The sequence below is a fragment of the Nocardiopsis sp. B62 genome, assembly GCF_018070675.1.
GTDB classification, from domain to species: domain Bacteria; phylum Actinomycetota; class Actinomycetes; order Streptosporangiales; family Streptosporangiaceae; genus Nocardiopsis; species Nocardiopsis prasina.
This window is the reverse complement of the sequence record NZ_JAGPXK010000031.1, coordinates 1-53615: the sequence shown is the minus strand read 5'-3', so window position 1 is coordinate 53615 and position 53615 is coordinate 1. Positions and strand designations below refer to the sequence as shown.

Below are 53615 nucleotides of genomic sequence, written 5' to 3'. Positions count from 1 at the left end.
GGGTGGGTGTGGGGGGTGGGGGGTTCGGGAATCGGGGTGAGTAGCAGGGGTGGGGATACGGGGGCGGGTGGGGTCCGTGTGGCCCGGCCCCGAGGACCGGGCCGCACGGCGGGAGGTGAGGGCTCGGGGCCCCGGGGTCAGCTGGCCGGTTGGTACAGCACCGCGTCGACCTCGATGGCGAAGCCGGGCAGGTCCGCCTGGATGGTGGTGCGCACCGGCGCCCTGTCACCGAAGTACTCCGCGAACACGCCGTTCATCGCCTGGAAGTCGTCCAGGTCGCGCAGGTAGACCCTGGCCTGGACGGCTTCGGACAGGTCGGCGCCCGCGGCCGCCGCGACGGTGGACAGGTTGTCGAACGTGGCCCGCGCCTGCTCCAGGAACGTGCCCTCGACCACCGACCCGTCGGTGCGGTGCGGCGTCGCCCCGGCGAGGTAGACGAAGTCCCCCGCGACGACCGCGTGGGAGTAGGGGCCGCCGGGCGGTGCGGCGTCCGGGGTGTTGACGATCTTCTTCTCGGACAAGGGTCCTCCTTGGGTTGGGTGGTGCCGGTGGGTACCGGACCGGTTCAGAACAGGGTGCGCACGGCGTCCACTACCCGGCCGTCGCCGTCCAGGACGGGGATCAGCGGCCACTTGTCGAACACCGTGCAGGCGTGGGACAGGCCGAGTTCGACCACGTCACCGACGCGCAGTGCCTCCTCGGCGGGGCCGCTGAGGTCGAGGAACGCGTGGTGGTCGTTGAGCTCGACCACTCGCGCGCCGTCCGTGAGGGGGATCCGCTCCCCGTCGCGCAGTATCGCGCGGGGTACCGGCAGGTCGACGTCGAACGACACGTCCCGCTTGCCGACCCCCAGCAGCGCCCGGCCCGGTTCGGGCCGGGACAGGACCCGGGCGTGGCAGCTCAGCGCGGGGCGCAGGGGGTCGTCGTCGGCGGCGGACCGCAGCGGCGACGCCCGTTCCATGAACAGGTCGTCGTGGGCCAGGTAGCAGCCGGACCGAACGATCCTGCGGATCGGCCGCGACAGCTCCGGGGGCTGCGCGAGGGCGTCGGAGACCAGGTCGGGGTAGCTGCTGCCGCCCGCGGTGACGATCACCTCAGCGGCGCCGTCGAACAGGCCCTCCGCGTCGGCCCGGCGGGCGAAGTCGTACAGGCGGTCCAGCCAGGCGCGCACGCGGTCCGGGGAGTCGTCGTCGCGACGCTGCGGGAACACGCCCTCGAAGGCCTCCACGCCGACGAGGGTGAGCGCGGGGCTCGCCGCCACCGTCCGGGCCAGGTCCAGGGCCCGGTCCATGTCCCGGACGCCCGTGCGGCGCCCGGCCACACCCAGTTCCACCAGGACCGGGAGCGGACGGGCGGCCCCGGCCAGGGCGTGTTCCATGATGCGGACCCCTGCGGCGGAATCCACCAGGCACAGCGGCTCGAAGCCAGGGTCGTCCAGGGCTTCGGCGAGCCACGCCAGCTGCTCCGGTTCCACGACCTCGTTGGCGATCAGGACCCGGGGGACGCCGAAGCGTCGCATCACCCGTGCCTGGGCGACGGTGGCCGCGGTCAGCCCCCACGCCCCGCGCTCCAGCTGCGCCGACCACAGCCCGGGGGCCATCGTGGTCTTGGCGTGCGGAGCGAGGTCGACGCCCCGCTCGGCGCACCAGCGGGCGAAGCGGTCGAGGTTGTGGGTGAGCGCGGCCTCGTCCAGGGTGACGGCGGGCAGCCAGAGGTCACTCAGGTGAAGGTCGGCGGCGCGGACCCGCTCCACCGTGGTGGGGCTTTCCGGCAGGGACCGAGCCTCGACCGGCGCGCGGTCGAGTTCGGTCAGGGGCGCGGCGGGCAGCCCGCCGCCGGTGGCGGAGCCGGTGCGTGGGGACCCCTGGCGGGCGTTCGGGGGTGGAGGTGGGGTGGTCTCGGTCAAGGTGCGCTCCCGTCGTTGTCCGGCTCTCAGGTCCGGTCCGTGGCGGCTGGGCGGGGGAAGGGCTCGTCGAAGTCCTCGGGGCGGTCCAGGCGCCGCACGGCGGAGCGGACCTGCTCCTGGCGGTGTTCCTCGGCGCTCTGCTGAGCCGCGCTCAGGGGAACCCACTCCGGCGGTGGCTCGGCCGCGCGCGGTGTGAGCAGGCGCCCGTCGGCGTAGGTCGCGGTGTTGGTCAGGCGCAGCGGGGCCTCACGTGTGCCGCCGTGCACGTCGACGACCGGGAAGCGCCCCTCCTCGGCGTCGAACACGGCGATGTCGGCGGCCTCGCCCGGGCGCAGCGTCCCGGCGGAGAGGCCGAAGGCGTGGGCGGGGCGGTGGGTCACGGCGGCCACCACGTCGGTCAGGCCCATCCCGGCGGCCAGGGCCTTGCCCATGACGGTCGGCAGGTCGAACGCGGGTCCGTACACCGAACGGATGTGGAGGTCGGTGGAGACGATCGGGACCAGTCCGGCCGCCAGCTCGGCTTCGAGCACGTCGAAGTCGAAGGCGCCGGAGCCGTGGCCGAGGTCGAAGAGCACACCGGAGTCGCGCAGGCGCAGGAGGGTGTCGGAGGGGCGTCCGTCGACGAGCAGGTCGGTGGCGACCCCGGTGGCGCAGTGGGTGACGACGTCGCCTTCGGTGAGCAGCGGCGCGATGTCGGCGAGGTCGGGCGGACCGTAGCCGATGTGCACCATGAGCGGACGCTCCAGGCGTCGTGCCAGCGCCACGGCCCTGCGGAGCGGTTCCAGACCGTGCGTGCCGACGGTGTGGCTGTCCATGCGCGCCTTGACGCCACAGACCAGATCGCCGTTGCGTGCCGCCACGGCGGCCGCGGCGTCGACGTCGAGGTTCTCCAGGACGTGGTGCTCGCCGGTGCGCCCGACCAGCCCGATCCCGGAGACGTTGACGAGGGCCCTCACACGGAAGGGCGCGGGTTCGACCACGGAGCGGCGCAGCCCCTCCAGGCCGTAGGCGCCGGCGGAGCCCGCGTCGATCCAGGTCGTGACGCCGGTGCGCCAGGCGATCGGTTCCGGGTCCACGCCCCAGTACGTGGAGCCGTGCAGCACGTGGGTGTGCGCGTCCACCAGGCCGGGAAGCACCAGCCTGCCCCGGACGTCCACGACCCGCGCGGCCCGTTCCACCGGGAGGTCGGCCGCGACCTCGGCGATCCGTCCGGCGCGTACGGCGACGTCGGCCGTCGCGTCACGCCCGCAGGCCGGATCGACGACGCGGCCTCCGCGCAACAGCAGGTCCCACACTCAAGCCACCTCCTTGTGCTGCGTCCTACGCAACGCTGTTGCGCAATAAACAACATCTTGAATAGCATTCGCCGGTGACGCAGGTCAATACACCCCATGACGCCAGTCACCAGACGAACCGGAGGTCGTGAGTGAGCACGCAGCGACGGAACGAGGTACCACCGCCGCCCTCCCCCGCGAGCTCCCAGGACGCGCCCCTCCCCCCGCTCGACGCCGTGTGCGTGGGCGAGACGATGGCGCTGCTCGTCCCCGAACCGAGCGGGAGCGCCCCTCCCCGCTTCCGCACCGAGGTCGGTGGCGCGGAGTCCAACGTCGCTGTGCACCTCGCCCGCGCCGGACGGACCGTGGGCTGGCGCAGCGCCCTTGGCGGCGACGTGTTCGGACGGCACGTGCGCGAGCGCCTGACCGGCGTCGGCGTGCGCTGCCTGGTCCGCGAGGACCGCGCACGCTCCACCGGGCTGTACATGAAGGAGCCCTCCCCCGAGGGCACACGGGTGCGCTACTGGCGCGCGGGATCGGCCGCCTCCACGCTGCACCGGGGCGACGCGGCCGAGGTGTGGCGGTGGCGGCCCCGCCTGGTGCACACGACCGGCATCACCGCCGTCCTGTCCGACACGGCCGAAGACCTGGTCCACGAGCTGGTCGGGCAGGCTCCCCCCACCACGCTGCGCTGCTTCGACGTGAACTACCGCCCCGCGCTGCACGGCGGGGACAACGCCGGGCTGCTGCTGGACCTGGCCCGCCGCGCGGACGTGGTGTTCTGCGGTCTCGACGAGGCGCAGGCGCTGTGGGGGGTGCCGACCCTGCCCGAACTGGTCCGGCACCTGACCGGACCGGACGCCGGACCCGACATCCTCGTCGTCAAGCAGGGCGCCCGGGGCGCCACCGCCGTCCGCGACGGACGGACCTGGTTCGAACCCGCGCCCAGGGTGGAGGTCGTCGAACCCGTCGGCGCCGGGGACGCCTTCGCCGCCGGGTTCCTCGACCGCCTGCTGGACGACGCGCCCCTGCCCGACTGCCTGGCGGAAGGCGCCAGACTGGCCGGGGTGGTGCTCGGCCTCCCCGGCGACATCCCGCCTCCGCCGGAGGGGAGCCCCGCCACCCGGTGAGGCCGTCCCGGTCCGCCGACCACACACAGGGGCCAGACCCCTGTCGACCAAGGGGAGAACCACCGGTGTCCAACAGTGTCGAACGAGCTCTGCGCATCCTCGTGGAGCTGGCCGACGGCCCCAGCACCATCAGCGAGCTCGGCCGCCGCCTCGACGTGCACCGCACGACCTCACTGCGCCTTCTGCGCACCCTGGAGGAGGAGCGGTTCGTGCGGCGCGCGGACGACGGCGCCTACCGGCTGGGGCCCCGGATGGCGGCCCTCGCGGCCGCCGCACTGGACGGGCTCGACATCCGTGACGGCGCCGCCCGGCACCTCGCGGCGCTGGGCGAGGCCTGCGGCCAGACCATCCACCTGGGTGTGCTCGAGGGCCACCAGGTGATGTACCTGGACAAGGTGGAGTCGCGCCAGGCGGTGCGGATGTACTCCCACATCGGCGCGCTGGCGCCGCTGCACGCCACCGGGATCGGCAAGGTCCTGCTCGCCTACATGTCCGCCGGAGAGCGCGACGCGCTGCTCGGGGCGGACCCCTACCCGCGCTTCACGCCGAACACCCTCACCGACAGGCAGGCGCTCGACGAGGTGCTCGACAGCACCGCTCGCCAGGGGTGGGTCCTGGACGACTTCGAGCACGAGGAGTTCATCCACTGCGTGTCCGCGCCCGTCTTCGACGCGGCCGGGAGGGTGGCGGCGGCGATCTCCGTGTCGGCCCCGAGCATGGTCCTGGACCGGCCGGGGCTGCTCGCGTACACCGAGGACCTCACCTCCACGGCGAGGGCCATCAGCGAAGAACTGGGTTGGAGCCAACCATGACCACGAACGACGGCGCCCGGGCGGGCTCGATCCCCCGCTGGGCCGACTTCTTCAGCGCGGGACTCTCCCCGGTCCCCCTGATCCTGATCCTGCGGGGGACCAACCCCGACGAGGCGGTCGCCGCCGCCCGGACCGCGTGGAGCGCCGGGGTGCGACTGGTGGAGGTCACCCAGGAGAGCGCCTCCGGACTGCCCGCCCTGGAGGCGGTGGTCCGGGCCGCCGAGGGACGGCTCCCCGTGGGCGCCGGAACGGTGACCACCCCGGAACGGCTGCGTCGCGCGGTGGAGGCGGGCGCCGAGTTCGGCGTGGCCCCGGGGCTCGACCCGGACACCGTCGCGGAGGCCGACCGCCTGGGCGTCCCCTTCCTCCCCGGGGTGTCCTCACCCACCGAGGCGGGCCACGCGCTCCGGCTGGGCGTCACCACGGTGAAGGCCTTCCCGGCCAACGTGCTCGGGCCCGCGTGGGTGTCCGCGATGGCGGGCCCGTTCCCGGAGCTGCGGGTGGTGGCCACGGGCGGGGTCAACGCCCGCAACGCCGCCGAGTACCTGCGCGCGGGTGCGATCGGCGTGGGTGTGGGCCGCTCCGCGACCGAGGGCGGCGCCCTGGCCGAACTCCTCCGGACCCTCTAGCCCTCCGGAACCTCCTGCGGTGGGCGCACCCTTCGTGCACCATGTGTGTATGGCCTCACCCCCCGAAGCCCACAACCACACCAGCGGACCCGTGTACGGCCACCTGATCCAGGCCCGGGACATCCATGGAGACGTCACCGTGAACGCGGCCCGGTCGGCCGCTCCGGTGCACGACGTCGGCCTCGATCCCCCACGTCTGGCCACGGCCGTGCGCGGGCGCGACGTCCTGTTGGCGGTGCTCCGCGACGCCATGGAACGGGGGGCGCCGGTCCCCCACGTGCTCACCGGCCCCGGCGGGTTCGGCAAGACCACCGTCGCGGCCTCGCTCGCCGAGCACGCCCGGTCCGAGGGCTGGACGGTGTTCTGGGTGCGCCCGGACACGATCCTGCCGAGCATGCTGGAGGTCGCCGTGGAACTCGGCGGCACCCGGGAGGAGGCCGAGGGGTTCAGGACCGCCCCGAGGTCGGCCGCCCGCTGGGTCTGGCGGCACCTGGACGCGTCTCCGCGCCCCTGGCTGCTGGTGATCGACAACGCCGACCAGCCGGAGCTGTTGGACCCGGTGAACAGGCCCGGGGAGCAGCGCGGCTGGATGCGGTCCAGTCCGGGCGGGTTCGTCCTGGTCACCAGCCGAGTGGACGACCCCGCGCTGTGGGCGCCCGCCCAGGTGCACCGCGTGGACTCCCTCGAAGGTCCGGACGCGGTGAACGCGCTCATCGACCACACGGGAGGACGGGAACTGCCCGGAGCGCAGGAGCTGGCCGCGCGCCTCGGCGGAGTCCCCCTCGCCCTCTTCCTGGCCGGGCGCATCCTCGCCACACACGGAGTCCTCTTCCCCGACCCGAACTCCCTGTTGGCGCACCTGGACGAGGACCTCGCGCGGCTCGACGAACTCTCCGCACCACTGGTGACCGGTGAGGACGGCGAACGCCGGTTGCTCTCCGGAGTGTGGGAGCTGTCCCTGCGCATGGTGGGCGAACGCGACCCGCACGCTGAGGCCGTGCTGCTGACCCTGGCCCTGCTCGGCCCGCGCGGTCGGACCGTGCCGCTGCGCAGGCTGCCGCTCTCCGGACTGCTCGACCACGTCCTGACCCCCTCGGAACACCCCTTGGACGAGGCGGCCTTCGCCCGGGCTGTGAACGCACTCGCGGTCCACGGGCTGGTCGAGGTCGACCAACTCCACGAGGAGGTCGGGCTGCGACTGCACCCGCTGGTCTCGGAGACGGTCCGTGCGCGACTCGGCGTGGACGACGCACGCCTGGTCATCGGGGTCGCCGAACTCCTCGCCGGTCAGGTCGACGAGGACCCGTGGTTCGAGCTGGGTGCGTTCGCCGCGCTCAACGCCGTGGCCTCACGCGTCCCGGCCCTCGGCCCGGCCTTCCTGGTGGAGACGGGCCTCGCGGAGGCCACCGCCCACATCCAGCTGGGGCAGTTCGCGGAGGCGGAGGGCTCCGCGGGCGCCGCTCGGCGCACCGCTGAGGAGGCACTCGGTCCCGACCACCCCCTCACCCTCCAGGCCCGGCACCTGATCGCGGAGGGGCTGCTCTTCCAGGAGCACGTCTCGGAGGCGGAGCGGGAGTACCTGGCCCTTCTGGAGGACCGTAGGAGGGCCCTCGGCGCAGAACACCCCCGGACCCTGGACACCCTCCACCAGATCGCGCTGGTGGCCGGGATGCGGGACGACTGGGCCTCCGCCCGGGCACAGCACGAGGAGATCCTCCGGGCGAGACTGCGAGTCCAGGGCCCGGAGGCCGTCGAGACCCTGGCCTCGATGGACGCCCTGGGCTACGCCGCGATGCACGAGAGCGACCTCAGCGCGGCGGAGGAGCTGTTCCGGGAGGTCGAGCGGACCCGCGAGCGCCTGCTGGGCCGCGAGCACCGACTCACCATGAACGCCACGTACAAGCTCGGCCTGCTCGCCCTGCGCCGTGGTCGGCCGTCCGACGCCCGGATCCACTTCCGCGCGGTTCTGGAGACCCGCAGCCGGGTCCTGGGAGAGGACCACCCCCAGACCCAGCTGGCCCGTGAACGACTGGCCGGGGTGCCCCGTCCGGAACCACGCAACTCGGGCGGCTCCTCCGGTTAGCCCGCCACCGGGAGGGCGGCCGGGGCGTCCTCGATGTCGCCGGACACGCCCTCCTGGTAGGCCCTCTTTCCCACCGTGAACACGTAGACGAAGAACAGGACCTCCGCGACCACGCCGATGCCGATGGCGATCCACGTGTTGGTGATCCACCCGGTGACCAGGCCCTCGATCAACCCCGAGATGAACAGGACCACCACCAGGCCCAGGACCACCGCGATGGCCGCCCGGGCCTCCTCGCCGAGGGCCCGCAGTCGGGTGCGCTCGCCCGGGGAGATCAGCGACCAGCCGATCTTCAGGCCCACCCCACCGGCGACGAACACGGCCGTCATCTCCAGCAGGCCGTGCGGGAGGATCAGCGCGAAGAACACGTCGCCGCGCCCCATCGCGAACATCATGCCCCCGGCCATCCCGAGGTTGACGGCGTTGAGGAACAGCACGCCGATGGTGGGCAGCCCGAACGCCACTCCGAAGATGATCGCCTGCGCCGCCACCCAGGCGTTGTTGGTCCACACCTGGGCTGCGAAGGAACCCGCCGGGTTCTCCACGTAGTAGTTGGCGAAGTCGTGCTCGACGTAGCGGGCGATGGACTCGGGGGTGCCCAGGGCCGCCAGGACCTCCGGGTTGGTGGCGATCCACACCCCGGTGACCGTCGCCACGGCGAGGGTCGCGGCGGTCACGCCGATCCACCACCAGCGCAGACGGTAGAGCACGGCCGGGAACACCCGGGTGAAGAAGCCGGTGACGTCGGTCCACGAGGAGGCGTGCGAACCGGTGACCGCGGACCGGGCCCGGGCCACCTGGGAGGTCAGCCGACCGGCCAGTTCCGGATCGTGCCCGGAGGAGCGCACCACCGACAGGTGGGTCGACACCCTCTGATAGAGCTCGACGAGTTCGTCGATCTCCTCACCTGTGAGCGAACGGCGCCGACGCACCAGTTCGTCCAGTCGTTCCCACTCCTGGGCGTGCGCGGCGGCGAACACGTCGATATCCACGTAAGGGACATTACTGGATTCGGTCACTGCCTCCGAGACGGGTGAGAACACGGCCGCGCGCTGGCGGGTAGTGTCAGGGGGACGGTTTCAGACACCCGGTAAGGGAGCGTGCACTGGTGTCCTATCCCGGTGGTGGCGAGACCCGTGACGACATGTACGGCGTGACGCCGCTGGTCACGGGTGACGCGGTGGTACTCGAACTGCGCCCGGCCGGGTTCGCCACGCGCGCGGCGGCGATCGCCATCGACTTCCTCGTACAGGTCATCACGCTGATCGCCCTGGGCCTGGTCGTCAACTGGGTCGCCGTGAGCGTCGACTTCGCCGCGACCAGCGCGCTCTCGCTGGCCGCGACCATCCTCGTCATCGTCGGCTACCCCACCGCGTTCGAGTCGATCTCACGCGGTCGTTCCCTGGGCAAGATGGCCCTGGGACTGCGGGTGGTGGGCACCGACGGCTCCCCCGAACGGTTCCGGCAGGCGCTGGCCCGCGCGCTCTCCGGGTTCGTCGAACTGTGGATGACCATGGGTGTGATCGCCCTGATCACCTCGATGCTCAACCGGGACGGCCGCAGGGTCGGGGACTTCGTGGCGGGGACCATGGTGGTGGAGGAGCGCACCGGCGGCCGCCGCGACGCGGCCATCCCCATGCCGCCGCACCTGGCCGCCTGGGCCGCGACCACCGAGCTGTCGCGCCTGTCCCCGGAGACCGCCAACGCAGCGCGCCAGTACGTCCTGCGCTACGGCGAGCTGGCCGAGCACACCCGCCACGAGATGGGCACCCAGCTCGCCGACTCGGTGGCCTCGCAGATCAGCCCGCTCCCGCCGCCCGGCACCACCCCGCCGTACTTCCTCGCCGCCGTGCTGGCCGAGCGCCGCCGACGCAGCCTGGAGGCCATGAACCCCGGCCACACCGGACGGGGTCAGGGGCGCCAGGATCTGAGGTAGGCCTCCTGGTCGGGGGTGAGGACGTCGATGCCCACCCCCAGGGCGGTCAGTTCGAGCCGGGCCACCTCGTTGTCGGTCTCCTCCGGCACCTCCACCACTCCGGGGGCGAGGGTGGCGTGCTCCCTGGCCAGCCACTCGGTGGTGAGGGCCTGCACGGCGAACGACATGTCCATGACGGCGGCCGGGTGGCCCTCGGCGGCGCCCAGGTTGACCAGCCGCCCCTCGGAGAGCAGCAGCAGTCTGCGGCCGTCGGCGAACTCGTACTCGTCGGCCTGTTCACGCACACCACGGTCCACGCCGACGGACAGCGACTCCAGCGCGTTGAGGTCGATCTCCAGGTCGAAGTGGCCCGAGTTGGCCAGGATCGCCCCGTCGCGCATCACCGCCAGGTGTTCACGGCGGATCACGTCGCGGTTCCCGGTGGCGGTCACGAACACGTCCCCGACCGGAGCGGCCGTCTCCATGGTGGCGACGGTGTACCCCTGCATCACGGCGTCCAGCGCCTTGACCGGGTCCACCTCGGTGACGACCACATGGGAGCCCATGCCCCGGAACCTCTCGGCCAGGCCCCGCCCGCAGTAGCCGAACCCGGCCACGACGACGGTCCGCCCGGCCAGGAGCGTGTTGGTGGCGCGCAGGACCCCGTCCACGGTCGACTGCCCGGTGCCGTAGCGGTTGTCGAACATGCGCTTGGTACGGGTGTCGTTGACCGCGACCATCGGCAGCCGGAGTTCGCCCTCCGCACTCATCCTGCGCAGCCGGATCACGCCGGTGGTGGTCTGCTCGCAACCGCCGAGGACCCCCTCCAGCAGCTCGGGACGGCCCACGTGCGCGGTGTTGACCAGGTCGCAGCCGTCGTCCAGCAGCAGGTGCGGCCGGGACTCCAGGACGGTGACCAGGTTGCGGTCGTAGGCGGCGGTGTCCATACCCGCCCACGCATGCACGGCGACTCCGTACTCGGCGACCAGGGCGGCGGCGGTGTCGTCCTGCGTGGACAGCGGGTTGGAGGCGGCCAGCCACACCTGTGCCCCGCCCGCGCGCAGGACGCGGAGCAGGTTGGCGGTCTCGGCGGTGACGTGCAGGCAGGCTGCCACCCGGAGCCCGTCGAGCGGCCGTTCCTCGGCGAACCGGGAGCGGACGCTGCGCAGGACCGGCATGGAGCGTTCGGCCCACGCCACACGGCGGACCCCGGCCCTCGCGAGGCCGAGGTCCGCCACCTCGTGTGAGGGAGGAGTCATCTGTGGAACGACTCGCCCCTAGTAGCGGTAGTGGTTGGGCTTGAACGGCCCGGCCACGTCCACGCCGATGTAGGCGGCCTGCTCCTTGGTGAGCTCGGTCAGCTTGACGCCGAGCGCGTCCAGGTGCAGACGGGCGACCTTCTCGTCGAGGATCTTCGGCAGCGTGTACACGTCGGTCGGGTACTCGTCGGGCTTGGTGAACAGCTCGATCTGCGCGATGACCTGGTTGGTGAAGCTGTTGGACATCACGAAGCTGGGGTGCCCGGTGGCGTTGCCCAGGTTCAGCAGACGGCCCTCAGAGAGCACCAGAACGGACTTGCCGTTCTCCTGGGTCCACTCGTGGACCTGCGGCTTGATCTCCTTCTTGGTGATCCCGGGGACCTTCGCCAGACCGGCCATGTCGATCTCGTTGTCGAAGTGGCCGACGTTGCCGACGATCGCCTGGTGCTTCATGCGCAGGATCTGGTCGGCCATGATCACGTTGAAGTTGCCGGTGGTGGTGACGAAGATGTCACCGACCTCCAGCACGTCCTCCAGCGTGGTGACCTGGAACCCGTCCATGGCCGCCTGGAGGGCGTTGATCGGGTCGATCTCGGTGACGATGACGCGGGCGCCCTGCCCGCGCAGCGCCTCGGCCGAGCCCTTGCCGACGTCGCCGTAACCGCAGATCACGGCGACCTTGCCGCCGATGAGAACGTCGGTGGCGCGCATGATGCCGTCCGGCAGCGAGTGGCGGATGCCGTACTTGTTGTCGAACTTGCTCTTGGTGACGGAGTCGTTGACGTTGATCGCCGGGAACGACAGGCTGCCGTCACGCTGCATCTCGTAGAGGCGGAGCACACCGGTGGTGGTCTCCTCCGTGACGCCCTTGATGTCCCCGGCGATGGTGGTCCACTTGGTGGAGTCCTTCTTGAGGCTCTCCTGGAGGAGGGTCAGGACGACCTCGAACTCCTCGCTGTCAGCCGTTGAGGGGTCCGGTACGGCGCCGGCCTTCTCGAACTCGGCGCCCTTGTGGACGAGCATGGTGGCGTCGCCGCCGTCGTCCAGGATCATGTTGGGGCCCTCGGCGCCGGGCCAGGTGAGGGCCTGCTCGGTGCACCACCAGTACTCCTCCAGCGTCTCGCCCTTCCAGGCGAAGACGGGGACGCCCTTGGGGTCGTCGACGGTGCCGTCGGGGCCGACCACCACGGCGGCCGCGGCGTGGTCCTGGGTGGAGAAGATGTTGCAGGAGACCCAGCGGACCTCGGCGCCCAGGGCGATGAGCGTCTCGATCAGGACCGCGGTCTGCACGGTCATGTGCAGGGAGCCCATGATGCGGGCGCCCGTGAGGGGCTTGCTGTCGCCGAACTCGGCGCGGGTGGCCATGAGGCCGGGCATCTCGTGCTCGGCGAGACGGATCTCGTCGCGGCCGAACTCGGCCAGGGAGAGATCGGCGACCTTGAAGTCGAAAGCCATGCGTTCCTCACTCGTCAAGTCATGGGTTGCCACCCGATTCTAGGCCCGCGACCACCCTCTGCACACAAACCTCACACAGAGATGTCAGATTCGCGCGATGTGGGGCCGGTGTTGGGTTAGGGTCACCTGCATGGCCGCCCTCGACGACGACCCCACAGCGCACGGACCGCAGGACGCGCCGGTCCCCATCTCCGCGGCAGCCGAGCGAGTCGGCAGCACGGCCCGCATGCTGCGCTACCGAGAGGGACTCGGCCTGCTCCCCCGCACCCAGGAACAACCCACCGGGCGGGGCCACCGACACCGCCGGTTCACGGAGGAGGACCTGCGCACGATCGCGGGTGGGCTGGAGCTGGAGCGCGAGTTCGACATCCCTCCCGCCGCGCTCGCCTTCGCCCTGCGGGTCCTCGCCGAACCCGAGGTGCTGGCCCGGGTGCGCGCGCACGGCGAACGTCTGGGCAGGTTGGCGGCCGCCCCCACCCGCGCACTGGACTTCGAGAAGGAGAAGGCCATGCGCCTGCTGCACTCCCGACGCCCCGCACCCACCGGTACCGGGACGCGCAACAACAACTCTGGTTGACCCGGGGACACGGCCGTCACCGGACACCCGCACCTAACGTTCGGCATGTTTTGGCAAAGAGTCCACGGGCTACGGATGAGACCGTGGACAGCCAACTCGGCGACACGGCCTGGGAGACACTCCCCGAGCGCGTGCGCGAAGACCTCAGGGACGTCGACCTGCTCCGGAACGTCTGGGCCAAGCGGCGCCAGGACCGGCCCCACCAGCAACACGGGGCCGCGCGACGGGAACTGACGCGGGACCGCGTCCGGGAGTGGGGCGGCGGGCCCGACCTCACCGACCTGCTCCTGCACGGCGAGCCAGGGTCCGGAGAACCCATCACCGGGCCTCACGTGGCCGCCCTGGCCGGGCGGGTGGCCGAACTCCCCTCCGGTGGGGAGCGCCGGGGCAACGCGCCCGAGAGCCCCCCGTTGCGGCCGCTCCGGACCGCGCTGTCCACCGAACACACAATCCGCCTGGCCCGCGCCGCCAGTGTTCCCGCCCACCCGGTGGTGCGGGCCGCGCACACCTACGCCGAGTGCGTGCGGGTGGCGGCCGAGGCCTCCGGGGAGGAACCGGACGGCGGCGGGGCGACCTGGGCCCTGCCCTGGGTACTGGCCTCACGGGTCCTCCAGCGGGCCGACCTGCCTCCTCTGCTCCTGGACCCCGGCACGCCTCCGCCCGCCCCGGTGGACAAGCGCGACCCCGAGGAGGAGCTCGCGCCCCTGGTCTCCCACATGGCGCGCCTGGTCACCGGGGCGCTTCGCGACGAACTCGCGTGGAACCCGGAGGCGGTGGCCCCGACGGGTCGCCCCGTCCCCCCGCTGACCGCCGTGACGCGCCGCCGGATCCTGGACCACGTGCGGTCCCGGCGCGGCTCGGTCGCGTTCCTGCTGAGCGCCCTGGACCCGGCGGCGACCGCCACCGTGACCTCGGGCGACGGCGGCCGGGGTGGGACCGCGGCGCACTGGTGGACCTGCCTGGAACTGGTGGCGGACGGGGCGTCGATGGCCCTGTACGTGGTCGTGCGGGACGTCGGCAGCCCGCCCTCGGGGGTGCTGGCGGTGACGGCGAACGCGCGCCTGGTGACCCCTGAGGGGGCGCGGCGGGCGCTGGAGATGTCCCGGAGCGAGAGCGTCACCGTTCTGCCCACGGACTGCGTGGACGATCGCTGGCCGCAGGTACGGGACCTGGTGGACGAGGCGGTCTCGCGCGCCGTCGACGGGCTCACCCGGGGTTGAGCTCGGAGGCGGAACCTGTCGTCAGCCGCTGAGGCCCAGGATCAGCAGGAGCAGCAACAGGATGATGATGGTGACCAGCACCGCCGGGATCACCCAGCCCTGCTGGAGGATCGAGTCCTGCTGGCTCGGCTGCTGGTGCGGCTGCTGGTGCGGCGTGTAGGTCTGGTTCGGGTTGGCCGCCCCGGTCATCATCGGGTTGGCGCCCTGGTGCACGGCCTGCGACTGGTGGTGCTGGCCCGGCGCGCCCGGCCTCGGGTTGGACATGCCCGGGTGTGCGGCGAACCCGGCCTGCCGCGGATCCGAGCTCATCGGGTGGCCGACCTGCCCCGGACGGGGGTTGGAGGTCCCCGGGTGAGCGCCGAACGGGCCCGGGATGGACACGCCTGTCGGGTAACCCATACCCGGCTGCCCGCCGGTCTGCGGGTACTGCACGGGCGGCAGCTGGTTGCCGTTGAGCATGCCGGTCTGGGCGACCCGCTCGCCCTGCTGGAGGGCGTCGTCGGCGTTGTTCGAGGGGTGGGCCGGGCCGTCGTGGCCGAGCAGCCGCATGAGCAGGGTCTGGGCGTTCGGGCGGCGGTTCGGGTCCTTGTCCAGGCAGGACTCCACGATCGGCCGCAGCGCCTCGTCCAGCCCGTCCAGGTCCGGCGGAGCGCTCACCACGCGGTGCACGACCGCCGGAACGGTGTCGGATCCGAACGGCGCGCGGCCGGTCGAGGCGAACGCGATCACGCAGCCCCAGGCGAAGATGTCGCACTTGTCGGTGATCCCGCGGCCCTCGATCTGCTCCGGCGCCATGTAGGAGGGCGTACCGACGATCGAGTTGGTCATCGTGGCGGTGCCGTCGTCGACCCGGGCGATACCGAAGTCGATCACCCGCGGACCGTCCGGGCCCAGCAGCACGTTGCCCGGCTTGAAGTCGCGGTGGACGATCCCCGCCTTGTGGATGGCCACGAGCGCCGTGGCGGTGGAGACGGCCAGGCGCTGGAGCGCGGCGCCCCGCACCGCCTTGCCCTTGGCCACCGTCTCCTGGAGGTCCTTGCCCGGCACGAACTCGCTGACCACGTAGGGCGGTTCGCTGTCGAGCTGGGCGTCGATGACGGCCGCAGTGCAAAAGGACGCGACCCGTTGGGCGGCCCGCACCTCCTTCTCGAACCGCTTGCGCAGGTCGGCGTCGGCGGACCACTGGTCGTTGAGGACCTTCACCGCGTACTCGTCGCCGTTGCCGTCCTCGGCGAGGTAGACGACCCCCTGGCCGCCCTTCCCGAGACGTCCGGTCACGCTGTAGGCGCCGAACGAGGAGGGGTCGCTCGGCAGTAGCGATTCGGGACCGGGCATCGATGTCCTCCGGAGGTGGGCTGAGCGGGGGCGCAGCATCAGGTTAACGGGCACGGGACGCCGGGCGGGGCCGCGTTCAGCCGCGGCCCCGGCGGTGTCCCCTCACCCGGGCGTACCGGATATGACTACCGAAACGCCGGGATCGTTCCGTCACCCACCCAACCTTTTCCCGCCGTTCAGGAGAGCGTGCGCGCCTCGTCCACCAGCAGGACGGGGATCCCGTCGCGGATGGGATAGGCCAGGCCGCTCTCGTCGCAGACCAGTTCGTCGGTCTCCGGGTCGTGGCGGAGCGGGGCCTGGCTCTTCGGGCAGGCCAGGATCTCCAGCAGCCAGCCGTCGATCTTCGTGCTCATGGTTCTCGTTCCTCGTGTGGTGGCCGTGTCGGCGCGGGCTAGGTGCGGACGAGGGCCAGGACCTCGTCGCGCAGGCGCGTCACGGCGGAGTCGTCAGGGGCCTCGACGTTGAGTCGCAGCAGCGGCTCGGTGTTGGAGGCGCGCAGGTTGAACCACGCGCCGTCCGGCAGGGTGACGCTGAGGCCGTCGAGCTCGTCGACGGTCACCCCGTCCCTGCCCACGAACGCCGCGCGCACCGCGGCCATGCGACCAGCGGCGTCGGCGACCCTGGAGTTGACCTCTCCCGAGGCCGCGTACCGGGAGTACTCCTGCGTGATCTGCGAGAGCGGACGCTCGTCCGCGCCCAGGACACGCAGGACGTGCATGGCCGCGAGCATACCCGTGTCGGCCTTCCAGAAGTCCCGGAAGTAGTAGTGGGCGGAGTGCTCCCCGCCGAAGATCGCGCCGGTCTCGGCCATGGTCGCCTTGATGAAGGAGTGGCCGACCCGGGTGCGGACGGGCTTGCCGCCGCGCTCGGTGACGATCTCGGGGACCGCCGCCGAGGTGATGAGGTTGTGGATGATGGTGCCGCCGGGCTCGCGCTTGAGCTCCTGGGAGGCGACCAGCGCGGTGACCGCGGACGGGGAGACGGGTTCGCCGCGCTCGTCGATCACGAAGCAGCGGTCGGCGTCGCCGTCGAAGGCCAGACCGAGGTCGGCGCCGGTCTCACGGACCTTGGCCTGGAGGTCCACCAGGTTGTCCGGGTCCAGCGGGTTGGCCGGGTGGTTGGGGAAGGTGCCGTCCAGTTCGAAGTACAGGGGGACGACCTCCAACGGCAGGCCCTGCTCCAGGACGGCCGGGACGGTCAGGCCGCCCATGCCGTTGCCCGCGTCCACGACGACCTTGAGCGGGCGGGAGCCCGAGAGGTCGACGAGCTCGCGCAGGTAGTCGGCGTACCCGGGAAGCAGGTCCCGCTCGGTGACGGTGCCCTTCGGCCCCTCGTGGGCGTCCAGGTCCTTCGCGCCGGACAGGAAGTCCTCGGCGAGCCCGCGCACGTCGGCCAGGCCGGTCTCGGCGCTGATCGGCGCGGCGCCCGCGCGGCACATCTTGATGCCGTTGTACTCGGCCGGGTTGTGGCTGGCGGTGAACATGGCGCCGGGCAGGTCCAGGGAGCCGGAACCGTAGTACAGGAGGTCGGTGGAGCCGAGCCCGGCGAAGACCACGTCCACGCCCTGGGAGGTGACTCCGTCCGCGAAGGCACGGGCGAGTTCCGGCGAGGAGGGGCGCATGTCGTGGGAGACCACGACGGCGGGTCCGCCGGCCACCAGGGCGAAGGCGGCACCGATCGCTCGAGCGATGCCGGAGTTGAAGGTGTCCGGAATCACACCGCGTACGTCGTATGCCTTGAAGATGCTTCCGAGGTCAGCCACGTCTGCTCCGGCCAGGTCGATCCTGCGACGAATTCGGTACAGCGCCCCGTTGTTCGAGCGCCGTACAAAACTAGCAAGAGCGGACCGGGTCAGCCGTTCGGGTGGTGTGGCGGGCGTTGCTCACCCCGGTCGGACTTGACCACGCGCAGGTGACCCCGGCGCAACGTCTCGTGCCCCTCCCCCACGGGCTCACCGGGGGACGGCTCTTGGCGCGCGGGCGGCCGCGCCGCCTCACGTACGGCGTCGGCCAGGGCCTCCAGGTCGTCACTGCCGGGACCTCCTCCCGACGTCTCGACCGGAAGCCGAACGACATCCCAGCCACGCGGTGCGGTCAACCGTTCGGCGTGGATCGCGCACAGGTCGTAACAGTGCGGTTCCACGTAGGCGGCGAGCGGACCGAGGACTGCGGTGGAGTCGGCGTAGACGTACGTGAGCGTGAATACGGCGGGCTGCCTGCACGCGGTGCGGGAACAGCGTCGAACATGGCTCACAGCGTTTGACTGTATGCCTTTACCGAGGGACACGCCAGCATCGTCCCATGACCTGCACAGTTTTTGGGCGACTGTTCTTGACCCGGTGGGTCGGCGTCCCGATTCTTCCCAGGCGCCGGGACTTCGCGCAGCGCCCGTGATGGCTTAGTCTCGAAGTGTGCGACGAGTGCGCCTTTCCAGTGGCCAACCAGACAGAGTGCGGCGCCGGGACCGCCGGGGTCGAGGCATCCGCGGTCCTCTCGTGCCGTCTGACCTGCCTGTCTCCCGGAGCCGAGCGCAGGCCTTCGACGATCTCGTCCTCGACGCCGTCGAACGCCTGGAGCGCCTGTGGGCGCGTGAGCTGGCGAACGTCGACTTCCTGGTGGAGGACGTTCCCCCGGTCCCGCTCCACGGCGACCTCGCCGAGGCGATCCCCTTCTCCCGCCTGGAGAGCGACCCCGCCGGCCGGGCCAGGATCATCGTCTACCGGCGTCCGGTGGAGATCCGGACCAAGGACCCAGAGGAACTGGCCCTCCTGGTCCACGAGGCCGTCGTGGAGGAAGTGGCCAACCTCCTCGGAGTCGAACCCGAGTCGGTCGACCCGGAGAACTGATCACCTCAGGGAGTTCTCCAGCTCGTTCAGGCAGGCGCGCCACCCCACCGTGGTGCGCTCTGCCCACTCCCTGCCCGTGAACGTGTGAGCCAGCACCAGTCGGCCGTCACCCTCCAGGGTGAGGCGCAGCTGGTGCTCTCCCGTCTCCGGATCGAACTCCCGGAAGCCGAACACCCGCGGCGGTTCGACCTCCGTGACCACGGCCGTCGTCTCCCCGCCCTCCTCGTCCCGGAAGGCGATCTCTCCGCCGACCCTCAGGTCCAGTCGCTCGACCGCCATCGGGTACCAACGGTTCAGCCCCTCGGGCTCCGTGATGGCCCGCCACACGGCCTCCGCCGGGTACCCCAGGTTCCGTTCCACCGTCAGTGTCCACCGGTCGTCACCCAGCGACACCAGGTCCATCTCACCCATGACTCCCCCTCCAACCGATCCCTCTCCCCTCACTACCCACATCGCCCCCACCAGCCCCGCCACGAGAGCCGGTGGGAGATGTTCTCCGGTTGGCGGACTACCAGCGACGGCTCCACGGCCAGGGCACCAGACCCCCCACGTTCCTCTGGATGGTGAGCAGGCCCTCCAGGAAGGCCGTCAGCAGCGTCACGAGGTTGCCCTCCCGCCACCACCAGACCAGGGCGGCCACCCCGGCCAGCACGAGCAGGACGTGCAGGACCGTCCACGAGTTGCGGAACGTCCGGTAGACCAGCGGGATACCGTCCCTCATGCCGTTCACGCGGCCTTCCCCTCCTCTTCCGTCCCGGATGTTCGCGCCGACACCACGGCCAGCCCCGGGTCGGCCGAGCGCAGCACCCAGTCGAAGACCCGGACGGGGTGGGACGGGTCGGAGCCGTCCCGGGCCCCGAGCGAGTTCACCGCGAAGTAGCCGACGTTCCGGAAGTCGTCCTGGTCAATGCGCCGAACAAGACCGCGCGCCCCGTTGGCCCTCAGCCACTCCCGGACCGAGTCGCCCTCCTCGGGGTCGGGCCCGTCGGTGTCCGGGATCCGCTGGAGCACGTCGAGCTTGGTCAGGACGACCGCCAGGCGTTTGGCGTCCAGCGGCACCCTCGACGCCCGGAGCCGGTCGACCACGCTGGCGTAGGCGTCCTCCTGATCGCCTTGGGCGAGCGGGACCGTGTCCCCCTCGTTGGCCCGCCGAAGCCGCTCGCGCACTGCGGGAAGGGCCAGGGGATCGAGGATGAACAGCAGGGTGTCGGTTGTGTCGAGGTAGCCCAGGGAGCCCGACCGGTCCCAGTCGACGAAGTTCTCCCCCGCCGCGTCCATGAAGTGGACCTCGGCCTCGCGCCCCCGCACCGACAACATGAGCGGAACCCCCTCGGGCCGGTCGTCCCAGGCCGTCTTGGCCACCCTCCGACCGTTGGCGACGGCGGTGGCGGCGGCCCGTACGAAGTCCTCGGCTCCCGGGGAGATCGGGGTGAGCGTGCCCGAGAGCGACTCGACCTGGTGGGCCAGTTCGACCACACCGGCGGTCAGGAACTGGGTCTTGCCCGCGCTGACGGCTCCGATGACCGGCACCGGCAGGACCCGCCGAGTACCGCTTCCCTCCGGAGCGTCCTCATCGCAGAGGGGGCAGAGAGCGGTCAGCTGGCGGGCCGCCCTACTGACCGTGACCGGGATACGGGTTCCGCATCCGCACCGCCGATGGGAGACACCCAGGGGGCCTGGACGGACGTCGCGGTGGATCGCCGTGCAATCGGGGTTGGCGCACCGGTAGCTCGGCGTGAGCGTGACCCGGTAGCACTTGACGCAGCGGAGCTCGGCCTTCCTGCGCCGCTGGGCCAGGTGACCGGACCAGCGGTACACCCTGACCCCGAGCGTCTGGACGAGGTGCACGACCCCGCCGAGGAGACGCATCAGCAAGTACCAGGTCAGGACCGACACCCACAGGCCCAAGGCATATCCGGTGACGACCGGCAGAAGCAGAGCCCCGAGGATCCACGAGTCGAACGCGGAGCGAAAGGCGTCGCGACTGATCCGCTTCGCCGCCGCCAGGACGGCGTTGGCGTCCCGCTTGGCCTGGTAGGGGACGTAGATCGGCCAGGCGTAGTCCCAGCTGACCTGACCACGGGGCGCCGCACCGAGCACCCGTCCCGCCTTCACCGCCTCGGGTGTGGCGATCCCGGGTTGTTCCTCCTCCCTGCCCGCCAGGACGAACGGGGGCAAGACCACACCCCGGACGACACCGCCGACCAGGCCCACCAGGGAGGATCCGAGCCAGAGGACGAACACCCACGCGACGATCCGAAGGACGAGGGCGACGAGCGTCCAGACGATCATGATGACCAGGTAGATCACGATGATCACGGCGGCGATCGCCAGGCCGATCAGGAGCAGGATCAGTATGAGCTGCGGCATCTACTTCCCCCTCCCCCAGCCGAACGGATGGTTCGTCCTGCGCCGGTCTCCCGATCCGACCGGCCGTCCCCTGAGGTACCTGTCCAGTTCACTGCGGAACCGGAACCTGCCCCTGACCTCGCGGATCAGGTCAGGCTGCGAATCGGTGATCCCCGTCAGCGCGGCGTCGGCCGCCTCGGACACCTTCCGGTCGGGATCGGAGAGCAGCCGCAGGGCCCGGTCGACCACGCGCGGGTCCCGGCTTCGGTCCGCCTCGCGTTCCAGGTGGACCCGTATCGCCGCCGGCCCCCATGGGACGACCGCCAGGGCGAGCCTGTCCCGCCTCTCTCGATCGGCTCCGTCACGAGCGGCCCTCTCGCTCTCGGCCCTCTCCCGATCGTCCCCGTCCTGACCGACCGCGGCCTGGCCCTGGGAGCGCAGGAGCTCACGCCCGATGTCGTCCAGCAGGAGGGGGGCCATCGGCCGGAGCTTGAGCAGGTCCGTGTCGAGGGTCAGGTCCGCTTCGTCTCGGCTCTTCGCCCGCGCGGCCTCGAGGGTCCCCCGCGCCCGGAGATAGTCCTCGGACCATTGGGCGAGTTCGTTCAAGGGGGCATCTCTGAGAGCCTCCAGAAGCGGACCCCAGTCAACCTTCTCCGCCTCGGATCCCGGGGCGGGCGACAGGGCCTCCCTCAGCGCCGACCTCAGTTTGGACAGCAGGGAGTTGGTGAAGCCGTGACGGTGGACCCACGACGCCCACAGCGCGGGGTCGTCCCGCACCTCGGAGCCGCCAAGGGCCAGTTGCCACGCCTCCGCTGGGATCAGCAGGGAGGTGGCGATCCGCTCACGGCGTTCGGCGAGGGGCAGACGACTGATCCTCCCGGCCTGGATCCAACCGCGCAGGTCGGAGCTGTCGGTCTCCCACACGAGGAAGTCCCAGTCCCCACGGATCAGGGCGTCGACCGCCCAGCCCTCGTTCGCGTGGAAGGCTTTTCCGAGGCGCCGTGCGGTGGCCGCCGCCACCTCCGGGCCGCCGAGCCACAGCCGCCACCTGTCCCGGCCCAGCCCCGGGTCGGTGAGCCACAGCCCTGAGAGGGTCTCGGCGGCGGCCGCGCGGGCCTCCTCCGTCACCGGGGCGCCGATCGCTCCGGCCGCTCCGAAAAGGTCGGGCAGGCTTTCCGTCGGGGCCGCGGCGAGCACGGCGTCCAGGAACCCTCCGGCCGCCGAACGCTCCTCCTCCGACTCCCATTCCACGGGAACCCGCGCCCCGGAGAGCTCCCGGGCGAAGGAACCGGCGAGCGCGGGAATGGCGGTGAGCGCCTCGAGCACCGGCAGGAGGACGGCTCGGGCCACCTCGTCCAGCCCGAGGTCGTGCGCGTGCCGAACGGCCCGTCCCGCCAGGGCGAACTCCTCCGCCGTGGTCGGTCCGTAGGTGACGGCGGCCTCACCCAGTTCCTCCCCGTACAGGGCCAGGTCGTCCTCCATCCCGGCCCGCGCCAACCGCTCGATCGCCGAGACCGCGGTACGCCACGCACGAGCCCCGTCGGTCTCGGGGTCGGGTACACCGACCAGTCGGGCGGCGTCGTTGGCCAGTTGCGGGCCGAGCACCGTCTCCCAGCGCCGCGCGACCTCCACGGCGGTCAGGGCGTCGGCGGCGTCGTGTCCGGTGAACAGTTCGGCCCGAGCCCGCGCCACGTCGCTCGGCTCGATGTCGGGAACCGTGCGGTTCGCCAGGTCCAGGACATGGGCGGAACCGAGGTCGCCCCCGCCGAACTCGGGGCTGACCCCCACCAGGAGGGCGTCGACACGCCACGGGTCGTCCACCAACGCCCGGAAGTTGAGGGTTTGGGCGCGTTCGGCCTCCATGAAGAGCGTGCCCAGCGCGATCCAGCGCATCACCTGGTCGAGGTCGGTGTGCAGCAGCACCGCCTTGGTCGGTGTGGGCCCGAGGGCCGCGTCGATCATCGTCAGGTAGTGCGGGAGAACCCGCGTCGCCCACGCGTCGCCGGTGACCATTTCCTGGAGGGCGTCCACCTCGAACTCGGGGCGGACCTCCAAGGGGGTCACCCACGGGTCGGGATCGGGCCCGGGTGCCTTCTCCAGGGTCCACTGGAGGGCCCCGTAGAGCTGGGCGGGACGGTAGGGGATGAAGTCGTCCGGGTCGGAGGTGGTGATGACCTGGGTGACCTGGTTGCCGGGACGGCCGCTGTTGGTGATGCCGGAGGACCTGCCCCGGGAGAGGTAGCTGCGCCCGCCCCGGACCTCGAAGGCGCACGTGGGCGGGTGGTCGAGCGCGTCGTGTCCCAGGTCCCAGGAGGGGACCACCCGGTGAAGCAGCCCCTCCCGGATGCGCTGCTGGTCCACCCCGGTCACTCCCGGGGAGACCGCCTGGAAGTTGAAGCCGTCGACGCCGTCGACAGCCTCACCCGCCATGACGTCGGTGTAAGTTGCTGTCTCGAAGGCCATCTCACGCTCCCGTCGACGGAAGGAAACCGCGCGTCGCCATGAGCCAGAGCAGCGGTTCGGCGATGCGATGGGGCAACAGGCCGCGCTGGTTCACGCGCTGGGAGGCGTAGTCCGGTTCGGCGCCCAGGGCGGAGGCTCCGAAGAGCCGGAATGAGGTGTAGTTGTGCTCGAGTTTGCGGAGGAGTCCGGCTCCTCCCCACTGCTGGATCAGCAGGCCCACGTGGTCGTGCACGGTCTGTCCCTCGGACTCGTCGAACACCGGCCGCTTCGACGAGGGGCTGCGCAGCGGGTGGTCCTCCTCGATCTGGTCGAAGAAGGCGTCGATCTTGGACACCACCACCGCGATGGGCTGCTTGATCTTCTTCGTCCGCTTGACGTTCCCCGTGGCGCGCAGGACGGCGGTGATGGCGTCGATCACCTCCTCCGGGCCGGTCTCCATGTAACCCGCCCCCTTGTCCACCGCCCGTTTGTGGTTCTCCGGGAAGCCGAAGGGATCCAGCAGCAGGATGACCCCGGAGGTGGCACCCAGGTAGCGCTGGGTCATGGCCGCGTCGGTGGTTGCGAAGTCCTCACCCGCGTTGTCGTAGAAGGAGAAGACCGTGGAGGCGGTCCGGGAGGTCCCCAACGGTCCCTTCTTCGTGTACCGCCAGGAGTAGACCGCGGGTTCCTTCCTGCCGGTGCGGTTCTCCTGGGTCTGCCCGGGAACGGTCCCGCTCCCCTCGCTCATGAGCTGGTGGTAGACCCGCAGGTCCCGAGTGAGCCCGGACTTGCCGCCCGGGGCGTCGATGGCAGCGTCGAAGCGGTCGGCGACGGAGGTCTGGAGTTCGGCGTCCAGGATCGAGAGCATGACGGTCTTGCCCGCCCCTCGGACACCGACCATGCCGAAGAGGGCGGAGTCGGCACCGTATTCGGAGGGCAGGAGCGAATGGCACTCCGGGCACACCGGCGGCCCGGGCTCGGACCCGCAGTTCTCACAGTTGCCGGAGAGGCCGGGTTTGGGGACCCCGCCCAGGAGCGTGCCGGGCTTCTCCGACCCGATGACGGGCCAGTACCCGTTGGTGTCGTTGAAATGCCTGCCGCGAGCCGGGTCGGCCTTCTTCTCGCAGGGGGTCCTGCCGGCCGCGTGCCGCCCCGAGCACCGGTAGGCCAGCTTCCGGGGGTTGATCTCGGTGTAGCAGTACGGGCACGGGGCCGTCGTTGTGAAGAGCACTGCGCTCAGCCTCGCATCTGGCTTGTCGGGGGATCCTGCAACCGGGCGCCGCTGCCCGGTTCGACGAAGAGCCGCACCCAGAACGGGGTGGCGACCTTTCCCAGCTTGAGTTCGAAGGAGAGGGAACTCTGGTCGGTGAAGTCCAGTTCGCGGCGGTCCATCACGGTTCCGTCCGAGGCGCCACCCGGCATGAACTTCGCTTCCTTGAGGACCGTGAGGACCGGGATCCGCCCCCGGTACTCCGGGGACTGGGCGGTCACCCTGACGGTCCCCTTCCCGCCCATCCAGGAGCGCCTGACCTCCAGGGAGTAGCGCACCTTGGGCGTGGGTCCGCTCAACGCGACAGCGAGGGACGCGGACGCCCATTCCCGGTCTCCGGTCCGCACCACGGTGGCCAGGGTGATGTCGCTGACCGAGTCCGCGTCCGGGATGCGGACCCCGCCGCCGTCGTTGTAGACGGTTCGGGAAACCCTGCGGGTGGTTTGCTGACCGCCCGCCTTCCAGCCGACCTCGATCAGGTGGTCGCCCTCGGGCCACTCCCAGGACAGCCGGAGCTCGTCGCCCAGCCTCTCGACGGTCGGTGTCCTCACCTGCGGAGCCGAACCGGTGATCTGGGCGGTGCCGACCAGTCCGCCGTCACCGTCCACGGTCACGGGGACCAGGAGGTTGACCTCCGGAAGTGAATCGAACTCGCACGTGGTACGCCCGCCGCTCTCCCCTCCCGGGCGCAGGGTCAGCCGTCGGCCGCGCATGCCGGAGAGACCGGCCTGGGTGAGCCGGGTTCCGGACTCGACCCGCGCGCTGACCGGCAGGGCCCACAGCTCGACCGAGTAGCCGGTGACGGTCGGCCAACTGGCCCGGTGGGCCTCCGGGGTCGACTCGATCCGCAGGTCCTCCACAGCCTGGATGGAGCCCCGTGGTGTCGCGTAGGTGCTGACGGTGGCCGACTCCCGCCGCTGTCCGCCCTCCGTCAGGTAGACGGCGGCGACGGAGAACCGGTACCTGGTACCCAGAGTCAGCCCGGTGACGGTCATCCGACCGGGTGTCGTGGGACGGTGCGTCCTCTGGCTCCCGTCCGGGGCCGTCTGGGTCACGATCGCGCCGAGAGCCTCGGTCGGTACCCCCCACGAGAGCGACACCCGTGAGGAACCGGAGGAAGCCCCCAGGTCGAACGGTGCGGGTAGGACCTCACAGGTGTCCGTGGCCGGGGCCGAGTAGAGGGCACCGTCGCGGGTGGCGAACACCGAATAACACACCCGGGTACCGACCGGGGGCCTCTCATCGCGGAAGAGCGTGCCCGTGAAGCCGTTCGCGAGAAGCTCGCCGTCCTGGGGATTGGCGGGGACGCCATCGGCCGTCCGCACCACCGCGTAGCGGGCCGTTCCCTCCCCGTCCGCGCTCCAGGACACCACGAGAGCCTGGCCGTCCGCCCTCAACGACAGGTTCGCGGGGGGCGGGGGAGGCAGCCCCTGGAGCTGCCTTCGCAGCTCCTCGTCGCGGGTGTCCACGGCCAGGGCCTCCCGCAGGGCCGCCGCGGCGGCCGCGTAGTCCCCGGACCTGACCGCGGTCTCGTAGCGCGCGACGCTCTGGTTCTTCTTCCGCTCGGCGACCTCGACCCGCTTCGCCAGACGCTCCCGTTCGACGCTCTCCTCGCACTCCGGCCCGGGAAGGCTGTCGAGCAGTCTGCGCGCCTCACCCAGGGCCCCGACGGCCAACCGGTCGGCGACGTCGTTCGGGCTGAGGACCTTCGTGGAGGCGGACAGTTTGGTGACCAACCGCGCCGCGTCGGTGTGGTCCACGCCCCACTCGCACAGCTTCTCGTGCACGGTGACCCGCGGCAGACCACGACGCAGCAGGCCCTCGACCGCCTCGGCGAGGGAGCACAGGGCCAGCGCGTGCAGCTCGGCGGGCGAGGCACACTCGGCCAGGGCGGCCAGCCCGTTCTGGGCCGCCTGGCGGGCGCCCTCCTCGACCCGGGCCTCCTGCCGTTGCAGCAGTTCCTTGGCCCGGGCCACGTCGTCCGGGCCAAGGACCCGTGCGGGCTCGCCACGGGAGAGCTCGTCGACGACCCGGATCCCCTCATGCTGCTCGGGCCGGGTCACCACGTCCACCAGGGTCCGGAACTCGGGGAAGTCGGTCACCACGCGTACCGCCGGCGGCACCCTGACCCTGGGGACCTCGAAGTCGTCGGTGATCCGCACCCCGTGTGCCGAGAGCGCGTCGACCAGGTCGCTCCTGGCCACACCCGTCAGGCCGGTACTGGAGGCCAGCTCGGTGACCTGGTCGGACAGCACCACCTTCAGCGGGTGCTCCTGTGCCACCGCCCGGGCGAATCCGTCCAGCCGCGTCCGCATGGCGCTGGCCCGCGCCTTGGCCATCCCGGACCAGAAGGCGGGGTCGGTGACCGCCACGTCGGCCTGCCGCATCAGCTCCAGCAGCTTCTTCAGCAGCTGCGCGGAGCGTTTGTTCTTGACGATGGGGCTGTTGAACGCTGCCTCGAGACTGCCGAGGTGCTTCTCCAGTTCCGCCCCGGCCATCGAGGGTTCCACGGCGAACAGCTCGGCCATGTCCAGCCGGGCCAGAGCGGTGGCCCCGTCCGTCCCCTGGAGGTCCCGGATGGCCTGCTGGAGCACCGCCATCCGGTCCTTGTCCTTCTCCAGCGGGACGAGGACCGACTTCCTGTACTGCTTGGCGTCCAACGCCACCCTTGCCTCCAGTGCCTCCGGCCCGGCCTTGTCAGGAACGCAGCGCGAGGCCGGAGACCTGCTTGGCCGCCTGCTCGACCTCGTCCTGCGAGAGGACCGAGACCTGTGCCTCGACGTCGATGGTCCGGTTACCGGTGGGCTCGAAGGCCGTGACCCGGGCCAGCCCCTCGGCGGTCACCGTGAGGGTGATCTCGATCGGCGACTTCCTGGGCATGAGCGGGATCTCCAGCGACTTCTCCTGGAGGAGCTGGTTGTCCTCCGGGGACCGCGACTCGAGTTCACCGCCCTGCTCGTAGAGCCCGATCTCGACCTCGCTCTGGTTGTCTACGATGGTCCGGGCCGTGATGGGGTCGAGTCGCACGGGAATGGAGTCGTTGGCGTGTACGAGGAAGCTGATGAAGTCCTCGTCCTTGTCCACGTCGTGGAAGCGGACGCCGAGGCCGCGCGAGAGGACGTTGGTGACGCTGAGGGCCTTGGCGCCGCCGAGGAAGTACTTCTGCTCGGCGTCGGCCGCCACCGCCACCTCGGTGCCGTCAGTGGACAGGACCTCGTCCACGGCGGCCTGCCCGTAGATGGCGGCGCCCTTGGCGACAGCGAGGTCGAAGTCGCTCCGGGCCGGGTCCCAGCCGAGCTGGTCGCGCAGCGCGGTCTCGATCATGGGCATCTTGGCCGAACCGCCGACCAAGAGCACCCGGTCGATCGTCAGCCCCGGCGTCTTCCGCTCGGCGGTGTCCACGGTCCGCTGGGCGATCTCCAGGGTCTGCCCGACCAGGTGGCGTGTGGCGGCGTCGAACTCGTCCCGCGTGACCTCGACCTTCTCGTCCCTGTCCTCGTAGCGGCAGCGGACGGTCGCCTTCTCCCGCTTGGTCAGGGACCTCTTGGTCTCCTCGACCTGACCCAGCAGTTCGGCCTCGAACTCCTCGTCCAGCAGGGGGTCGTCGTCGCCCAGACCGGCCGCCTCAACGAACTTCTCCACGATCAGCTGGGAGAGCGCGGTGTCCCAGTCCGCTCCGCCCAGGGTCTTGTTCCCGTCGACGGCGACGACCTCGACCCGGCCCGCCTCCGCCCGCATGACCGTGGTGTCGAAGGTGCCGCCGCCGAGGTCGTAGACCAGGACGGTCTCCGCGCTCTCACCGCGGATTCCGAGCGAGAGCGCGGCGGCCACCGGCTCGGTCACGATGCCGACCACCTCCAGACCGGCGATCTGCCCGGCCTGCCTGGTGGCCTCCTTCTCCTTGACCCCGAAATAGGCGGGGACGGTGATGACCACCCTGTTGACGTCCTGCTGGCTCTCGCTGTTGGCCGTGTTGACCAGTTCCTTGAGGATCAGCGCGGACACGCTCTCCGGCGTGTACCTCTCGCCGTGGAAATCGAGGGGGTAGGGGGTACCCATGTGGCGCTTGATCAGCGAGCAGGCGTGGTCGGGGGCCGACCGCTGCACACGCTTGGCCTCCTCACCGACGACGATGTTGTTCGCACCCTCGAAATAGACCACGGAGGGGGTTGTCGGGTTGCTGTCGAAGTTGGGGACGACTTCGGCCTGCCCGAGATCGTTGATCCGAGCAATAGCGGAGTACGTCGTACCCAGGTCGATTCCGTACACGCTGTCACTCAACGTGGGACTCCTTCTTGGGAATTGGTCGTATGGCACCGCTCTGGGACCGTTCGCGGTCAGTGTCCGCGCCGGTTCACCATGACGGCAGCACCCTACTGAGGCGGCTGATACCGGTAAACGCTCACCTGTGCCGGGAGGAACACCCGGTCAGCGTCGACATAGGTGAATCCCTGGCGGAGGACGCGATGGACGCGCTTGTCCATTTTGGCGTCGCTGGTGGGGACGACGCGTGCCGCGTGGTGTTTCGCGGGGTCGAACTCGGCGGAAGGCGCGGCGGCCACGGATTCGACGTCGATGAGGCCGAGCGACTCCTCAATGGCGTCCATGAAGAAATCGAAGTCCTTCTCGGCCTTCTCCCCTCGTTCACGCGCCCGCTCCGCTGCCTCGGCCGCCTGGGCGTGCAGTCCCGCGAACCTGCGGAGCACGGGCTTGAGCAGGGCCTGGACCTGGTCGCCCTGGAGTTGCTCGATCCGGCCCTGCATCTGCCGGATGATCTGTTCCTGGGTCTCACTGCGGACGTGGAATCTCCGCACCTGCTCCTCCAGGCCGCCGACGGCCGCCACCACTCCCCCGTGCGACGTTTCCGCCGCGTGGGAATCGGCGGGAACCTCGACCGCCTCCGTGGGTTGGGCCGCGCCCTCCGAAACCTCCGGGATGCCGGATTCGGTCTCATTCTCCGGGGGCGACGGTGAATCGGAACTCGGCGCGATATCGCTGGCGACGGGATCTACATCCGCGCACGGAGGACCAAAGTCCCCGGTCAACGATTCACCCACGAAAACCTCCCGACGCGTCCGGCTCAGATCCGGGCCAAGTATGGCAGACGCCGATTGGCTGTTCCGGACGTTTCCGTGACGCACTGCCACCACCCCGACTGGGCCTGGGAGAATTCGGACAGGTCACGAATGGAAGACTCGGGGCCGACCGTGAAAGGGTCGACCCCGAGAGTGTTTCCGTGCTTTGAGTGGTTTCGGAGAAGGCAGGATCAGGGGACGATGCCGGTCACGCTGTCCCGGACGACGGGGAGTTGGACCAACACCGGCGCGGGGGTGACGGGCAGGACACTGAGGGCATCCCCTGAGCGCAGCACGCGGGCGGCGTAGACCGGGCCGGAGCCCTCCAACAGCTCCAGGCGGACCGCGTAGCCGTCCTCGGGGTCGGCTCCCGAGGGGACTCCCCAGCCGTCGGTGTCGGTGCCCAGGACGTGGGTGGTCCCGGCGGCGACCTCGGCGCGGACGGCGTCGCCCATGCTCCCGTCGGCGGCGATCGGGGTGGCCACGACTCTGGCGTCCTCGTCGAGGGCGCCCAGGACCAGTTCCATGTCGGTGTCCTCGGGCATGTCCGGGATGACAGCGGTGGTGTCGAGGGGCCCGGTGAGGGGGTCGACGGCGGCCGTGTAGGCGGTCTCGACGACCTTCCTGCCGTCGACGGCCTCAGCGATCACCCCGGCCACGACGGGACCGTCGGCCTCGACGACGACGGTTCCGGGGGCCTCGGAGAGGGCGCTCTCCAGGGTCAGCCAGGCGGACGCGGCCGGGGGGACGTTCAGGACGAGGTGCTCCTCGTCTGTGACGTTGGGTTCCTCGGTCACCACACGCACGCGGGCTTCGACGGGCTCGTCGCCGGGGGCGGCCACGAACAGGCGGCGGGTCCCCTCTCCCCCGGGCACTCCGGGGATCACCTGTTCTTCGTCGGGAGAGCGGGTGGGCGGGACCCAGTCGCCGCTGCCGGATGAGTGTTCGGCGAGCAGCGATGCCGCGACGCGGCCGGTGCTGGTGCGCACGTGGACGCCGAGGGAACCGGTGTTCTGGATGAGCTCGGTGACGTCGAGCTCGGTCGACTCCCCCGGCCCGAGGTGGATGCCCCTGCTCTCCGAGGAGTAGGAGGGGCCCTCCATGGTGTAGATGTCGACGCTGACCGTCGCCCGGAAGTCCTCCGGGTTGGCCAGGTACACGGTGAGGGTCTCCAGGTCGACGTCGTCGGGGTCGTCGGCGCCGGGCAGGGCGAACCAGGTGCCGATCGACGGCGCGGCGCAGCGGACCTCGGTGATGGCGTCGTCGGAGACGGTGGTCTGCGCCGAGTCCAGCCCGGACGCGAGGGAGCCCTCGGCGTGCAGGGCGGTGGGCTGGGTGGCGTCCCCGGTGTCGGTGCGCCAGACGCGGCCGGGTTCGGTGAGCTCCTCGCCGAGCGTCTCGGTGTCGGCGCCGCCCTCGTCCACCTCGGCCAGGGGGACGGCCCACAGCTCGCCCTCGTCGTCGCGGCTGACCCGGGGCGCGAAGGCCGCCACCGAGCTGTCTGCGTCGTCGGACGACTCGTGTGGCGCCGGACAGACCCGTGCAGCCAGGTCCGGGCGGACGGTGTCGGGCTCGGAAACGCCGAGCTCGGCGTTGACCGGCCGGATCACGAACGCCACCCCGAACAGGGCGAGCAGCGCCAACGCGACCAGCCCGAACAGGGCGAACCGGTTCTCCACGATCAGTCGCATGTCCTACCCCTCGTCCTCGGTGCGGCGCCTTACGGAGGCCCGGCGGGTTCCGGCCCTTCGTGTACCCCTCGTCCCCCGGCGCTTGCCTCGGACGACCGGGATGGATCCGGTGGTGGTCGGCCCCGGGTCGGGTTCCGGGTTCTCCTCCGGGACGTTCGCGTTCTCCGGAGCCGCGCGGCGGGACCTCCCCGAGCGGCGGGGACGACGGGGCCGGGGCATCGGGGTGGCCTCGATGAGTCGGCGCTCCTCCTCCGTGCGCACGCCCGGGGCCGCGAGCACCGCCACGATCAGCAGCAGCACCCCCTGGGTGATCCGCCAGGCGGTGTGCACGAGGTCGGTGTGCCACACCCGGAGTTCGCCGCCCTGCACCGGAAGGGCCCAGGCCTGCGTCCCGTTCTCGGTCTCGACGGGGGTGAGGTCGGCGCCGTCCAGCGTGGCCCGCCATCCGCCGTCGGCGGGTTCGGCGAGGGCGAGGCTGCGGCCGGTGTGGCCCCCACCGATCTCGGCGGTGAGGTGGTCGGCGGGGCCCTCCACCCGGAGGGCCTCGGCCTCGAGACCGTCCTCGGAGACCACGCGCAGCGCGCCGGTGGGTTCGGCGATCCGCCAGAGACCGTACTGGTTGGACAACGACTGCCTGCCGAGCCCCGGGGTGCCGTCGAGGGTGTCGACCATGGTCGCGTCGGCGGGCCCGCCGAGCTCCGGCCGGGGGTAGAGCACGTACTGGATACCGTGGTCGAGCAGGGAGACCAGCTGGTCGCTGCCCTGGCCGGCCGCGAGTTCGGCGACGGCCTGGTCCATAGCGGCGCGGTTGGCCGGTTCGGGCACGATGCGCTCCTCCCCCAGCCGGGGCTCGCGCCCCCGGACCACCACGTAGTCGACGCTGCCGTCCTCGGCGGGGGTGACGATGACCGTGCGGGGTTCGGTGCCATCGGAGCTCACGCTCTCCAGGGCCCCGGGCACGGCGCGGGGCGCGTTCGCGGTGACCGGCCCGTCCACTCCCTCCCACATCCACAGGGCGGCGGCCGAGACCGGCGTGGCCAGCGCGAGCAGGGCCACGGCCAGCGCGAAGTACCTCCGCAGGCCTCCGTGGCGGATCATGTTCCCGAAGGCGCGGGCTGCGGTGGCGGCCGTCAGGAGGACGGCGGTGGAGGCGAAGGACAGGGCGACGCCGGGCCAGACCTGCGCGGGCGGGCCACCGAAGTAGGGCTCGATGACGATCCGGCTGGTCAGGACGGCGACGAGCATCCCGAACAGGGCCAGGCTCCAACCCGCCGCGACCAGCATGCGGTTGCGCAGCAGCAACAGGGAGCACAGCGCGGCGGCGATGAACCCGGCGGTGACCCAGAACGGGGGCGTTCCGGGGCCTCCCGGAGACAGCATGAGCAGTTCGGTGGGGGTCGCCCCGGGGTTGGACAGCTCGGGCCGGTGCAGCCCCGCCTCCAGCAGCCACAGGCTGGGGTGCCGCAGGAGTTCGAGGGTCCAGGGCATGAGGAGCACGGCGGGCGTGCCCAGGCTGATGGCCACGCTGACGAAGATCCGGCGGCCGAGGTGCCCGAAGGCGAACGCGACCAGCACCCCCGTGACCAGGCACAGCAGCCAGACGATGGGCACGAACGCGGTGGCCACTGTGAGCGCGAGGCCCAGCCCCCAGGCTGCCCTGCGCGAGGGTTTGGGCGGCATCGAGACCAGGCGGACCAGCAGCAGTCCGAGGATCGGCAGCAGCGCGTGGACGAGGGCGGTGCCCAGCCTGCCCTGCGCGACGGCTCCGGTGGCCATGGGGAGCAGGGCGTAGGCTCCCGCCATCCACAGGCGTGCCGGGCGGAAGCGCAGCACCTCGCGTGCGAGTAGGTAGGAGGTGAGTCCGGCCAGTGGGACGCACCCGAGGAGGATCACCATGACGGCGATCCACGGCTGGCCGAAGGTGAGGGTGGACAGCAGCGCGAGGAACCCGACGTAGGGCGGGACGGCCCCGGCGGAGCCCACGCCGCTGTCCGGGTGTCCCGCCAGATAGAGGTTCCACAGGTCGAGGGCGTTACCGGTGACCGGCGGCAGCGCCCCGCCCGCGAGCATCCCGCCGAGGAGGAGGGAGCGTTCGGCGATGATCGTCACCACTGTGAGGCCGATGACGAGCAGGACCCCCGGTTGGAGGACCACGCGCCGCAGGAAGGACGTGGAGTCGTCGGCGGGGCCGTCGTCCTCCTCACCCGGTGGCGCGGTCACCGCCTGGTGGCGCCCTGCGGTGTCGGTCATCCGTTCCCCGGTGAGGATGCCGGTGACCGCGTCGGCGAACTGCCGCATGGCCACACCCCGGGCCAGGAACGGGCGGATGGCGCTGTAGGTGCGGCGGCGGTCGCGGCGGCGACGGAACCGGGCCCGGGCCAGGCGGAACGGCCTGCCGTAGACGAGGGTGATCGCGGCCGCCTCGTCCAGCGCGTTGGCCGGTTGTTTGATGAGCAGGTACATGACCACGCGCAGCAGCGAGCCGACGGAGTTGCGCAGCAACGCGAACACCATGCCGCCGACGGGCAGGTTGGCGAGCAGCACGAACACGGCGTGCCTGCGGTCCACACGGCGGGGGTGGTTGCGGGTGGCGGTGATCCGCCTGCGGCGGCGGGCGGAGGCCTCCGCGTGGTAGGCGACGGCGTCGGTGACCAGGCGCACCCGGAGCCCGGCCCCGCCCACACGCCAGCAGAAGTCGATGTCGTCGCGGAACAGCGGCAGCGCTGGGTCGAACCCGCCGAGGCGTTCCCACACGTCGCGGCGAACCAGCATGCCCGCGCTGGAGACGGCCAGGACCTGGCGGGTGCCGTCGTGCTGCCCGTGGTCGAACTCGCGCTGTTCGAGGCCGGTCTCGCGGCGGCCCGCGCCGTCGATGGTCACGCCCGCCTCCACGAGGAGGCGGCGGTCGAACCAGTCGCGGAGCTTGGGCCCGAGGACCGCGCTGCGGGGGTCCTGTTCGGCTGCGGCGAGCAGGTGTTCGAGGGCGTCCTTCTCCGGGGTGAGGTCGTCGTGGATCAGCCAGATCCACTCCGTGGCGTCGTCCTCGAACCCGTGCACCTCGGTGGTGGACCTGGGCAGGTCCAGCGCGGCCTTGACGGCGTCGCCGTAGCCGGTGCGGGCGGGCAGGTCGATGACGGCGTCGGCCGGGAGGTGGTCGGCGAGGACGTCGGGGCTGCCGTCGGTGCTGCCCGTGTCGGCGGCCACGACCCGCTGTACGGCGCGGGTCTGGGCACGGAGCGCGGACAGGGTTTCCGGCAGCCATCGTGAGCCGTCGTGGGACACGATGACCGCGGTGACGACGTGGCGGGCGGAATCCAGGTCAAGCACGGCTGTGGTCGGTTCTCTCCGGGAGAAGGGGCGGGCCCGTGCGCGGGCCCGGGGTGTGCCGACCGGGGCGGTCGGTGGGCGCCTGTGCGCGCCGGGGCGGTTCGCGGACGCGAACGCGGGACATCACGATACGCCACCCCGCACCATTACGGATCATTTTGGTCGGGGGCGTGAGGGTCTCCCATAGTGGCGCATTCGACACTCAGCGGACCTGTCGGACCAATCCTGTCCAAGGGCCCGAAGGGTATGGACCATGAAAAAGGCGCGCCCGGGCTCGTGGCCCGGACGCGCCGTGACGCGTACCCCTACAGCATGTCCGCCAGGAAATCGAAATCTCCCCCGGCGGCCTTCTTCAGCCTTCGGCGCTCGCGCTCGGAGAGTCCCCCCCAGATGCCGAAGCGCTCGTCGTGCTCCAGCGCGTATTCCAGGCACTCCGCACGTACCTCGCACGACTGGCAGACCTTCTTAGCCTCCCGGGTCGAGCCGCCCTTCTCGGGGAAGAACGCCTCCGGGTCGGTCTGCGCGCACAGGGCACGTTCCTGCCAGCCCAGATCTTCGTCCGAGCCGTGCGCCAGCGGGATGACCTCGCTCATGCGCACCTCCTGTTGCCCCCCAATAGATGTACCCGACCCTTTTCGTCCCCCGGGTCGGGCGAAAATCCCACATTGGAATTACACGCGCGCGCATCACTGTGAGTCAAGCGCACTGCGTGGTAATCCACTGAATATCATGTAACCCACCTCCAACGGCAGGCCCGCGATGTCCGTCTTGTGGATTACCACGCAATTCACGTACCTTCCCAAGGCGTGGAGAGCGTGGCGAACCGAGTCGGTTCAGCGCTGACCGTCGGTGCCGTACCAGTTCTGCTGACCGTCGGTTCCGCCCTGTCCTTGCTGGTCAGAGCCGTATCCGGAGCCGGAACCGTACTGGCTGCCGTAGGTGCCGCCGCTCTGGTCGGCCGCATCCGACCCATTGTTCTCGCCGGAGTTAAAGAATGGTTCAACTCCGGGGTCGGCCTGGGCTTCCTGCCCCTGCTGACCCTGGTCCTGGTACCAGCCGTTGGCGATGGCGTCCTGGGCCTGCTGATCCACGGCGGGCTGCGGCGCGTACTGCGAGGGGTCGTAGGCCTGGCCGTAGGACTGCTGGGCGCCGGTCCCGTACGCCTGCTGCTGAGCGGCAGCGTCCTGGCCGTAGGCGGCCTGCTGACCGGAGGCGTCGTAGTTGTACGCCTGCGGCTGGCCGGAGGTGTCGTAGCCGTAGGCCTGCTGGGCGGCGGGGTCCTGGCCGTAGGCGGCCTGCTGCTGGGCGGCGGCGTCGTAACCGTAGGCCTGCTGGGCGCCGGTCCCGTACGCCTGCTGCTGAGCGGCAGCGTCCTGACCATAGGCCGCCTGCTGACCCGAGGCGTCATAGCCGTAGGCGGCCTGCTGCTGGGCAGCGGCGTCCTGACCATAAGCCTGCTGGGCGCCGGTCCCGTACGCCTGCTGCTGAGCGGCAGCGTCCTGACCATAGGCCGCCTGCTGACCCGAGGCGTCGTAACCATAGGCCGCCTGCTGCTGGGCAGCGGCGTCGTAACCGTAGGCCTGCTGCTGGGCAGCGGCGTCCTGGCCGTACGCGGCCTGCTGCTGGGCGGCGGCGTCATAACCGTAGGCCTGCTGGGCGGCGGCCGGGTCGGTGGACGGGTAGCCCGCCGGGGCGAAGGACTGCTGCGCACCGGTCGCGGGCGGGAACGGCTGCTGGTTGTACATCTGCTGCTGCGGCTGCGCCCGGGGCACCACGGTGGGGTCGTTGAAGATCTTGATCAGGTAGAACCCGAAGAAGCCCAGCACCGCACCCTGGGCCGCGCGGCCCAGGAACCCGGCGAAGACGATGCCGCCAGCACCCGGCGGAATATCGATGAAGCCGCTGATCAGGGCGATCAGCCAGAAGAGCAGACCGACACCGACCAGGATCATCGAGGTCAGGATCACAGGGAAGGAGTTGGGGCGGGTCCGCTCGCTGGTCAGTACCAGGCCGACCACGACCACGAGCAGGAGCGTGACGGTGAATCCGAAGAAGTCGCCACCGTTCGCCACCATCGCTCCGGCGAAGCTGGACTGCGGTGATGCGCTGGAGCCGATGATCACCGAGATGAGCCCGGCGAGCATGTGGACGCCCAGGGCGCCGAGCAGGACCCAGGCCCCGGGCAGGCGCAGGCGGTCGAGTGTTTCGTTGTTCAAGAGAGGTTCCCCTCTGCTGCTTCGCCGTCGCGTCGGAGGAAGCTTGGCAATCGTCGGGCTGTTGGGTGGATCGGCCAAGGCGCGCTCGAGAGGCATGGGGACAGCGAGCGCGGGGCCGATGAAGTGGGATGGCGACCACCGTCCGATGGTTCACACACCGTCGGTACCGGAAGGGTCACGCTGGATCGTACCCACGCAGGGGCAGACGACCCATACTCGCCCCCAGCCTGCCAGACTTGGGCGCATGCGGATAGTCGTACCGGCTGGCGGTATCGGCGGCGCGCGCTTCCTCCGTGGCCTCAAGGCCACCCTGGGAATCGACGCCGCGACCGAGTCCGACCAGGCCACAGACCACCAGATCACCGTCATCGGCAACACCGGTGACGACATCACCCTCTTCGGTCTCCGGATCTGCCCGGATCTGGACACCGTCATGTACACCCTCGGCGGCGGGATCAACGAGGAGCAGGGCTGGGGCCGTACCGACGAGACCTTCACGGTCAAGGAGGAACTGGCGGCCTACGGCATGAAGCCCACCTGGTTCGGGCTGGGTGACCGCGACACCGCCACCCACATCGTCCGGGCCCAGATGATTGCCGCCGGGTACCCGCTCTCCGCCATCACCACGGCCCTGTGCGACCGCTGGCAGCCGGGAGTACGGCTCATCCCGATGACCGACGACCAGGTCGAGACACACGTGATCGTCAACGACGAGGAGGGCCGACGGGCCATCCACTTCCAGGAGTGGTGGATCAGGCACCGGGCCGCGCTGCCCGCCGAGCAGATCATCAGCATGGGTGCCGAGAAGGCCAAGCCCGCCCCCGGCGTGGTCCGCGCCATCCGCAACGCCGACGCGGTGATCATCCCGCCGTCCAACCCCGTGGTGAGCGTGGGCTCCATCCTCAACATCGAGGGCATTCGTGAGGCCATGGTGGGCAAGACCGTGGTGGGCGTCTCTCCGATCATCGGTGGCGCCCCCGTGCGCGGGATGGCGGACGCCTGCCTCAGCGCCATCGGCGTGGAGACCAGCGCGGGCGCGGTCGCCGACCACCTCGGCTCCGACCTCCTGGACGGCTGGCTGGTGGACGAGGCCGACGCCGACACCAAGGTGGACGGTGTGGAGGTGCGGTCGCGCCCGCTGTACATGAGCGACCCGGAGTCCACCGAGGCGCTCGCCCGTGCCGCCGTGGACCTGGCCGTGGAGCTGTCCGCGCGAGGGGAGCAGGGCCGTTGACCGTCCAAACGCGCTCCGAGAGCGACCACGAGGCCCAACCCAGGGTGGGTGAGCTGCGGGTCCGCGGGCTTGCCGGAATCCCCGAGGTGAGCGCGGGCGACGACCTCGCCGCGCTGGTCGCCGACGCCGTGGCCGCTTCCGGCCAACCGCTGGTGGACGGCGACGTCCTGGTGGTCACCTCCAAGATCGTGAGCAAGGCCGAGGGGCGTTCCCAACCGGGTGACGACCGGGAGGCGGCGATCGACGCCGAGACCGAGCGGGTGGTGGCGCGGATGGGCCACATCCGGATCGTGCAGCACCGGTCGGGCCTGGTCATGGCCGCCGCCGGAGTGGACGCCTCGAACGTCGCTCCCGGCACCGTGCTGTTGCTGCCCGAGGACTCCGACGCCTCGGCGCGCGCCCTGCGGGCCCGCCTGGCCGAACTCCTGGGCGTGCGCGTGGGCGTGGTGGTCTCGGACACGTTCGGCCGCCCGTGGCGGATGGGCCAGACCGACGTGGCCATCGGCGCGGCCGGGATCACGGCGGTCCAGGACCTGCGCGGCACCACCGACTCCCAGGGCAACGTCATGGAGGCCACGATCAACGCGGTGGCCGACGAGGTCGCCGCCGCCGGTGAGCTGGTCAAGGGCAAGACCTCCGGGGTGCCGGTGGCCGTGGTCTCGGGCCTGGGCGACCTGGTCACCGAGGAGGACGGCCCCGGGGCGGCGGAACTGATCCGCCCCGCCGACGACGACCTGTTCCGTTACGGCTCCCGGGACGTGGTGGCGGCCCGGCGGACCGTGCGCTCCTTCACCGAACAGCCGGTGGACCCGGCCCTGGTGCGCCGTGCGGTGGCCACCGCCGTGACCGCCCCGGCGCCGCACCACACCACTCCCTGGCGGTTCGTCCTGGTGGAGTCCGCGGAGACCCGTGAGCGGCTGCTCGACGCGATGCTCCGGGCCTGGGTGGAGGACCTGCGCGGCGACGGGTTCACGGAGGAGCAGATCGCGAGGCGGACCAGGCGCGGCGACGTGCTGCGTGGCGCGCCCAGCCTGGTGGTGCCGTTCCTGGTCGCGGACGGGGCCCACCCGTATCCGGACGAGCGTCGCGCCGATGCCGAGCGGTCGATGTTCCTGGTGGCCATGGGCGCGGGGGTGCAGAGCCTGCTGGTGGGCCTGGCCATGGAGGGCCTGGGCTCGGCGTGGATCTCCTCCACGATGTTCTGCGCCGACGTGGTGCGCGAGGTCCTGGAGGTGCCCGAGGACTGGCGTCCGATGGGCGCGGTCGCCGTGGGCTACGCGGCCGAGGCGCCCAAGGACCGGCCGCCCCGGGACCCGGACGCCTTCATGGTGGTGCGCTGACCCCGAGGTCGTCGGCGGCGCGTCCTCCGTCGCGGCCCGTCCCCGCCCCGGCATGCTGGGGCGGGGGCTGGGCCGTCGGAGGGAGCCGGTATGTCCGTCGAGCACTACGTGATCGCCACGCTGGTCGTGGTGGTCGCGGTCATCGTGGGCCAGCTGGTCGCCGGGCGGATCAGGATTCCGGGCGCGGTGGTGCTGGTGATGCTCGGCATGCTCCTCGGGGTGGTGCCGTGGATGAACTCGATGTCCATCGCACCGGAGGTCATCCTCCTGGTGTTCCTGCCACCGCTGATCTACAACGCGGCCTTCTTCTCCTCGCCCAGGGACATGCGGGACCTGGCGCGGCCCATCATCGTGATGTCGGTGGGGATGACGCTGGCGACGGCGTTCGGTCTGGCCGCCGTCATCCACCTGCTGATCCCTGACGCGGGCTGGCCCGCCGCGATCGCGCTGGGCGCGGCGATCGCCCCGACCGACGCGGTGGCGGCCTCGGCGATCCTCAAGAGGGCCGGTACCCCGCGCCGGGTGCTGACCATCCTCGAGGGTGAGTCCCTGATCAACGACGGGGTCGCGCTGACGCTGTTCAGTCTGGCGATCACCGCCATGATGCGCCCGCTCACGCCGGGGGACGCCTTCCTGGAGCTGGGCAAGGTGGTGCTGGGCGGACTTCTCTACGGCGTCGTGGTCGCGGTGGTGATCGCGTGGGGACGCAGTCGGATCCAGGACCCCTCCCTCCAGTTGATGACCGTGCTCATCACCCCCTTCGTGGCCTACATCCCCTCCGAGATGGCGGGGTTCTCCGGGGTGCTGTCGGCCGTGGTGGCCGGGTTCTACCTGGGCACCCACGGTGAGGGGCTGCTGCCGCCCCGGGTGAGGGTGAGCGGCCAGACCGTCTGGAGCACCCTCGTGAGCCTGTTGGAGGCGATGCTGTTCGTGCTTCTGGGGTTGCAGCTGGACTCGGTGGTGCGGGCGGTGCGGGAGAACTTCGCGTTCGTCCAACTACTGGCGGTGGCGCTGGTGGTGATGGTCACCGCGATGGTGTTGCGCATGGTGCTGATGTTGTTCCTGACCTCAGTGCAACGCTTCCTGACGAAATCCCGGCTGGACGTGTCGAGTTTCCGTGAGCGCGTGGCGATCGGCTGGAGCGGGATGCGCGGGGCCGTGTCCCTGGCCATCGCGTTGTCGTTGCCCGCGACCCTGCAAGGGCAGGAGTTCACCGAGCGGGGCGCGCTGATCTTCATCGCCGGCGTTGTGGTGATGGGCACGCTCGTGGGTCAGGGCACGACACTTCCGTGGCTGCTGCGCAAGTTGGGACTGACCGACGAGGGCACCCGGCACAAGGAGTTCCTGCGCGCCGAGTACGAGATGGACTGCGCGGCCGTGCGCAAGGTGGACGAGATGCTCACCGAGGGTGATCTGGACGACAAGTCAGCGGACGCCATGCGCGATCGGTTCAGCAAGCGGATCGGGCACGTGAAGGGGCTGCTGGACGGGGACGGGGCCGACCTCGCCCAGGTCAAGGAGGACGCCCGGGACCGCAAGGAGACGCTGGCCCAGATCAACCAGGCCCGCCGTGACTCCCTCATGTCCCTGTACCGCTCGGGGGACATCGACTACGACGTGTTCACGAAGCTCGCGCGTGACCTGGACATTCGGGACAGCGGGAGCGGTCACTACGGAATGTGACTGGTACCGGGTGCCCAAGAAAACCACAAACTTTCCTAACCATTTCCGTTGACTGTCGCGGACCGTAACTTTAAAGTTTCCTAACAATTACCGGCTCACAGAGCACGCCTTCGTCACCCCGCTCGACGAAAGGAGCACTCCCCATGCTCAACACCCGGAACACCAGGCTCGCGATCCTCAGCGGCCTCGCCGCGGCGGCCACCGCGTTCGTCACCTCAGGCGGCGCACTGGCCCCGGAACCCGCACAGGCCTCGACCACCCCCGAATCAGTCGAGACCCAACAGACCAGCCAGTGGCTCACCGGCTACTGGCACAACTTCGACAACGGCTCCACCGTGATGCCGCTGTCCGACATCCCCAGCGAGTACAACCTCGTGGCGGTCGCCTTCGCCGACAACCACCCCGAGCTCGACGGCGGCATCACCTTCAACCTGGCCAGCGACGAGCTCAACGGCTACACCGACGCGGAGTTCCGTGAGGACATCGCCGCCATCCAGGCCGAGGGCCGCAAGGTGATCATCTCCGTGGGCGGCGAGATCGGCCACGTGGACGTCACCAACCCCACGCAGGCGCAGAACTTCGCCGACACCACCTACGAACTCATGCAGGACTACGGGTTCGACGGCGTGGACATCGACCTGGAGCACGGCATCGACGCCGAGCACATGACGAGCGCCCTCCAGGACCTCAGCGGCCAGGCCGGGTCCGAGCTCATCATCGCGATGGCCCCCCAGACCATCGACTTCCAGAGCCCCAGCGCCGGGTACTACCAGCTGGCCAGCAACATCTCCGACATCCTCACCATCGTGAACATGCAGTACTACAACTCGGGCTCCATGCTCGGATGTGACGACAGCGTGTACCAGCAGGGCACGAGCGACTTCGTCGCCGCGCTGGCCTGCATCCAGCTGGAGATGGGCCTGAGCCCCGACCAGGTCGGACTGGGCCTGCCCGCCGTCCCCTCCGCCGCCGGAGGCGGCTACCTGGCGCCCAGCGGCATCGTCTCCGCCCTGGACTGCCTCGAGACCGGCAGCGACTGCGGCTCCTTCTCCCCCGACACCCCGTACGGGCAGATCGGCGGCGTGATGACCTGGTCCATCAACTGGGACGCCACCAACAACTACGACTTCGCGAACACCATCTCGGCGCGACTCCAGTAACCCCGACCCCGCGGGGTCACTCCCACCCCGCGGTCAGCGCCCCGTCGCCTCACTCCCATCCCCGACGGGCCGCCCCGAGAAAAAGGGGCGGGACGCCATCCCCCCGGCGTCCCGCCCCTCCTTCGTGCCCGGACCCAAAAACTGAGAAATACCCACCTGACACACAGGTCCTGGTAAGAGTGGAAATACCCCAGCTCTGATGGGGACACAAATCATGAGACTCCGGAACAAATGCACGCGCAGAAGCATGTGCAGTTCGAGTCCTCCCCGTAATCCCACCTCACCCCAGGTCAGAGCCTTCGAGGCGCACCACCAGAGGCCCGTGGTTTCCCTCGGGAAAAACTCTCCCAACTGTTCCTGTGGGAGGCTCAGGAGTTCACGGGCACGCTTATCCCTGCCCCAGCGTTGAAAGGAACCACATGGAACGTCTCTGGGATGTCGACCCCTCAGCACGCTTCGCGAGGCGTCTGGGCAGGACCGCAGCGGAACTCGAGGTGAGCCGGGTCAACGACGACTGCCCGGAGATCTGGGAGCTCGACAACGGCGACGTGGCGGTGGTGGGTCGCGACGCGACCGAACTCTTCCACGACCGGCTTCCGGAGGGCCTCAGAATCGGAAACGACGAACGCCTCGTGGTGATCCCGGGGAGCATGCTCCGATCCGCCAAGAAGGACATCGCTGACGCCTGACCCCCTCCTCCCCCCAACGTCCCTTCCCGGACGTGTGGTGGGCCGACGCCCCCAACACGGCCGTGGCCGGTGCGGTCCTCACGGCGCTGGGACGCCGCAGAGGCTGACCGAGGAGGGGCGGGACGCCAGCCCCCGGCGTCCCGCCCCTCCTTGGTCGTTCCTGGTCAGGCCAGGGGGAGCCGGGGGCGCAGGATGCTGGGCGCCACCCCGTCACTGGCCTCGGCGACGCGGCGGCGCTCCTCCGGGACCGCCCCGTAGGTGGTGGTGCGCTGGCGGACCGGTCGGCCCGTGGGTTCGACGAGTGCCTTGATGTCGCTGATCGTCTTGTACGAGCCCTGGCCGGAACCGGCCATGCGGCTGATGGTCTCCTCCATGAGGGTGCCGCCGACGTCGTTGACACCGCCTCGCAGCAACTGGCGGAAGGTGTCCTCTGCGAGCTTGACCCAGGAGCCCTGGATGTTGTCGATGCTTCCGTGCAGGAGGAGACGGGCCAGCGCGTGCACCGCGCGGTTCTCCCGCACGGTCGGTCCCGTGCGGGCGAGCCCGGCGAGGTAGATCGGCGCGTTGGTGTGCACGAACGGCAGCGGCACGAACTCCGTGAACCCGGGCCTGCCGTTGCGCTCCATCGACCGTTCCTGGAGTGAGCGCAGCAGCTTGATGTGCGCCACCCAGTGGTGAGGCGAGTCCACGTGCCCGTACATCATCGTGGACGTGGTGGGAATGCCCAGGTCGTGGGCGTTGGTGATGACCTCGATCCACTCGCTGGCGGGGAGTTTGCCCTTGGTGAGCACCCACCGGACCTCGTCGTCGAGGATCTCGGCCGCGGTCCCCGGGACGGACCCCAGTCCGGCCTCCCGGGCACGGGTCAGCCACTCGCGCACCGGCAGGTTGGTGCGGGCCGCGCCGTTGACCACCTCCATCGGGCTGAAGGCGTGGACGTGCATGTCCGGGACGCGTTCGCGGACGGCCCTGGTGATGTCGAAGTAGGCGGTCCCGGGAAGATCCGGGTGGATACCGCCCTGCATGCACACCTCGGTGGCACCGGCCTTCCAGGCCTCCTCGGCGCGGTCGGCCACCTGGTCCAGGGACAGCGTGTAGGCGTCCGCGTCGGTGCGGCGCTGGGCGAAGGCGCAGAACCGGCAGCCGGTGTAGCAGACGTTGGTGAAGTTGATGTTCCTGGTCACGACGTAGGTGACGTCGTCGCCGACGGTGTCGCGGCGGACCAAGTCGGCGAGGTCGGTGAGCGCGTCCAGGGCGTCACCGTCGGCGTGCAGCAGGGCCAGCGCCTCGGCGTCACTGAGCCCGGCCGGGTCGCTTTCGGCGCTGCGTAGGGCGGCGGCGATCTCGGGGTCCAGGCGTCGGGGTGTGGCCCCCTCACGGTCCACACCGGGGGCGAGTTCGTCCCAGTCGCCGTAAACCGCGTCGAAGTCGCCGCGCCGGTCACCGGTACGGCCCTCGGAGTCGATCTCCGTGTGCAGGTCGGTGCGGCCGGAGGAGGTCAGGACCGCTTCGGGCTCCTGCCAGGGGCGGCCCACCAGGGGCGCGTCCTCGCGGGCCAGGCCGGTCTCAGGGTCCACGAGCGCGTGGACGTGCTCGCGCAGGCGCGGATCGACCCAGGGTTCGCCCGCCCGGATGTACTCCGGGTACACGGTGAGGCGTTCACGCAGGGTGAAGCCCTGAGCGGCCGTGCGGGCGGCGAGGTCGTCGATCTGCGGCCAGGGGCGCTCGGGGTTGACGTGGTCGGCGGTGAGGGGTGAGACACCGCCCCAGTCGTCGATGCCCGCGCGGATCATCAGCTCGTACTCGTCCACGCCGCCCTGGTCCGCGCCGATGAGGTTGGGCGGCGCCTGGACGTGCGCCTTGGGACCCATGACGAGGCGGGTGACGGCGATGGTGGCGGCCATCATGTCGCGTTCGGCGTCGGGGCGGTGCATCATCGCGGTGTCCGGCTTGGCCCGGAAGTTCTGCACGATGACCTCCTGGACGCCGCCGTAGCGGCGGGAGACCCCGCGCATCGCGAAGATGGACTCGGCTCGGTCGGCGACCGTCTCGCCGATCCCGAGCAGGATGCCGGTGGTGAAGGGGACGCTGGAACGCCCCGCGTCCTCCAGCGCGCGCAGCCGTACGACGGGGTCCTTGTCGGGGCTGCCGTAGTGGGGCTGCCCCTTCTCGGTGAACAGCCGCCTGGAGGTGGTCTCCAGCATCATCCCCATGGAGGGGGCGACGGGCTTGAGCCGTTGCAGGTCCGACCAGGTCAGCACCCCGGGGTTGAGGTGCGGGAGCAGACCGGTCTCCTCCAGGACCATGATCGCCATGGCGCGCACGTAGGAGAGGGTGTCGTCGTAGCCGCGTGAGTTGAGCCACTCGGCGGCCTGTTTCCAGCGGTCCTCGGGGCGGTCCCCCAGGGTGATCAGGACTTCCTTACAGCCCATGGCGGCGCCCTCGCGGGCGATCTCCAGGACCTCGTCCGGGGACATGAAGGGCGCGTCGAGTCGGCCGGGGACCGTGGCGAAGGTGCAGTAGTGACAGCGGTCGCGGCACAGGCGGGTCAGGGGGACGAAGACCTTGCGGCTGTAGGTGATGACGCCGGGACGGCCCGCCGCCTCCAGGCCCGCGTCACGGGCCCGTCCCGCGTACTCGAGGAGTTGGTCGAGGTCCTCGTCCCGGGCGTGCAGCAGCACCTCGGCCTCGGTGACGTCGAGGGTCTTGCCGTCCCGGGCGCGGGCCAGGGCCCTACGCATGGCGGACGCCGTCGGTGTGGGAATGGGGGCAGGGTCGTTCGCACCACTCATAACGGCTCAGCCTACGCGTCCGGCGGTACCGGGTCTCGGGCGCCACCCGGTGACCGCGGCCCCGATCCGGCCTGTGGACAACCGGGGGCGCCCCGCGCGCCCGGCATAGGCTTGGGGGGTGCTGACTCGGCTTCGACGGAACTCCTGGGTGCGCTTGGCCCTGCTCGCGGTGGTGTGCGCGTGCGCGGCCGCCGCCCTCTACGCCAACTGGACGCAGGCTCGGGCCGCCGTCTCCGAACTCCCCCTCTGGGTGCTGCCCACCGCGGTCCTGGCCGGGATGCTGGGGCTCGCCGCGCAGATGATGGCGTGGCGGTCCCTCCTGGCCGGACTGGGATCGCCGTTGCCGAGGGCGGCTGCCGCCCGGGTGATGTTCGTGGGCCAGCTCGGCAAGTACCTGCCGGGGTCAGTGTGGGCGTTCGTCGCCCAGGTGGAGCTGGCCCGCGACTGGAGGGTCCCGAGATCACGCGGGGCGGCGGCCACCTTGCTGGCGATCGCGGTGACGGTGGCCGTGAGTCTGGCGGTCGCGGCCGTGGCCCTGCCGTTGTCCTCCGCCGAAGCGGCCCGACGGTGGTGGTGGGCACTCGCGGCCGCGCCGGTGCTGTTGGCCTGCCTGCACCCGAGGGTGTTGGGGTGGGGAGTGCGGTTGGCCGCGCGTCCGTTCGCGCGGTTCCGCGAGGTGGCGGACGCCGGTCCGCTCGTGATCGGTGGGCGTTCGGTCGCGGCGTCCGTGGCCTGGACCCTGGTCGCGTGGGTGCCGTTGGGCGCGCACGTGTGGTTGCTGACCTGGGCCGTGGGCGGCGAGGCGCTGAGATCGGTGGGTCCGGCGGTGGGAGCCTACGCGCTGGCCTGGACCCTGGGCCTGCTGGTGGTCTTCGCGCCCGCGGGGCTGGGGGTGCGCGAGGTGGTGTTGGTGGTGGCACTGGCCCCGGTGGTGGACGCGGGCGCGGCCCTGGTGGTGGCGGTGCTGTCGCGTCTGGTGATGACGGTGGCGGACGTGGGTTGGGCGGGATTGTCGCTCCTGTTGTCCAAGCCCCCACAGGCCGAGCCTGACCCCGGATCGGGGACGGGCCCGGAACCAGACACGAGGGCGCGTACCGGCTCCGGCTCCGGCTCCGGCTCCGGCTCCGGCTCCGGCTCCGGCTCCGAAGAGGATCTCGGGCCGGGCCGCCAGCGTTGAGAGGCGTGCACTGGGCCAGACCGTGTTTCCGGGACGAACCTGGCCCAGCGAGCCGAGCCGCGCCCCCGGGCACGCGAGCGCCAGGGCGCGCACCGCTCCAGCTCTGAGGAGAAACAGGGATTCAAGCAGCAGAGTCGTCCGCGGAGCCCGGGCTGACTCGCTCGCGAGCGCTCGAAGGCCCCGGGTCTCGACCGAGCCTCTGCGTCGAGAGGTACGGAGCCGAACCGGTCTCCGGCACGGGCAGGCGATCGGGGGTGGGGCGAGCGCGAAACCCGAACCCGCCCGGCCGCCCGGACGCTCGCACAACAAAACAGGAAAGAAACCTTCTTTTTTGCTTGGGTGCGGCCTATGCTCATGCCGTATGAACTGGGCCCCCCGCTTCCCACGTGTCCTGTCCGCCCTCGCCGTGACCCTTGTGCTGGCACCGGCCACCCTCGGCGCGGCCGAACCCTCCCCCGAAGGCCCCTCCCACGCCTACGTCAGGCCCGCTGACGTCTCCTGCGACCAGGGCTCCGGCACTCTCACCGTGATCGGGCAGCTCTTCCCCGTGGTGAGCAGCTTCTCCGACGGCCAGCCCGAGGTCTCCCTGTCCCTTGCCGCCGAACTCGAGCCCGAGGAGGAGACCGGCGAGGAGGCCACGACCAATCTCGAACTCGTCGTGGTGCCCAACCCCGAGCCCCTCCCGGGGATCAGCGCCGACGACATGGCGGCGGCCGCCGAACGGGCCGGAACGCTCACCGCCGGCCTCTCCGGCAGCGACGGCAGGCTGCTCACCGGCGACGATCCGCCCACCCTGGCCTGGGAGGACTGGGAGCCCCCGCTGGGCTTCTACGAGGTGCGTGTGGCCACAGAGACCTTCACCCTGCCCGGGTTCGGCGACTGCACGGTGAGCGCCGCGACCCCGGTGAGCAGCGTCCAGGTGGGCACCGAGGACGAGTTGGAGGAACAGCGCGCGTCCGGCGACGATGCCTCCGGCCTGCGCGAGTACCTGCCGTGGATCGTGCTGGGCGTGGGCGTGCTCGGCGCCGTCTGTCTCCTGGTGCCCGCCGTACTCCACCTGCGCCGCCGGGCCTCCTGAGGTCAGGCCGACAGCAGCCGGTCGGTGTAGGCCCTCCAGTACGGTTCGGCCTCCACCGGCCGAACACCGTCTCTGAGCCGCGCGGGCACGCCCGGCTCGTAGAAGGCGGCCAGCGCGCGGGCGAGGTCGCCCGTGTCCCCCGGCTCGCAGAGCAGGCCGTCCACACCGTCGCGCACGTGGTCGGCCAGGGTGCCAGCCCGGGTGGCGATCACCGGCAGCCCGTGCTCGTGTGCCAGCCACACGTTCTGGGTGGCCGTCGCGGAACGGTAGGGCAGCACCAGGGCGTCGGCCTCCGCGAGCAGCCCGGGCAGCTCGTCTGCGGGCACGTACCCCTCACGGAACCGGACCCGACCGGTCAGGCCCAGCTCCTTGGTCAGATCGGCCAGTTCCGTGGAGCCTCCCCAGAACTCACCGGCCACGGTCAGGGTGACGTCGTCGGGCGCTCCTTCGGCCAGGGCGCGCAGCAACACGTCCACACCCTTGTACGGGCGCACGATCCCGAAGAACAGCAGGTTGCGCTTCTCCTCGGGGGCGTCCGAGGCGGGCGCCGCCCCGGTCTCGGGCAGGTGCGGCGGCATCTCCGCGACGACGGGGCGCGGTCGGTCCGGACCGAGCAGCCCCTCGGCGAGGTGAGCCTGTTCGGCCGAGTGGGTGAGGACCCCGTCCACGCGACGCAGCAGCGCCCGGACCAGGGAGACGTCCACTGCTCGGCGCTCGTGCGGCAGGACGTTGTGGCACAGCGCCACCACACGGGTCCCCGAACCCCGCCGCGACCTGATCCCGGCGAGGACGCCGAGGTAGGCGGGGACCTGCACCGGCGAGAAGAGGGTGAGCACCACCAGGTCGTTCTCGTCCGCGAGCCGCCTCCCGGCGCGCCACCAGCCGTCCGGCCGGTACCAGGCCAGTTCGTGGCGGGTGTCCGGGTAGGGCTCCCCCTCGGGGTTCGTGATGGTCTGCGTGCCCGGGTAGAGCGCCGCCGGGTACTGCGCCCGCCACGACTCGATGCCCGTCTCGTGGCCGAGGGCGCTCAGCCGGTGCGCGAGCTCGGTGGTGTGCCGGGCCCCGCCGCCCTTGTAGGGGTGCGCGGGCCCCACCAGGGTGATCCGTCCGGTCACGGGTGCTCCCTCGAACGCACGATGAGGTCGGCCAGGAGCGCGATCGCCGCGATGATCAGCCCGGCCATGAGGATCATGACGGTGTTGTTGGGCATGTAGAGCGGGTTGCGGATCTGGTCGTAGACGAACTTGGCCGTACCGATCCCCAGCAGCCACAGGGCGGGCGGCATGAGGACCTTGAGCGGGTTGAAGTACATGACCATGCGCAGCACCTGGAGGATGTACCTGTAGGCGTCACGCACGAAGTGGAACTTGGACGTGCCCGCCCGCTTCGCGTACTCGATGGGCACGTACCTGAGGGGGTGCTGGTTGGACAGGAAGGCCAACGTGATGGTGGTGACGCAGGAGAACCCGGGCGGCAGCAGCCTCAGGTAGGGGCGCGCCACGTCCCTACGGAACACCCGGAGCCCGGAGTTGAGGTCGGGAATGCGGGTGTTGGTGAGGCGTTCGGCGACCTTGCGGATCATCCACTTGGCGGGGACCCGCAGCGCCTTGTGCGACCCCATCTCCTGGGTGCGCGCGCCCACGACCTGGTCGATCTCGGGGTCGCTGTCCAGCATGGCGACGAGCTCGGGGATGCGCTCGTTGGGGTAGCTCATGTCGGCGTCGGTCCACACCACGAACTCGCCGCGCGCCCGTTGGCTGCCGATCCGCCGCACGGTGCCCGCGCCGCCGTTGTGCCCGAAGGGGACCACCCTCATGTGGGGGAAGAGCCCCTCCACCTCGCGCAGGCGGCTCAGGGTGTCGTCGGTGGAGGCGTCGTCCACGGCGAGCAGTTCGTACCCGTACCCGGAGGCGTCCATCGCCGAGGAGATCCGTTTGATCTCGTCGACGACGTGCTCCTCCTCGTTGTAGCAGGGCAGGACGATCGTGACCCTCACCGGCGGGGCGTCGTGCTCCGGGGCTCGGTCCTGGGCGTCTGGGTGGCTCATGGTCCTTCTCAGCGGGGTGGTCGGGGGAGGGGGCGGTCTCACGCCGGATCGTTCGTGGCGGGCAGGACGGCTGTCCACACGCTGCCGTTGAAGGTCCAGTGTCCGGTCGGGGGCTCCATGAGGGTACTCGGGTCCATCTGGGCGACGACGTGGAAGTGCCGTTCGGGCTCCACCTCGGAGTCGGTGAGCTCGTCGAGCTGCTCCCAGTGCGAGGCGGCCAGAACGGCGTCGCGGCCCCGTTGGTGCACGGCGCGCACGACCCTGTCGACGGTCTCCGGGGAGGCCTCGTCGAGGGCGGCTGTGGGCACACCGCAGACGTTGCGTAGCAGCGGCATGTAGTTGCCCGCCATCCCGGAGTCAACCACGACGACCGAGGCGTCGGGTGGCAGTGACGCGCAGAGTTCCTCCGTCGCCGCCACCGTGCCCACGTCCTGCCGGTACCCCATGATCCCCCACGCGGAGGTGACCACCCCGGGCCCGAGGAGGGCGACCGCAGCCCCGGCGGCCACCACGGCGGGGAGCGAGCGGACCATCGAGGTGGTCCGGGAGTGGCGCACGGAGTTCTCGCAGTAGCGGGTCAGCCAGGCCAGGAACCACACCGCGAACAGCACGAACGCGGGGATCACCAGCACGATCAGCCGCCTGCTGGCCCAGGGGTGGTCCGGGGTGATGGCCGGGCGCAGCAGCGTGGTGGTGACCGTCCACACGAGCAGCATGGCGGGCAGGAGCCACTGGAGGTCGCGCCGCTGTGTGAGGCGCCGCAGGACCAGGGCCACACCCAGGGAGGCGAACAGGACGGCGCCGAGGCCCACGTACCAGCCCACCCAGTACAGGCTCATGTCGTAGTAGGTGCGGCTGCCCTCGATCGGCAGCCCCTCGATCTCCTGGACCGAGGCCACCCACTGGTCGGTGAAGTCACTCCCGTGCCCGTAGTCGGGCCAGAGCAACGGGCGCACGGCGAAACCCACCATGACAAGCAGCGCGGCCAGCGCCACCGCGTTGGGCAGCCAGAGCACCCGTTCGGTGTGCGGCAGCCCGAAACGCCACAGGGCGGCGGTGAGCGCGACGGTGGCGGCGATGACGGCGGCGCTGATGAGCAGGAGGGGGTTCATGGAGTCGGACAGGTACTCCAGGTACGGCAGCGAGTAGCCGTATCCGGCGACCAGCCCGTAGGCCACGCCCACGCTGAGCCCGGCGAGCAGGGGCAGCGCCTGCCCGCGCCGGGCGACCAGCAGCAGGCCGACGAAACCCACCACCGGCAGGAGGTCGCGGATGGCGTCGATGCGCACCAGCACGCCGAGACCGAACACCAGCCCGGCCACCAACGCCAGTGTCTGCGGGCCACGCCACCGGTCAGTGAGGGCACGGCCGCTGCTCAGGGCGTCGAAGGCGATCACCATGCCGCCCAAGAGCAGGATCTGGGCGAGGGGCTCGCTGTAGGTGAACCGGCTGACCCACTGCTGGGGCAGGCACACCGCCAGGATCAGGGCGGCCAGAGGAGCCCAGCGCGCGCCGACCAGGCGGGCGGTGAGCCCGGCGAAGGTGAGCACTCCCAGCGCGCCCAGCACCGGCGTGGCCACCAGCATGCCGTCCAGCCCGCCGAGCCAGTAGCCGACCGACAGCACCAGCGGCGCCCCGGCCATGAACTGCGGCCAGATGACGTCGTCACGCTGGTAGTGGGCGAGGCTCTGGTAGCTGAGCGCGGGGTCGTCCCCCGCGATGAGCTCGGCCTGCGTCGGGATGGGCAGGAAGCCGTTCTCCGCGATCCAGGCCGTGTACATGGCGTACGAGGCCGGATCGCGCCGGATCACCAGGGCCTCTGCGTGGTACGCGATCTGTACCGCGGCGAAGGCCACAGTGATGAGCAGGACCGCGGCCACCGGCCACCAGGGCACCTCCTCCTCGTCCGGTGGGTCCGGAAGCAGGCGCGGCACCAGGGCGCACGCCGCGACCACGGCGGGAAGCCCCAGGACGAGTCCGGTCAGCGGGGTGAACTGGCCGAGGACCAGCAGGGGGAAGGCGACGAGGAGCCAGGCCGAGAGGGCGATCGCGGGGAGCGCGGTCACACGGGCGAGGAGCCGTCCGGGAAGCAGGCGCATGAAGCAACTCTGGCACTTCGTCCCGCGCTACGCACACTCCGTCCCCAACCATGGCGGGACCGTGACAAAGGGGGTTCGGGACCGCTGGAGCGGCCGGTGGGAGCACCTAGCATGGGCGCCATGTCCGACTCTCCCGCGCGACTCTGGCGCGCCCTCGTCTCCTCCGATCCCTCACGCCCGTTCGTGACCTCCCACGACGACCTCGGCGACCGGATCGAACTGTCCCGGGCCACTCTCGACAACTGGGTGTCCAAGACCTCGAACATGCTCGTGGACGGTTTCGGCACGCAACCGGGTGACCGGATCACGCTCGCCCTGCCGCCGCACTGGCAGTCAGTGGCGTGGGTGCTGTCCTGCTGGTCGGTGGGGGCCACCGCGGTGCTCTCCGAGGACGGCGCGGCGCCCGAGGTCATGGTGGCCGGTCCGGACCGTCTGGAGGCGGCGCAGGACAGCGGTGCCGAGGAGGTCGTGGGCACTTCACTGGACCCGCTGGGCCTGCCGCTGCGCGATGTCCCGCCGATGGTCACCGACTACACCGTGGAGGTGCGCGGGCACGGCGACCACTTCCCCGCCTACCCGGTGGACGCCGCCGAGCCCGCTCTGGAGTCCGCAGGGCGGACCTTCACCGGCGCCGAGGTGGTGACTGCCGGACAGGAGCTGGCCAAGGCCTGGGAACTGGGCGAACGGGACCGGCTCGCGGTGGTCGTGGCGCCCGACGCCCCGCTGGACGCGTTCGGCGGGGACCTGTCCGTGCTCACCGCCGCGATCGCCTCCGGGGTTCCCCTGTTGCTGACCCCACCGCCGGCCGAGGGCGACCTCCAGCGGTTCCTGGACCGGATGGGGGCGGAGGGCGTGTCCGTGCTGTACGGCACCGAGCCCGTCGGTGACCTGCCCTTCCGCCGGGTCTCGCTCTAGGCGTGGCTTCCGGATGCCTGGCCGGTGGCGGGCCGTCACCGGTGCGAGCGTCCGCCGCCCCCACCGGTGCCCGCTGGGCGGGTCCGCGGAGCCGCGCGACAGCGGGTACCCGCACAGGCCGGGCCGTTCCGAGCCCCACCGGTACGGCGAGGGACCTGGCAACGCGAGCGCGGCGTGACCCAAGAACCGCGGCCAGGGTGCCATGAGGTCCCCGCCTACGTCCCGTGGGCGGGGACCCACCGGCCCGCGCTCCTGCGCGACTCCGCGCGGGACGGTTCGTCCGGCGCTGAGCCCCGGGCCCGTTCGGCGCGGGCCCTCACCCGCTCGGCGCGGGCCCTCACCCGTGCGGCCTCACGCGCCTCTTTCTGGGCCCTGCGTGCGGCACGCTCCTCGCGGGCGGCCCGTTCGGCCTCGGCCCGGTAGAGGTCGGCGGCCTGTGCGGCGAAGTCCGGGTGCATCATGTCCCCCTCGGTGATCCGTGTCCGCCGGGGCTGTTGCTCCCGGCTGGTTACAGACTCCGGCTAAGGCCCCCAGCCGCACATCGGGAGACTTCACCAGACAGCGGCGCCGTGCCCCGCCTCAGACGAGGCG

43 protein-coding genes are annotated in these 53615 nt (G+C 71.1%); 16 read left to right on the top strand and 27 right to left on the bottom strand.

What is annotated here, in order from left to right; all coding sequences use genetic code 11:
• Positions 1-137: 137 nt before the first annotated feature.
• The 3 genes from KBX21_RS23305 to KBX21_RS23295 are packed head-to-tail and all read right to left on the bottom strand — an operon-like array spanning position 138 to position 3201.
• Complete coding sequence (locus KBX21_RS23305) at positions 138-521, bottom strand: RidA family protein (protein ID WP_210843725.1); 384 nt, start codon at positions 519-521, stop codon at positions 138-140.
• A gap of 44 nt (positions 522-565) precedes the next feature.
• Entirely contained in the window at positions 566-1906 is a 1341-nt protein-coding gene (locus KBX21_RS23300) for an alanine racemase (RefSeq protein ID WP_210843722.1), read from the bottom strand.
• A 26-nt stretch (positions 1907-1932) separates the two neighbouring features.
• Complete coding sequence (locus KBX21_RS23295) at positions 1933-3201, bottom strand: amidohydrolase family protein (RefSeq protein ID WP_210843720.1); 1269 nt, start codon at positions 3199-3201, stop codon at positions 1933-1935.
• 233 nt (positions 3202-3434) lie between these two features.
• Here KBX21_RS23295 and KBX21_RS23290 point away from each other — a divergent pair, with 233 nt between their 5' ends.
• From KBX21_RS23290 to KBX21_RS27000, 4 genes are all read left to right on the top strand, one after another.
• Entirely contained in the window at positions 3435-4310 is an 876-nt protein-coding gene (locus KBX21_RS23290) for a sugar kinase (protein ID WP_247666224.1), read from the top strand.
• A gap of 65 nt (positions 4311-4375) precedes the next feature.
• Positions 4376-5122, top strand: a complete 747-nt coding sequence (locus KBX21_RS23285) for an IclR family transcriptional regulator (RefSeq protein WP_210843718.1) — start codon at positions 4376-4378, stop codon at positions 5120-5122.
• Complete coding sequence (locus tag KBX21_RS23280; RefSeq protein WP_210843716.1) at positions 5119-5751, top strand: bifunctional 4-hydroxy-2-oxoglutarate aldolase/2-dehydro-3-deoxy-phosphogluconate aldolase; 633 nt, start codon at positions 5119-5121, stop codon at positions 5749-5751. The genes KBX21_RS23285 and KBX21_RS23280 overlap by 4 nt, the downstream gene beginning before the upstream one ends.
• Positions 5752-5800: 49 nt before the next feature.
• Positions 5801-7834: a tetratricopeptide repeat protein gene (locus tag KBX21_RS27000; protein WP_210843708.1), complete on the top strand. Its 2034-nt coding sequence runs from the start codon at positions 5801-5803 to the stop codon at positions 7832-7834.
• Here the strand turns inward: KBX21_RS27000 and KBX21_RS23270 are convergent.
• Positions 7831-8826, bottom strand: coding sequence for a stage II sporulation protein M (locus KBX21_RS23270; protein ID WP_049578641.1), 996 nt, complete (start codon positions 8824-8826; stop codon positions 7831-7833). The genes KBX21_RS27000 and KBX21_RS23270 overlap by 4 nt on opposite strands.
• A 116-nt stretch (positions 8827-8942) precedes the next feature.
• On the opposite strand from KBX21_RS23270, the gene KBX21_RS23265 reads away from it, so the two are divergent.
• Entirely contained in the window at positions 8943-9770 is an 828-nt protein-coding gene (locus KBX21_RS23265) for an RDD family protein (protein ID WP_049578643.1), read from the top strand.
• Here the strand turns inward: KBX21_RS23265 and ahcY (KBX21_RS23260) are convergent.
• Complete coding sequence (gene ahcY / locus KBX21_RS23260; RefSeq protein WP_210843706.1) at positions 9746-11008, bottom strand: adenosylhomocysteinase; 1263 nt, start codon at positions 11006-11008, stop codon at positions 9746-9748. The two genes, KBX21_RS23265 and ahcY (KBX21_RS23260), sit on opposite strands and share 25 nt — an antisense overlap.
• 18 nt (positions 11009-11026) lie before the next feature.
• A complete protein-coding gene (gene ahcY, locus KBX21_RS23255; RefSeq protein ID WP_049578647.1) occupies positions 11027-12463 on the bottom strand; it encodes an adenosylhomocysteinase in 1437 nt (478 codons plus the stop codon).
• Between the two features lie 130 nt (positions 12464-12593).
• Between ahcY (KBX21_RS23255) and KBX21_RS23250 the strand changes: the two genes are divergently transcribed.
• Together KBX21_RS23250 and KBX21_RS23245 are read left to right on the top strand one after the other, a co-directional pair.
• Positions 12594-13040, top strand: coding sequence for a MerR family transcriptional regulator (locus KBX21_RS23250; RefSeq protein WP_049578650.1), 447 nt, complete (start codon positions 12594-12596; stop codon positions 13038-13040).
• 83 nt (positions 13041-13123) lie between these two features.
• A complete protein-coding gene (locus tag KBX21_RS23245) occupies positions 13124-14260 on the top strand; it encodes a hypothetical protein (protein ID WP_049578652.1) in 1137 nt (378 codons plus the stop codon).
• A 21-nt stretch (positions 14261-14281) separates the two neighbouring features.
• Here the strand turns inward: KBX21_RS23245 and KBX21_RS23240 are convergent, their stop codons facing one another.
• The 4 genes from KBX21_RS23240 to KBX21_RS23225 all read right to left on the bottom strand — a co-directional run bounded on the left by KBX21_RS23240 (position 14282) and on the right by KBX21_RS23225 (position 17848).
• Positions 14282-15595 carry a serine/threonine-protein kinase gene (locus KBX21_RS23240; RefSeq protein ID WP_210843704.1) on the bottom strand — a complete coding sequence of 438 codons (1314 nt, stop codon included), beginning with the start codon at positions 15593-15595 and terminating at the stop codon, positions 14282-14284.
• Positions 15596-15771: 176 nt separating this feature from the next.
• Complete coding sequence (locus KBX21_RS23235; RefSeq protein WP_017542448.1) at positions 15772-15948, bottom strand: Trm112 family protein; 177 nt, start codon at positions 15946-15948, stop codon at positions 15772-15774.
• A gap of 38 nt (positions 15949-15986) precedes the next feature.
• The gene (locus KBX21_RS23230) at positions 15987-17357 is read right to left on the bottom strand and encodes a phosphomannomutase/phosphoglucomutase (protein WP_210843702.1); all 1371 of its coding nucleotides are present in this window, start codon (positions 17355-17357) and stop codon (positions 15987-15989) included.
• Between the two features lie 89 nt (positions 17358-17446).
• Complete coding sequence (locus tag KBX21_RS23225; RefSeq protein ID WP_049578659.1) at positions 17447-17848, bottom strand: DUF3499 domain-containing protein; 402 nt, start codon at positions 17846-17848, stop codon at positions 17447-17449.
• 196 nt (positions 17849-18044) lie between these two features.
• On the opposite strand from KBX21_RS23225, the gene KBX21_RS23220 reads away from it, so the two are divergent.
• Entirely contained in the window at positions 18045-18440 is a 396-nt protein-coding gene (locus KBX21_RS23220; RefSeq protein ID WP_026128887.1) for a metallopeptidase family protein, read from the top strand.
• Here the strand turns inward: KBX21_RS23220 and KBX21_RS23215 are convergent, their stop codons facing one another.
• The 12 genes from KBX21_RS23215 to KBX21_RS23160 form a co-directional block, all read right to left on the bottom strand.
• Positions 18441-18851 carry an SRPBCC domain-containing protein gene (locus tag KBX21_RS23215; RefSeq protein ID WP_049578664.1) on the bottom strand — a complete coding sequence of 137 codons (411 nt, stop codon included), beginning with the start codon at positions 18849-18851 and terminating at the stop codon, positions 18441-18443.
• Between the two features lie 97 nt (positions 18852-18948).
• Positions 18949-19161: a hypothetical protein gene (locus tag KBX21_RS23210; protein WP_247666216.1), complete on the bottom strand. Its 213-nt coding sequence runs from the start codon at positions 19159-19161 to the stop codon at positions 18949-18951.
• A gap of 5 nt (positions 19162-19166) precedes the next feature.
• Complete coding sequence (locus KBX21_RS26995) at positions 19167-20810, bottom strand: hypothetical protein (protein WP_210843698.1); 1644 nt, start codon at positions 20808-20810, stop codon at positions 19167-19169.
• Complete coding sequence (locus KBX21_RS26990) at positions 20811-23252, bottom strand: hypothetical protein (RefSeq protein ID WP_210843696.1); 2442 nt, start codon at positions 23250-23252, stop codon at positions 20811-20813.
• 1 nt (position 23253) lies between these two features.
• Positions 23254-24462 carry a hypothetical protein gene (locus KBX21_RS23195; protein WP_017542440.1) on the bottom strand — a complete coding sequence of 403 codons (1209 nt, stop codon included), beginning with the start codon at positions 24460-24462 and terminating at the stop codon, positions 23254-23256.
• A gap of 5 nt (positions 24463-24467) precedes the next feature.
• Complete coding sequence (locus tag KBX21_RS23190; RefSeq protein WP_210843694.1) at positions 24468-27167, bottom strand: hypothetical protein; 2700 nt, start codon at positions 27165-27167, stop codon at positions 24468-24470.
• Positions 27168-27198: 31 nt separating this feature from the next.
• A complete protein-coding gene (locus KBX21_RS23185) occupies positions 27199-28782 on the bottom strand; it encodes an Hsp70 family protein (RefSeq protein ID WP_210843691.1) in 1584 nt (527 codons plus the stop codon).
• Positions 28783-28874: 92 nt separating this feature from the next.
• Complete coding sequence (gene grpE, locus KBX21_RS23180; protein WP_307869258.1) at positions 28875-29558, bottom strand: nucleotide exchange factor GrpE; 684 nt, start codon at positions 29556-29558, stop codon at positions 28875-28877.
• A gap of 209 nt (positions 29559-29767) precedes the next feature.
• Positions 29768-31267, bottom strand: coding sequence for a DUF5719 family protein (locus KBX21_RS23175; RefSeq protein WP_210843689.1), 1500 nt, complete (start codon positions 31265-31267; stop codon positions 29768-29770).
• A gap of 3 nt (positions 31268-31270) precedes the next feature.
• Positions 31271-34594, bottom strand: a complete 3324-nt coding sequence (locus KBX21_RS23170; protein WP_049572151.1) for a glycosyltransferase family 2 protein — start codon at positions 34592-34594, stop codon at positions 31271-31273.
• Between the two features lie 305 nt (positions 34595-34899).
• Entirely contained in the window at positions 34900-35187 is a 288-nt protein-coding gene (locus tag KBX21_RS23165; protein ID WP_014908913.1) for a WhiB family transcriptional regulator, read from the bottom strand.
• Positions 35188-35427: 240 nt separating this feature from the next.
• On the bottom strand, positions 35428-36810 hold the full coding sequence (locus tag KBX21_RS23160) for a hypothetical protein (RefSeq protein ID WP_210843686.1): 1383 nt from the start codon (positions 36808-36810) through the stop codon (positions 35428-35430).
• Positions 36811-37054: 244 nt separating this feature from the next.
• Here KBX21_RS23160 and cofD point away from each other — a divergent pair, with 244 nt between their 5' ends.
• The 5 genes from cofD (at position 37055) to KBX21_RS23135 (ending at position 42916) form a co-directional block, all read left to right on the top strand.
• Positions 37055-38044 carry a 2-phospho-L-lactate transferase gene (cofD, locus tag KBX21_RS23155; protein ID WP_049572162.1) on the top strand — a complete coding sequence of 330 codons (990 nt, stop codon included), beginning with the start codon at positions 37055-37057 and terminating at the stop codon, positions 38042-38044.
• Positions 38041-39384, top strand: a complete 1344-nt coding sequence (locus KBX21_RS23150) for a coenzyme F420-0:L-glutamate ligase (RefSeq protein WP_247666209.1) — start codon at positions 38041-38043, stop codon at positions 39382-39384. Before cofD ends, KBX21_RS23150 begins: the two co-directional genes overlap by 4 nt.
• Positions 39385-39474: 90 nt before the next feature.
• Entirely contained in the window at positions 39475-41067 is a 1593-nt protein-coding gene (locus tag KBX21_RS23145; protein WP_210843685.1) for a Na+/H+ antiporter, read from the top strand.
• Between the two features lie 143 nt (positions 41068-41210).
• A complete protein-coding gene (locus KBX21_RS23140) occupies positions 41211-42227 on the top strand; it encodes a chitinase (RefSeq protein WP_049572169.1) in 1017 nt (338 codons plus the stop codon).
• A gap of 419 nt (positions 42228-42646) precedes the next feature.
• Complete coding sequence (locus tag KBX21_RS23135; protein ID WP_210843683.1) at positions 42647-42916, top strand: hypothetical protein; 270 nt, start codon at positions 42647-42649, stop codon at positions 42914-42916.
• A 164-nt stretch (positions 42917-43080) separates the two neighbouring features.
• Here the strand turns inward: KBX21_RS23135 and KBX21_RS23130 are convergent, their stop codons facing one another.
• Positions 43081-45708 carry a bifunctional FO biosynthesis protein CofGH gene (locus tag KBX21_RS23130; RefSeq protein ID WP_210843682.1) on the bottom strand — a complete coding sequence of 876 codons (2628 nt, stop codon included), beginning with the start codon at positions 45706-45708 and terminating at the stop codon, positions 43081-43083.
• A gap of 118 nt (positions 45709-45826) precedes the next feature.
• On the opposite strand from KBX21_RS23130, the gene KBX21_RS23125 reads away from it, so the two are divergent.
• A complete protein-coding gene (locus KBX21_RS23125) occupies positions 45827-46885 on the top strand; it encodes a lysylphosphatidylglycerol synthase domain-containing protein (RefSeq protein WP_307869257.1) in 1059 nt (352 codons plus the stop codon).
• Positions 46886-47246: 361 nt separating this feature from the next.
• Positions 47247-47963, top strand: a complete 717-nt coding sequence (locus KBX21_RS23120; RefSeq protein ID WP_210843667.1) for a hypothetical protein — start codon at positions 47247-47249, stop codon at positions 47961-47963.
• A gap of 2 nt (positions 47964-47965) precedes the next feature.
• Here the strand turns inward: KBX21_RS23120 and KBX21_RS23115 are convergent, their stop codons facing one another.
• From KBX21_RS23115 to KBX21_RS23105, 3 genes are read right to left on the bottom strand one after another with little or no spacing between them, the layout of a single operon-like run.
• Complete coding sequence (locus KBX21_RS23115) at positions 47966-49078, bottom strand: glycosyltransferase family 4 protein (protein ID WP_210843665.1); 1113 nt, start codon at positions 49076-49078, stop codon at positions 47966-47968.
• Complete coding sequence (locus KBX21_RS23110) at positions 49075-50010, bottom strand: glycosyltransferase family 2 protein (protein ID WP_049572188.1); 936 nt, start codon at positions 50008-50010, stop codon at positions 49075-49077. The genes KBX21_RS23115 and KBX21_RS23110 overlap by 4 nt, the downstream gene beginning before the upstream one ends.
• 38 nt (positions 50011-50048) lie before the next feature.
• Positions 50049-52109: a hypothetical protein gene (locus tag KBX21_RS23105; protein ID WP_210843663.1), complete on the bottom strand. Its 2061-nt coding sequence runs from the start codon at positions 52107-52109 to the stop codon at positions 50049-50051.
• 111 nt (positions 52110-52220) lie between these two features.
• On the opposite strand from KBX21_RS23105, the gene KBX21_RS23100 reads away from it, so the two are divergent.
• Entirely contained in the window at positions 52221-53024 is an 804-nt protein-coding gene (locus tag KBX21_RS23100; RefSeq protein ID WP_210843661.1) for a TIGR03089 family protein, read from the top strand.
• A gap of 215 nt (positions 53025-53239) precedes the next feature.
• On the opposite strand, the gene KBX21_RS23095 is transcribed toward KBX21_RS23100, so the two are convergent.
• The gene (locus KBX21_RS23095) at positions 53240-53485 is read right to left on the bottom strand and encodes a hypothetical protein (RefSeq protein WP_210843658.1); all 246 of its coding nucleotides are present in this window, start codon (positions 53483-53485) and stop codon (positions 53240-53242) included.
• Positions 53486-53615: the final 130 nt, after the last annotated feature.

Coding starts and splice junctions, on each gene's coding strand:
- KBX21_RS23250 (WP_049578650.1), top strand. CDS start 12,594: ATGGCCGCCCTCGACGACGACCCCACAGCGCACGGACCGCAGGACGCG.
- KBX21_RS23165 (WP_014908913.1), bottom strand. CDS start 35,187: ATGAGCGAGGTCATCCCGCTGGCGCACGGCTCGGACGAAGATCTGGGC.
- KBX21_RS23140 (WP_049572169.1), top strand. CDS start 41,211: ATGCTCAACACCCGGAACACCAGGCTCGCGATCCTCAGCGGCCTCGCC.
- KBX21_RS23110 (WP_049572188.1), bottom strand. CDS start 50,010: ATGAGCCACCCAGACGCCCAGGACCGAGCCCCGGAGCACGACGCCCCG.
- KBX21_RS23235 (WP_017542448.1), bottom strand. CDS start 15,948: ATGAGCACGAAGATCGACGGCTGGCTGCTGGAGATCCTGGCCTGCCCG.
- KBX21_RS23280 (WP_210843716.1), top strand. CDS start 5,119: ATGACCACGAACGACGGCGCCCGGGCGGGCTCGATCCCCCGCTGGGCC.
- KBX21_RS23210 (WP_247666216.1), bottom strand. CDS start 19,161: ATGAGGGACGGTATCCCGCTGGTCTACCGGACGTTCCGCAACTCGTGG.
- KBX21_RS23105 (WP_210843663.1), bottom strand. CDS start 52,109: ATGCGCCTGCTTCCCGGACGGCTCCTCGCCCGTGTGACCGCGCTCCCC.
- KBX21_RS23175 (WP_210843689.1), bottom strand. CDS start 31,267: ATGCGACTGATCGTGGAGAACCGGTTCGCCCTGTTCGGGCTGGTCGCG.
- KBX21_RS23130 (WP_210843682.1), bottom strand. CDS start 45,708: ATGAGTGGTGCGAACGACCCTGCCCCCATTCCCACACCGACGGCGTCC.
- KBX21_RS23290 (WP_247666224.1), top strand. CDS start 3,435: ATGGCGCTGCTCGTCCCCGAACCGAGCGGGAGCGCCCCTCCCCGCTTC.
- KBX21_RS23100 (WP_210843661.1), top strand. CDS start 52,221: ATGGGCGCCATGTCCGACTCTCCCGCGCGACTCTGGCGCGCCCTCGTC.
- KBX21_RS23095 (WP_210843658.1), bottom strand. CDS start 53,485: ATGATGCACCCGGACTTCGCCGCACAGGCCGCCGACCTCTACCGGGCC.
- cofD (WP_049572162.1), top strand. CDS start 37,055: ATGCGGATAGTCGTACCGGCTGGCGGTATCGGCGGCGCGCGCTTCCTC.
- ahcY (WP_049578647.1), bottom strand. CDS start 12,463: ATGGCTTTCGACTTCAAGGTCGCCGATCTCTCCCTGGCCGAGTTCGGC.
- ahcY (WP_210843706.1), bottom strand. CDS start 11,008: ATGACTCCTCCCTCACACGAGGTGGCGGACCTCGGCCTCGCGAGGGCC.
- KBX21_RS27000 (WP_210843708.1), top strand. CDS start 5,801: ATGGCCTCACCCCCCGAAGCCCACAACCACACCAGCGGACCCGTGTAC.
- KBX21_RS26995 (WP_210843698.1), bottom strand. CDS start 20,810: ATGCCGCAGCTCATACTGATCCTGCTCCTGATCGGCCTGGCGATCGCC.
- KBX21_RS23240 (WP_210843704.1), bottom strand. CDS start 15,595: ATGCCCGGTCCCGAATCGCTACTGCCGAGCGACCCCTCCTCGTTCGGC.
- KBX21_RS23120 (WP_210843667.1), top strand. CDS start 47,247: ATGAACTGGGCCCCCCGCTTCCCACGTGTCCTGTCCGCCCTCGCCGTG.
- KBX21_RS26990 (WP_210843696.1), bottom strand. CDS start 23,252: ATGGCCTTCGAGACAGCAACTTACACCGACGTCATGGCGGGTGAGGCT.
- KBX21_RS23145 (WP_210843685.1), top strand. CDS start 39,475: ATGTCCGTCGAGCACTACGTGATCGCCACGCTGGTCGTGGTGGTCGCG.
- KBX21_RS23135 (WP_210843683.1), top strand. CDS start 42,647: ATGGAACGTCTCTGGGATGTCGACCCCTCAGCACGCTTCGCGAGGCGT.
- KBX21_RS23215 (WP_049578664.1), bottom strand. CDS start 18,851: ATGGGTGAGATGGACCTGGTGTCGCTGGGTGACGACCGGTGGACACTG.